Genomic DNA, 54,510 nt, shown 5'->3' with positions numbered 1-54,510 from the left:
CGGGCGACGCGGCAGTAGCTCTTTCAGGTAGCCGAGCAGGAAGTCGATGTTCAGACTGCGCTCGTGCGCCTCATCAATAATGATAGTGTCGTACTGCATCAGCAGACGATCCTGCTGAATTTCCGCCAGCAGGATACCGTCGGTCATCAGCTTGACCATGGTGTTATCGCTCACATGGTCGCTGAAACGCACCTTATAACCGATGCAGCCGCCCGGCTCCGTTTGCAGCTCCTCGGCAATACGGTTCGCCACGGTACGCGCCGCCAGACGACGCGGCTGGGTATGACCAATCAGGCCCTTCACTCCGCGGCCGAGCTCCATACAGATTTTTGGCAGCTGTGTGGTTTTCCCCGAGCCGGTCTCCCCCGCCACGATCACCACCTGGTGGTCGCGCACGGCGTTGAGGATCTCCTGCTTCTTCTGACTGACGGGCAGATTTTCCGGATAGGTAATTGCCGGACGAGCCGCTTCGCGCAGCACAACTTTCCCTGCCGCCTGTTCAATCTCTTTCGCCATCTCCTGGAAAATGGCCTGTTGTGCATCAGGATTTTTAACCTTCTTCACCCCGTGCAAGCGGCGAGCAAAGCGCTGTTTATCGCGCAACATCAGTGAATCAAGCTGTTGCAGGAGCATCGGGAAGGTCAATTTTTGTTGTTCTGTCATAGCATTAACGGGCAGTGCACTGCCGGATAAAATCTCTTTGTAATGATTGCTATAGAGTACCACATCAGCGCTTTCCACGCCTTATTCAAAAAATTCGAACATAGGCTTCGATATATTGCGCTATCTCTGTGGCAGGATTGTGAATAAAGTGTCAACAAGCAACGGGGCAACCCCCTTCAATCAAATGCAAAACAGGAATCACCCATGAGCAAAGTATTAGTTTTGAAATCCAGTATTCTGGCAGGGTACTCTCAGTCTGGTCAGCTGTCTGATTACTTCGTTGAACAGTGGCGTGAACACCATTCCGCAGACCAAATCACCGTGCGTGACCTGGCTGCAAACCCAATTCCTGTGCTGGATGGCGAGCTGGTTGGCGCGCTGCGTCCAAGCGATGCACCGCTGAGCCCACGCCAGCAGGAAGCCCTGGCGCTCTCTGATGAGCTGATTGCTGAACTGCAGGCGCACGACGTTATCGTGATCAACGCCCCAATGTACAACTTCAACATCCCAACCCAGCTGAAGAACTACTTCGACCTGGTGGCTCGCGCTGGTGTTACCTTCCGTTACACCGAAAATGGCCCGGAAGGTCTGGTGAAAGGCAAGCGTGCCATCGTGCTGACCAGCCGTGGCGGTATTCATAAAGATACCCCAACCGACCTGGTTGCGCCGTACATGAGCCTGTTCCTGGGCTTCATCGGGATCACCGACGTGAACTTCGTGTTTGCAGAAGGTATCGCTTACGGTCCTGAAGTGGCGACCAAAGCACAGACCGACGCGAAAGCCGCGATCGACAGCCTGGTGGCTGCCTAAGATTTCCCCCTCTCACCGCCCGGTGAGAGGGTTTTTCTTTTCTCCCGCATTTCGTTATCATCCGCTCCCACTCTCCAGCCGGGCGGCCTGATGTCTGCGATTATTGATTCTTTTATTGCCCCACCGTGTCATGACGACATTGAGATCCTCTGGCAGGATGAACATCTGCTGCTGATCAATAAACCTTCCGGTCTGCTTAGCCTCTCGGGTAAAAATCCGCAAAATCTCGATTCGGTGCACTATCGTCTGGTTCAAAACTTTCCTGGCTGCACGCTGGTGCATCGCCTGGATTTTGGCACGTCCGGCCTGATGGTGATTGCACGTAATAAGCCGATCAACGCCGCGCTGTGCCAGCAGTTTAGCCAGCGCAGCGTGGAGAAAGTCTATAGCGCCCTGCTTTGCGGCCACCTGGAAAACGATGAAGGGGTGATTGATGCGCCGATTGCCAAAGACCCGGCGCTGTTTCCGCTGATGTCGATCTGTGCCGTTAACGGCAAACCCGCCCGTTCCCGCTATCGGGTGGTGGAACGCCTGCATCAAAACGCGGCGATGCCGCTCACGCGGGTAGAACTGACGCCTGAAACCGGGCGAACCCACCAGTTGCGCATTCACTGTCAGCTGCTGGGCCACCCGATTTTGGGCTGCGATTTATATGGGGGACGGGCATGGCCTGGCAGCGGAACAACGCCGAGGCTGATGCTGCATGCCAGTCAGTTGAATTTTATTCATCCGGTGAGCGGCGAGCCGGTTAACGCTCATCACACCGCACCGTTCTGAACCGTCTTACCACATCAAATCGTCAGGGATTTTGAAATCGGCATACGGATCGTCTTCATCCTGCTCTTCCTGACTCAGGGCGCTGTTTAACACAATACTGTCGGCATCGCGCTGGGCAATTTTATCCGCCACCACCGCCGGGATAATGGCGTATTCGCAGTCGCCATTAGCGTTAATCACCAGACGTGCGATGGCCAGACGACCGTTAATCAACTGGGTCTGGGTTGCCTTATCCACCTCGATTTTTTTGATCAGATTGCCGTCGGTGAAGTTAAAGGTGATGTTGCCTTTTGCCACCGTGATGCGGTTCATCTCAATCAACTGCTTCACCTGCGCCTTAAACTCTTTGGCGAGCACGGCCTGTTTTTGCTGCTCGCTCAACTGTTTGTCACGCTCAAGCTGCGCTTTTTTGTTCTCTTCTACCGCCTCTCTGGCCTCACGCGCCTGCACGCGGGATTTCTTGGCCTTGCGCTGAACTTTGGCCATTTTCTTGCTGGAGACTAAGCCCGCTTTCAGCATCTGCTCTTGTAAGGTGAGTTTTGTCATGAGTGTGTTTAAACCGGTTGGAAATTTTGGGCAGTATAACTGGAACTGAGCAGTTCATGAAGTTCGCTCATGTTGCTGTGAAATTAAGTCACTTCCCCTGCGCCACCGCGTCAGGCATAAATTATGCATTGATAACTTCCTGGCAACATGAACTTAGGATGCATAACCAAGATGAGTAAAGTTTTTACATTTACCCTTAAGCGCAGTTGCTTCGATGAAAATTATAACCCGTCAGAGAATACGCGTACGACCACCAACTTTGCCAACCTCGCCCGCGGGGAAAAGCGTCAGGAGAACCTGCGTAATACCCTGGTGATGATCAATAACCGCTTTAACGCCCTGGCGCGCTGGGATAACCCCAATGCCGATCGTTACGCGGTCGAGCTTGAGATCGTCTCTGTGGATCTGAATATTGGTGCGGAGAAAACCTTCCCGGCCATTGAAGTATTGCAAACCACAATCGTCGATAAAAAAACCAATGAACGTATCGACGGTATTGTCGGCAATAACTTCTCCTCTTACGTGCGCGATTACGATTTCAGCGTCCTGCTGCTGGAGCATAATAAAAACCAGCCCCATTTCACCATTCCGGAGAAGTTTGGTGTCTTGCACGGCAATATCTTCCGCCATTTTGTTAATTCACCGGAATACCGGGAGAATTTCAAAAAAGCACCGGTGATTTGCCTGAGCGTGTCCAGCAAAGACACTTATCGTCGCACGGGTAACCAGCACCCGGTGCTGGGCATTGAGTACACGCCGGATGGCGAGTCATTGACGGAGCAGTACTTCGCGAAAATGGGCCTGAAGGTACGCTATTTCATGCCTGAAAACAGCGTGGCGCCGTTTGCCTTCTTCTTCACCGGCGATTTGCTCAGTGATTACACCAATCTTGAACTGATCGCCACCATCAGCACGATGGAGACGTTCCAGAAGATCTATCGCCCGGAAATTTATAACGCTAACTCGGCGGCAGGACACTGCTATCGCCCCGATCTGAATCAGCAGGATCACTCATTAACCAAAATTGTTTACGACCGTGTTGAACGCAGCCAGCTGGCCATTGAGCAGGGTAAATTCACGGAAGAACAATTTATCAAACCTTACAAACACGTACTCGAGCAGTGGTCTGATAACTACGCGCGTTAATTAATCGAATTTAAAAGGGTTATACATATGAAAACATTGCTCCCGACGTCAACCGCTGGCAGCCTGCCTAAGCCAACCTGGCTTGCACAACCTGAAACGCTGTGGTCACCGTGGAAATTAGAGGATCAGGAGTTACTGGCCGGTAAGCAGGATGCGCTGCGTTTATCGCTTGATGAGCAGATCCGCGCGGGGATTGATATCGTCAGCGATGGCGAACAGACGCGCCAGCACTTTGTGACCACCTTTATTGAACACCTCAGCGGCGTGGATTTTGAAAACCGTCAGACCGTGCGCATTCGTAACCGCTACGATGCGAGCGTGCCGACGGTGGTCAGCGCCGTGGCGCGTCAAAAACCGGTGTTCGTGGACGACGCAAAATACTTACGCCAGCTCACGGATAAGCCAATCAAATGGGCCCTGCCGGGGCCAATGACCATGATCGACACTCTTTACGACGCGCACTATAAAAGCCGCGAAAAGCTGGCCTGGGAGTTCGCTAAAATCCTCAATCAGGAGGCAAGAGAGTTAGAGGCCGCAGGTGTCGATATCATTCAGTTTGATGAGCCGGCATTTAATGTCTTTTTTGATGAGGTCAACGACTGGGGGATTGCGGCGCTGGAGCGTGCCATTGAAGGGCTGAAATGCGAAACAGCGGTGCACATCTGTTACGGATACGGCATCAAGGCCAATACCGACTGGAAAAAGACCCTTGGCTCAGAATGGCGCCAGTATGAAGAGGCGTTTCCTAAGCTTCAGACATCGAATATCGACATCATCTCGCTGGAGTGTCACAACTCCCGCGTGCCGATGGATCTGCTGGAACTGATCCGCGGCAAAAAAGTGATGGTAGGCGCCATCGACGTGGCAACCAACACCATTGAAACCGCGGAAGAAGTGGCTGACACCCTGCGTAAAGCGCTGCAGTTTGTCGATGCCGACAAGCTTTACCCGTCAACCAACTGCGGTATGGCGCCGCTTTCCCGTCAGGTTGCCAACGGTAAGCTGAAGGCGCTGAGCGCCGGAGCCGCGATTATCCGCAACGAGCTTGGCGCGTAATCACCTGCCCTGCGTTTGCCAGTAGAGCGGCTTACCGAAACACCCGACGTAATGATCAATTACCGCCCTGACGTTAAGGGGCGGATGCCGCGCGTTTGGGTAGATCGCCGCAATATTTAGGGGCTCCGTATGAATGGCGCACTCCAGCCCTGGCAGGAGTGCGACCAGTTCGCCCTGCTGCACGCGGTCGCCAATCAGCCAGTCCGGAAACAGCACAATTCCAATCCCGCCCAGCGCGGCAGCAAGCAGCGATTCCGCATTATTTGACGTCATTAATGGCATCACCGGATAGTGCACCCACTCCTCCCCCGCACCGCGCAACAGCCAGCGGTTAGGCCCCGACGAACCACGGTAGACCAGGCATTTATGATGCGCCAGATCGTCCGGCCCTTGCGGCGCGCCGTGCTGTCGCAGATAGTCCGGCGAGGCGGCCAGATGGTAGCGCTGCTGACCAAAAATGCGCGCGTGAAAGGTGGAGTCCGTCAGCACGCCGATGCGAAAGATCACGTCGGCGGCATTCTTGTGCGGGTCGATAAAATCATCGGTCAGCGTCAGCTCGATATTCAGCCGCGGATAGCGCGTCGTCAGACCAGGCAGCCCTGGCGCAATGTGCCGCTGGCCGAAAAAGACCGGTGCATTAATGCGGATCGTGCCGGAAGGCTCCGTTGAACGTGCATCCAGCTCCCGACGAGCCTTCTCAAAACTCGTCATCATCTCCCTGACATAGCGGATAAACAGATGACCACTTTCTGTGGGGATCACCGCCCGGGTATTGCGGTAAAAAAGCTGCTGGCCGAGTGCGTCCTCAAGCTGGTGGATAATGCGCGAAACCTGCGAGGCGGAAAGGCCCTCGCGGCGCGCGACCACGGAAAAATTTTCGGCTTCAAAAACCGCGATAAAAATCTTCAGCGAACGGAGGTTCATGCTCCCGGCATCGTACATTCGTGCATATCCTGCAAAGGTGTTTCCTGCATTATGGCATTTTTCTCATGACCAGACCGACGTAATCTTCTCCGCCTGCAAAACGGAGGAATAACAATGCAGCTTGTTTTGATTTTACTGGTGATTGCCGGGGGGATGGGGCTTTCCGTAGAGGCTGGCCTGCTGGGGCCGCTGGGTGGAAAAGTCGGTGATTTATGGGCCACGTTCAGCATTTTTGGCGTCGGCGCCGCGCTGACGTTTCTGCTGATGCTGTTCTTCAGCCCGCGCAACAGCCCGTCGTTTTTTGCCCAGCCTGGCTGGCAGTTGCTCGGCGGGGTACTTGGCCCGGTTTACGTGGTGATCCTGACCCTAGCCACCCCGGCCATCGGCATCGCCCTGACGATGATTGGCATTCTGGCGGGGCAGGTTTTTAAAAGCCTGCTGATCGACCATTACGGTCTGCTGGGCACACCGCACAGGAAGATCAACGCGAAACGGATCGTCGCGCTGGGTTTTATTATTGCGGCACTGATTCTGGTCGCACAGGGGTAACACGATGACACTGATGATGATTATTCTGGCCGTGTGCGGCGGCGCGACGCTGAGCATTCAGGCGGCGATCAACGGGCAACTCGGCAGCCGCGTGGGCGTATTCAAAAGCGCGTTCCTGACGTTCTCCGTTGGCGCGCTGGTCACCGCCTTGCTGATTTTTTTCTTTGAACCAAAACAGACAGTCACCCTGCTGGACGTGCCGAAATGGCAGCTTCTCGGGGCGATGTTTGGCGTGCCGTACATTGTGATCATGGTCGTGGCGGTGCAGCGCATCGGCACCGCCGTCGCCACGGTCGCGGTGATTTTTGGTCAGCTCACCATGAGTATGCTGATTGATAACTTTGGCTGGCTGGGCAATGCGGCCATTCCGTTTTCGACGAGCCGACTGGCCGCCGTCCTCTGCCTGGGTATTGCGCTGTTTTTCATTTACTCAGGCAGTAAAAACGCCCCTCCCCACGATTAACGTTACGCCTTGCGGGTAAAGAACAGCGTCACCGTGGCGACGGTGACGCCAAATTTCTTCATCTCGGTTTTATTAAACAGGTGGGTGCCATCCTGCAGGTACATCCAGTCGTCGAAGTGCAGCAGCCAGGTGCTGCCGTTGGCCTTCACGTTCATGCTGTACCTCCAGTTGAAGGCATTGCCCGCCGCCTGCCCCGTCGCCACGCCGTCGATATCGCCCGCCGTGCCCTCATAACGATCGGTCGCCACGCGGCGGATATGCCATACCCGCTGCTGTTTTTCACCATCGTCGTAGACAAAATGTTCATTCAGCGTCAGCGTGTCGCCAATCACGTCCCCGGCAATCTCCACGTGGAAGCGGCGGATCTGCTTCCCGCTGCGATCCTGCACCATCCCCCACGCTTCCGTTTTGCCCTGGAAATAGTGGAATATATCAAGCCGCGGCTGCTGCTGGCGGTACTCCGTCACGTCCGTGCTGCAGCCTGCCAGCAACATCGTCACACCCAGCGCCATGATCAAAAAACGTTTCATTGTTGTCCTCCGATTAACTGCTGACGCAGCTCAGGGTATTTCGTGCGGGGATCAAGCCAGATCCCCAGAAAACGTGTGCTGAACGCTTGCGACTGAGGCGGCCCCAGGGGTCTGAAAGTGCCCGATGCAGAAGGTGCGCGGTACCAGAACTGTCCTTGCTTATCGTTAAGCACGAACGCCAGCTGCGCCCCCGGCCCGACATCCGGCCACAGCGAGGCAAGCATTCGCAGCCAGGCTTCGCTCTGCGGTTCCTGCTGCAAAACCCCCTGTGCTCGCCACTGGTCGCGGGTTGCCTCGACCAGGTCTTCACTGTCGATGTCACGCGCGTAGGTGATAATGAGCGCCTGATCCTGCATCTTGCCGGTGTAGCGCCCTTCAGGGGTGCGCAACTGGGAGGTATAAACGGTGAAAGGCCCCCAGGTCAGCGTGGCATCCCCCACCTTGCGCCAGCCAAGCCAGTCGGTTGCCTGGGCGAAAGGCGTAAGGGTGATGAGCCAGAGGAACAGGAGTGCGGCTCTCATTGTTGCCTCCCTGTCAGCAAGTGGTAAAACAGCATCAGCACCAGCCAGCCCGGCACCATCCAGCTGACGACGATAAAGGTTGGCTCCAGAAAGGCGATGGCACCGAGCCGCTCACCGATAAGATACGCCACCGGACCGCCCACGGAAGCCAGCAGCATCAGCATCCAGCCGGGTAACGTTGTGGTGCGGGTGAGCTGCGTCCAGACGGTGGCAAACATCAGCCACAGCGCCACCATCCACACGGGCATCAGCGATTCACCGGTGAAGGCGATCAGCCCCGTCAGCGCCCAGAGTGCATCCAGCAGAGTGCCCGCGAGTGCCAGCAGAATGGCATAAACGCGGTGTGCAGGCGGCAACATCAGGCAGGCGAAGATCGCCAGCACGCACCAGATAATCAGGCCACGCTCGCGAAACAGCACCACCAGCGTCCAGTAGAGATCGAACGCGATAGCCAGGGCGAAAACCTGCACGTAACGTTTCATACGCGCTCGGCGGTCAGTTGCACCACGCTGATGGTGCGGGCGTTAAACCCGGCTTCGCAGTAGCCAAAGTAATAGAGCCACATCCGACGAAACCGCTCATCAAATCCCAGTTTTTCAATCTCCTGCCAGGCATGAAGAAAACGCTGACGCCAGTGCGCCAGCGTGCGCGCGTAGTCCGGCCCCATATCAAACAGGTTGCGCACCACAAAATCGGTGTGGCGCGTCATCAGCGCATTCATCGCCGTTATGCTCGGCAAAAAGCCGCCGGGGAAGATATACCGCTGAATAAAATCCACGCTTTTGCTGTAGTCGCGATACCGCTGATCCTGAATGGTGATGGCCTGAATCGCCATGCGCCCACCCGGACGCAGACGCGCCTGACAGGTGCGGAAGAACGTTGGCAGATAGCGTTGCCCGACGGCTTCAATCATCTCAATCGACACCAGCTTGTCGTACTCGCCGGTTAAATCGCGATAGTCGCAGAGCAACACCTCAACGCGGTCCTGCAGACCGGCCCGGGCAATCCGCTCTGTCGCCCAGCGATACTGCTCCTGCGACAGCGTGGTAGTGGTCACCCGGCAGCCGTAGTGACGGGCCGCGTATTCCGCCATCGCCCCCCAGCCGGTACCAATCTCCAGCAGATGATCGCTGGGGTTCAGCGCCAGCTGTTCGCACAGACGCGCCATTTTCGCCCGCTGCGCGTCGCTAAGATCCTGCTCCTCCCCGCTAAACAGCGCGCTGGAATAGAGCAACTCCTTGTCCAGAAAATGGGCATAAAACGCGTTACCCAGATCGTAATGTGCCGCAATGTTTTCCCGCGCCTGCGCCCGGGAGTTGCGCCGCGTCCAGTGGCGAAGCCGCTCCAGCGGTCTGCCAAGCAGGCGGAACCCGTTTTCGAGCCGCCCCAGTACCTGGCTGTTTAGCGCAAGCAGTTGCAGAAGCGGCGTGAGCTGCGTGGTTTCCCATTCGCCATCCATCCAGGCTTCCGCCGCGGCCAGGCTGCCTCCGGTCAGGACGCGCCAGTAGACGCCCGGGCTGAGGATCTGCACGTCGGCATGCAGCGCGGCAGACAGCTCACCGAAATGAAAGGTCTGCGCCCCTTCACGCAGCGTGAGCGAGCCGCCACGAAGGCCGCTCAGCACGCGAAAGAGCAGCCAGCGCGCGACGCGAACGTTGCGCGGGATATCGGGTTCAAGCGCAAAGACAGGATCGGTCATGAGCGTTCACTCCTGCTGACAGGATGGTTATACAGAGGCACGCGCTTAAGCCACAGCCGCAGCGCCTGCCAGTAAATCGCGAAAACGGTTTTGAGCGTCATCAGCGGAATACGCAGCAGCAGTCCACGCAGTGCCGGGCGGGTCAGCGGCGCGCGGCGAAGCGCCAGCGTGGCATCAAATACCTTTGACGCCTGATGATTTTCAATGTGCATATGCAGCGTGTTATCCGGGTTGTTGAAGCGCCAGTGGTAAATCATGTCCATGGGGTTAAACGGAGAAACGTGAAAGGCTTTCTCCGTGGGCTGGGCGTGCTGACCATTGACGGCGTAATAATGTCGTTCGTTCCAGGGCGTATTGCGCACTTCGGCCAGCACCCAGCGCAGCGTCTCTGCCGGGTCATAGCAGTAGTAAAAATTGACGGGATTAAAATGAAAGCCGAAGTAGCGCAGTTGCGTCAGGAGCATCACCCGCCCCTCAGGACGTTCGCCGGTCAGGCTTTCCAGCCGATTCAGCACGTTCTCTTTAAGCGGCGAACCCAGCGGATAATCCGCATCATGGAACGATGCGGCGGCAAACCGGTTGCGCCGCACGCCAACGGTGGGCAACTTATCCAGCTCGTCGAGATCGAGCCAGGCCATAAAGACGCCGTAGCTGAACTCATGCGTTTTCGGCTGGAGACGGCGGTGGCGTAATACGCCGTGATAGAGGCAACTGTTCATCGGTTTCCCTCCCCGGCTGTTATCGCATTGACGACGTCCAGCGCGCTGCGCACGCCATCTTCATGAAAGCCGTTGTACCAGTACGCGCCGCAGAACCAGCTCCGCTGGTGACCGTTGATTTCGCTGCGGCGTGCCTGTGCCCGCCAGCTTTGCGGGTTAAACAGTGGATGTTCATACACAAAGCGCCGCAGCACGAAGCGTTCGTCCACTGGCGTTTCCGGGTTTAAGGTGACGCAGAACAGCGGGCTACCGGCGGGCAGCCCCTGCAAGATATTCATGTTGTACGTTACGCAGGCGCTGGCCTGATCCTGTTCGCTCAGGCGGTAGTTCCAGCTGGCCCAGGCGCGCTGACGCACCGGCAGCCAGCGCGGATCGCTGTGCAGCACCACCTCGTTACGTTGCCAGCCAATATCGCCCAGCACCTCCTGCTCAGCGGCGGAAGGTGCGTCGAGGATGGTCAGCGCCTGGGCGGAGTGACAGGCAAAAATCACCTGATCAAAACGGTGGCTCGATTCTTCAAGATGGAGGGTGACCCCCTGTGCATCACGGCTTACCCGCTGCACCGGCGCGTTGAGGTGCAGCGTGAGCCGGTCACCCAGCTGTGCCAGAATAGCGCGGATATACTCCCGCGAGCCGCCGGGCACCACGTACCACTGCGGGCGCTGAGTGATATCCAGCAGACCATGATTCTCAAAGAAGCGTAAAAAGAGCGGCAGCGGAAAACGTTTCATTTCCTGTAGCGACGACGACCAGATGGCCGCCCCCATCGGGAGAATATAATGACGCGCAAAGAACGGCGTAAAGCGATGCTGTTCCAGGAACGTTTGCAGCGTCGCGCCGGGCTCCACGTCCTCTTTCAGAGCCTGTTTCGCCAGGCGATTAAAACGGACAATCTCCCCAAGCAGACGCCAGAACGCCGGGTTCACCAGGTTACGACGTTGTGCAAAGAGCGTCGTCAGGGTGTGGCCGTTGTACTCCAGCCCACTTTGCGGATTGTGTACCGAGAAGCTCATCTGCGTTTTTTGCCCGCTGATGCCCAGCTCGCTAAGCAGCCCCATAAAGCGCGGATAGGTGCGGTCGTTGTAGACGATAAAACCGGTGTCGATGGCGTAGGTACCCTGCGGCGTCGGCACGTCAACCGTGGCGGTATGGCCGCCGGGGGTGGCACCGGCTTCAAACAGGGTGACCTCATGATGGCCGGCAAGGCGCCAGGCGCAGGTCAGCCCGGCGATGCCGCTGCCGATAATGGCGATCTTCATGAGCGCACCATCCTGCGCAGCAGTGCGCGCTGTAAGAACGCTGGCAGCCCGGAAAGCAGCCGCAGCGTCAGACCAAATCCCGCTGGAAACGCGATGTGGTTTTTACCTTTTTCCAGGCCACGGCGAATGGCTTTTACCGCCTCTTCAACGCTCACCCTGCCCGGCATAGCGAAATCATTTTTGCGGGTCAACGGGGTGTCGACAAAACCGGGCGATACCACGGTGACTGCAATCCCTTTTGGCTCCCAGTCGAGACGCAGGCTCTGCGCAAACCAGGTGAGCGCGGCTTTAGATGCACCGTACGCTTCAGCGCGTGGAAACGTCAGCCAGTGAGCCATAGAGCTCACCAGCACCACGCGGTTACCGGCCACAAGCTGTGGCTGCAGCGCGGCAAGGCAATTGACAGGCCCCTGAAAGTTAGTGGTCATCACCCGCTCTACCAGCGCGGCGTCCACCACGCCGTGTTCCAGATATTCGCAGGTTCCGGCACAGAGGATCGTCAGGTCGGCCGCGCAGCCCGTCAGCGCCTGGCGACAGGCGTCCCTGTCTGTCATATCGAACAGGCGTACCGTAATGTTTGAACTGTGCTGATGCAGGGCTTCCAGACGCGCCGGATCCCGCCCGCAGGCGATGACATGGTGACCGTCACGGGCAAAAGATTGCGCCAGCCCCGCCCCAATGCCTGAACTGGCGCCGGTGATCAGGACCGTCATCATGATTTCACCCTCCGCTTCACGCCGCGAACCGCCCAGCCAAGCAAAGGCAGATGTTCGTAGATCATCTCTCCGGCATCGTAGTAGTCCCGCTGGCGAATAATCCGATCCTTTTCCACGTCCACCACGGAGCAGCCAGGCAGTTCCAGAGGCTCGCCACCGGCAATGCGCGGGTGCGACCAGTGCATGACCCAGGTGACAACAAAGCGATGCTCGCCGATCAAAGGGGAATCAAGCGTGAAACGACAGTGTTCGACATTCGCCAGCAGATGGGTGAAATAGCGTTGCAGGGCGAACAGGCCGTTATGTTCACCAAACGGATCGATAAGCGTGGCATCGGGATGGTAAAGCCCCGCCAGCGCCGAGGGCGGCTGGGAATCCAGCGCGGTGTAGTAATCAACAAACCGACTGATGACGTCAGGCAAAAGGTTCATGGGTCACATCCTGGCGGTAAACAACGTAGCGTAAGCGCATAATTAAAACTTACACAATTCGAGTTGTTTGTCCAAGTTTGTACGGAAATATATTTTTATCATTTTAATTATCAGTGAGTTGGGCAAGTTACTTTCGTGCCGGAACTCGAGGCGCAATAAGGGCTGACCGCCATCGGGCTACTTTTTCAGGTTAACCCTAAGGTAAATTCCCCCGTTCTCTTCCAGGCTTATTCTTTTTATTCATAAGGATGACATGCGATGAGACGTTTCTTTCTCTCCCTTTTCTCCAGCCCGGAATCGTTACTTCAGGTGATGAGTCAGCAGGAAATCATTGAAGCCGTTGAGGATGGCGACCGGATTATCATCGACCAGGATGGTAATGCCTCGGTGAACTATAAAAGCAACGAGGTACGCCAGGATTTTCTGCGCCACGTCAATGCGTTAAAGAGGGCGTAATATGGGAACGGCGATATTTATGGTGCTGATGGTCTGCGGGTACTGGTACACCAGCCGCGACCTCTCTACCCGCTTCAAAATCAAGCGATCCTTCGGCTGGGATGTCTATTTTCTGGTTGCCCTTTACGGCTCGATCTTCGTTCTGCAAGGCGTGATCGCCACCGGGCTGCTCTGGCTGCTGCTGCTCGCCCTCTCCGCGGCTGACAACACCTTCCACTTTACGTCAGAGCGTTATGCCGACTGGCAAATGGACTTTATGAACTGGAGTTTCCTGGGCATCCAGGCGCCCGTAGTGGTGATGCTGGCCTTCGCCATCCTGTTTTGTCTTTACCGCTCAAACTGGGCGGGCAGCGCCCGACTGGACGGTGAAGGCAGGAAAAAGCTCTATAAGCGCCTGGCGCAGGCGAGCGGGATTGAACAACTGCTTTATCAGTGCATGGAGCAAGGCGAGCTGGCGCAGGTGACGCTACGGTCGGGGCGTATCTATGTCGGCATGATCCATACGGCGACGCTGGAATATGAGAAAACGGCCAATATCGTGCTTATTCCCATGCTGAGTGGCTATCGCGATCGCCAGACGATGAATTTTCGCATCGAAAATAACTACAGCAAATGGTATGACGGGCATGACATCACCCTCGACTCTGAGCCCAGAAGTGCGATGGATTTCAGAAAGGTGATTATGCTCAACCAGATTGAGAGCCTTGCGCTGTTCGACCCGGCAAGCGCCAGCGTGCTCGACATGGCTCAGCAGGAAAAAGCCGCGCAATGAGCTTCTCATCCGTTCAGTAAAACGTGTAAACTACCTTTGGTAGTTAACTGATTTGAGGAAAAGATGGTTGTTAAGCGCTTAAGAAAAGAAGAACGCCGCGCACAGCTGCTGGAAGTCGCGCGCGGAATTGTGCGCCAGCAAGGCACTGAGGCCCTTACGCTGGGTTTCCTGGCCGAGCGCGCCAACGTCACCAAACCCATTCCTTACGATCATTTTGGCGATCGTGAAGGGCTGCTGATGGCGCTCTATCAGGACTTCAGCGACAGGCAGCTCAAGAAATTTCGCGAGACGTTGAACAGAGACAATAAAACGCTGGCACAGACGATCCGTTTTTTCAGCGCCGCGTATATCGATTGCGCGATCTCTGCGGGCCCCGAAACGGGCCCCATAGCGGCGGCTCTGTCCGGCTCGCGGGCGCTGCAGATTTTCCGCGAGGCCTGCGTGGCCGACTGCGCAGACTGCCTGCGGATGGCGCTTGCCCCTTTTATTGTGCTGCAAGGGGTAACAGGTGAAGCGGCCCTGACGGCCATTATTGGGGCCGCGGATGCGCTCAGTACGGCTGCCGGAAATGGGATTCTCGCGCGTAACGTTGCCGAAGAGATGCTCAGCGGCGCGATGACCGGCGTCCTCAATACCTATCTGGACAGCACAAAATGAGTGCCCTGCCAGATTGACAGTTAAGTTACCAATAGTAACATAGAGGCATCTTCACTCACCCTGTTGAGGTCTCTATGTCTGCATCAAACGCCATCAATACTGCCCTGATCGTGACGGCTCACCCGGTCGAAAATTCGTTATCCCAATCCCTCGCGCAGCGAATTGCCGGGAAGTTACAGGAACAGGGTACGCAGGTTGAAATAGCCGATCTGCATGCCGAAGGTTTTTCCCCGACCATGATTCGACCCGATCTTGACCTCTACCACGGCGATGCCCGCGCGCTGCCGGACGAGGTGCTGCGCGAGCAGCAGCGTGTCGAGCGCGCGGATATGCTGGTATTTGTCTTCCCGATTTACTGGTGGTCCGTTCCCGCCCTTCTGAAAGGCTGGTTTGATCGGGTGCTGACCGTGAACTGGGCCTATAAAGTGGCTGAAGATGGTCGCATTGTGGGTAATTTACGTGATGTGCCCGTGCGCCTGGTCGCAACGGCGGGCAGCGATCTGGCCGGGTTCGATAAGCACGGTTATTCCGGTGCCATTCAGACCCAGATTGTTGAAGGGGTGTTTGGCTTCTGTGGCCTTAAAAACGTGACGCTCGATATCCTCTATCAGGCCGATTCAGCCACTCCTCAGCAGGTGGACGAATTCCTGCAAAGCCTCACTAAGATCTGAATCGTACGGCGCAGCCATTCCCGAGGTTTGGCTGCGCACGCAAAGCCGTAATTAGCGCGGTATCAGCGCTTCAAGTCCCCTTCGCAACTGGCTGACCACCTCTTTGGTATCCATACCCATTTGCGCATGTATGATGGCACCGTCTATCAGCATTAAAATCTGCGTGTTAATAGCCTCATCGGCAATACCGGTGAGGGAGGCAATTTTTTCCCGGGTTTCAGATTTATGGTTGCGGCAAATGGCTTTTATTTCACTTTCATTGTCTTCTGATTTTGCTTCTGCGCTGGCATTAATAAACGCACAGCCATGAAACAACGGGGAAATAAACCACCCGTTAAGCGTTGCAGCTAATGCGTCTGATGCAGCCCGCCCCTCTTCGAGATATTGTCGAAGCGTGGTTTCAAACCAGGTAATCCACAGCTCGTGCCGATATTGCAGATAGGCAAGAATAAGCAAACTCTTACTCGGGAAATGGCGATAAAACGTTACTTTAGTCACTTTTGCCTGTTTGATAAGCGTATCAACGCCCGTTGCTCTGAACCCGGTGGAATAAAAGAGTTCGTGCGCGGTGAGCAATATTTTATCTCTGACGCTGACTTTTTGATCGTTATTCGTAGTGAGAGTATTCACGCTTATCTGGCCTCAAACAGTGGGTTGACAGACGGTATTTACAGGCATAGATTAACGCAAGTAGACAGACCTGTCTACATACTATCAACCCGAGGTAGCCGAGATGAACACACGCCCCCCTTTACCGCCGTTTACCCGTGAAAGCGCCATTGAAAAAGTCAGGCTGGCAGAAGATGGCTGGAACAGCCGCGACCCGGCAAAAATCGCACTGGCCTATTCGCTGGACACGCAGTGGCGTAACCGTGCGGAGTTCGCCACGAACCGCGCGGAGGCGCAGGCGTTCCTTGAGCGGAAATGGAAGAAAGAGCTGGATTATCGCCTGATAAAAGAGCTTTGGGCATTTACCGACAACCGCATCGCCGTACGCTATGCCTATGAATGGCATGATGATTCAGGGAACTGGTTCCGCTCTTACGGCAATGAAAACTGGGAGTTCGAGCCGGACGGCCTCATGAAGCGGCGTTTTGCCTGCATCAACGATATGCCCATCAAGGAATCTGAACGGCTCTTTCACTGGCCGCTGGGCAGACGCCCGGACGATCACCCGTCCCTGAGCGATCTGGGGTTATAGGATTTTTCATCTCTCCGGGCTTGTGCAATAACTCCGGGCAAAGAGTGATACACTCTGGCTCACAGCACTGAAAGATACATGATTAAAAGAGTGACCAAATCATATTATGGTCACTCATTGTCAACTGATGCCCGTCGCGCTAAGCTGAAACAATGACGAAAAATATGAACACCCCATCCACGCGTGGTCCTCTTGACCACTCTGTCCGCGAGCAAATCGTCGAAGCGGCTTTTGAGCACTTCGGCCATTACGGCTATGAAAAAACCACCGTGGCAGAACTGGCTAAATCCATCGGTTTTTCAAAAGCCTATATATATAAATTTTTCGATTCCAAACAGGCAATTGGCGAGGTTATCTGCGCTAACCGCCTGGCGCTGATCATGACGGCAGTGGAAACAGCCATCGCCGACGCGCCGTCGGCCAGTGAAAAAATGCGCCGCCTTTTCCGGGCGTTAACCGAGGCTGGCAGCGAACTCTTTTTCCACGATCGTAAACTTTATGATATCGCCGCCGTTGCCGCGCGGGATAAGTGGCCGTCTACCGAGCGGTATACCGAGAGCCTGATGAAGCTGATTGAGAGCATCATTGTTGAAGGCCGACAAAGCGGGGAGTTCGAAAGAAAAACGCCCCTGGATGAGGTGACCTATGCCATATACATGGTGATGTGCCCTTTCATCAACCCCGTGCAGTTGCAATATAACCTCGAAACCGCCCCGACCGCAGCACTCCTCCTCCCTTCCCTGATTTTACGAAGCCTGGCCCCCTGATTTGTGACCATTGACTTTATTGGTCACTAGTCTGAGAATGCGGAAACCGTCCTTTGATACGATAAGGTTTCCCCATGCTCAGGCTTCATTCCGCCCGTTTTGCCGTTTGTCTCCTCCCTTTCGCCCTGGTGGCATGCGGTGATAACCCCGCCACCGACGATCCGCGCACCCAGCCACCGCTTGTCAGATCCGCCTCCGTTGAACCGGCGAACGATGCGTCCCGCGCGTTTACGGGTGTGGTCGTTGCCAGAACGCAAAGCGATCTCGGTTTCCGGGTTCAGGGCAAAATCCTTGAACGCCTTGTTGATACGGGGCAGACCGTTAAGCAGGGCCAGCCGTTAATGCGTCTGGATCCGGTTGACCTGAAGTTACAGGCACAAGCACATCAGCAGGCGGTGGATGCCGCACAGGCCAGGGCGAGAAAAGCCACCAGCGATGAGGCGCGCTATCGCGGCCTGGTGGCAACAGGTGCTGTCTCTGCCTCGGAGTACGACCAGATAAAAGCGGCGGCGGATGCCGCCAGAGCTGAACTCAGTGCCGCACGCGCTCAGGCCACCGTCGCGCAAAATGCGACCGGCTATGCCGTGCTGCTGGCCGATTCCGACGGCGTGGTCATGGAAACGCTTGCAGAACCCGGCCAGGTGGTCAGTGCGGGTCAGGCGGTGATCAGACTGGCCCGCTCAGGGCAACGCGAGGCGCTCGTCCAGTTGCCAGAGACATTGCGCCCTGCCGTCGGTAGTAAAGCGCTGGCAACGCGCTATGGCAGCGAGGCACAGCCTGTTACCGCGACACTGCGCCTGCTCTCTGATGCAGCCGATACCACCACCCGCACTTATGAAGCACGCTATGTGCTGGAAGGCTCGCTGGCTAACGCGCCGCTGGGTGCGACCGTCACCCTGCATATCGAACAAAATGCTGAACGTCAGGTAATGCAGGTTCCGCTGGCGTCTCTGTACGATGCAGGCAAAGGGCCCGGCGTGTGGCGGATCTCCGCGCAGCCCGCAAAAGTGATGTGGCAGCCCGTCAACGTGCTGAGTGTGAGCGATGATGCCGCGCAGGTGACGGGCGGCGTCAAGCCGGGCGAGAAAATTGTGGCGTTGGGCGCGCATCTTCTGCATGACGGTGAAGCTGTCCGTCTGGCTGAACAACGCGGTACGGCTCAGGCGGGGAGTCAGCCATGAGCGACGGACGCTTCAACCTCTCAGCGCTTGCCGTGCGCGAGCGTGCCATCACGCTGTTTCTGATTATTCTGGTGACGCTTGCCGGTATTTACGCCTTCTTTGGACTGGGACGGGCTGAAGATCCGCCCTTCACGGTAAAGCAAATGACGGTGATTACCGTCTGGCCCGGCGCAACCGCGCAGGAAATGCAGGATCAGGTTGCTGAACCGCTGGAAAAACGGCTGCAGGAACTCAAGTGGTATGACCGTACCGAAACCTATACCCGCCCGGGCATGGCCTTTATCACCCTCTCCTTACAGGACATGACGCCCCCCTCCGAGGTGCAGGAAGAGTTCTATCAGGCGCGCAAAAAGCTTGGCGATGAGAGTAAAAATCTCCCGGCGGGTGTGATGGGCCCGATGATCAATGACGAGTTTGCGGATGTCACCTTTGCCCTCTTTGCGCTAAAGGCAAAGGGTGAACCGCAGCGTCTGCTGGTGCGTGATGCTGAAAGCCTGCGCCAGCAACTCCTGCATGTGCCTGGCGTCAAAAAAGTGAACATCATCGGCGAACAGGCCGAGCGGATTTATATCGCCCTCTCTCATGACCGTCTGGCGACGATGGGGCTGGCACCGCAGGATATTTTCAACGCGCTGAACAATCAGAACGTTCTCACGCCAGCAGGCTCCATAGAAACACAGGGTGCGCAGATCTTTATTCGCCTTGATGGTGCTTTTGATACGTTGCAGAAGATCCGCGATACGCCGCTGGTCGCTCAGGGTAAAACGCTCAGGCTGTCTGATGTGGCAACGGTTGAACGCGGTTATGAAGATCCTCCCACGCTGCAGATCCGTAACCAGCGTGAACCGGCGCTGCTGTTAGGTATTGTGATGCGGGAGGGCTGGAACGGTCTGGCGCTGGGGAAAGCGCTGGATGCCGAAACGGCTAAGATCAACGAGAACCTGCCGCTGGGAATGACCCTGACCAAAGTCACCGATCAGTCCGTGAATATCCGCTCGTCGGTGGATGAATTTATGATCAAATTCTTCGTCGCCCTGCTTGTGGTGATGGTGGTGTGCTTTGTCAGCATGGGCTGGCGCGTGGGCGTGGTAGTCGCGGCGGCGGTTCCCCTGACGCTGGCAGTCGTCTTCGTGGTGATGGAGGCGGCGGGGATAAACTTTGACCGCGTAACGCTGGGCTCGCTGATCCTTGCTCTGGGTTTACTGGTTGATGATGCCATTATCGCCATTGAAATGATGGTGGTGAAAATGGAGGAAGGCTACGACCGAATCAAAGCCTCCGCTTACGCCTGGAGCCATACCGCCGCCCCCATGCTGGCCGGTACCCTCGTGACGGCGATTGGCTTTATGCCAAACGGGTTCGCCCAGTCGACCGCCGGGGAATACACCAGCAATATGTTCTGGATTGTCGGCATCGCCCTGATTGCCTCCTGGCTGGTTGCGGTGGTGTTCACGCCTTATCTTGGCGTTAAGATCCTGCCAGATATCGCCAAAGTCGAAGGGGGCCATGCCGCCATCTATAACACCCCGCGCTATAACCGCTTTCGCCAACTGCTGACCCGGGTAATTGCCAGAAAGTGGATCGTGGCCGGTTCCGTGGTCTTCATTTTTACCCTGGCCGTAGTGGGTATGGGACTGGTAAAAAAACAGTTTTTCCCAACGTCCGACCGCCCTGAAGTGCTGGTGGAAGTGCAGATGCCTTATGGCACCTCAATTGAGCAGACCAGCGCCGCAACGGCGAAAATCGAAGCGTGGTTAAAACTGCAGCCGGAAGCCAGCATCGTGACCGCCTACGTCGGGCAGGGTTCACCACGTTTTTACCTGGCCATGGCACCTGAATTACCCGATCCCTCTTTTGCGAAAATCGTGGTGATGACGGACAGCCAGACGTCACGCGAGGCGCTCAAGTTCCGGCTCCGGGAAGCGGTCGCCGGTGGACTTGCGCCGGAAGCGCGCGTGCGTGTCACACAACTGGTGTTTGGCCCCTACTCCCCCTTCCCGGTTGCCTGGCGTGTGATGGGGCCCGATGTCGATACGCTTCGCGACATCGCCGATAAGGTTAAAGGCGTTCTGCAGGCCAGCCCGATGATGAGAACCGTCAACACCGACTGGGGTTCACGTGTTCCCACACTCCATTTCACCCTCGATCAGAACCGTCTGCAGGCCACCGGCTTAACCTCAAATAGCGTGGCTCAGCAGCTCCAGTTCCTGTTATCGGGTGTACCAATTACTGCCGTGCGTGAAGATATTCGCGCTGTACAAGTTACAGGACGCGCTGCGGGCGATATTCGTCTTGATCCGGCGAAGATCGACGGGTTTACCCTGGTTGGCAGTGCGGGACAGCGGGTGCCGCTGTCGCAAATCGGTCAGATTGAGGTCAAAATGGAAGATCCGCTCCTGCGTCGTCGCGACCGCACGCCCACCATTACCGTGCGCGGAGATATCGCCGACAATCTTCAGCCACCGGATGTGTCGGTGGCGATCATGAAACAGCTAAAACCGATCATTGATACGCTCCCGCCCGGATACCGCATTGAGATGGCAGGCTCAATTGAGGAATCAGGTAAAGCCACACAGGCCATGGTGCCGTTGTTCCCGATAATGATAGCCCTGACGTTACTGATCATTATTGTGCAGGTGCGATCTCTCTCGGCGATGGTGATGGTTTTTCTGACTGCCCCGCTGGGCCTTGTCGGCGTGGTTCCCACGCTGCTGCTGTTCAATCAACCTTTTGGGATCAATGCGCTTGTCGGGTTGATTGCGCTTTCGGGCATTCTTATGCGAAATACATTGATCCTTATCGGGCAGATTACGCATAACCAGAAGGAAGGTCTCGCCCCGTTCGATGCGGTGGTCGAAGCAACCGTCCAGCGGGCACGACCAGTGTTACTGACAGCCCTGGCCGCCGTGCTGGCATTCATACCGCTGACCCATTCCGTATTCTGGGGGACGCTGGCCTATACACTGATTGGCGGGACGCTGGGCGGAACGATCATCACCCTTGTCTTCCTGCCGGCGATGTATGCGATCTGGTTCAGGATCCGTCCTGCGAGTAGCGTTTCAAATTAACGGGGAGAATGCGTTAAGTTTATTACATCCGGGAGTGCATTTTTAATTACCGACAGCTATTTTGCACCGACTCAATGTTTATTCATCCCACCTTTCGCCGCCTCACTGAGGCGGCCCAAAGTTAAATATCGCTCCCTAGGTCAAATAATAAAAAATACCAAAACTGGCAGTTGATTCTTATTTGTATGACTTTTAAGATTTGTCTGCAAGGCATTGATTAAATTTGATTTAGGGAAATTAAAATGACAAAAAATATTGTTGCGGGAATGATGATGGCCGCGTTTTCAGGGGCAGTATATGCAGGAACCGCACAAGCCATACCGGATTTTTCACCGGAAAGTTTATCGGTTTCAGCCTCTGCCGGGATGCTGAGCGGAAAATCCCATGAAATGGTGTACGACGAAGTCACAGGAAGAAAAATCAGCCAGCTCGACTGGAAAATCAAAAATGTCGCCATTCTGAAAGGCGATATTTCCTGGGATGCTTATTCATTTTTAACACTGAACGCCCGCGGCTGGACGTCTCTGGCATCAGGCTCGGGCCATATGGATGACTACGACTGGATGAATGCAAAACAATCCTCCTGGACAGACCATTCATCCCATCCTGCGACCAACGTCAATTACGCCAATGAATACGATCTCAACGTTAAAGGCTGGATCTTCCAGGGCGATAACTATAAAGCTGGCGTAACCGCAGGTTATCAGGAAACGCGCTTCAGCTGGACGGCGACCGGTGGCTCTTATAATTATGATAACGGCACCAATACGGGCAACTTCCCGGCAGGTGAACGCGGTATTGGCTATAGCCAGCGCTTCTCCATGCCGTATATTGGTCTGGCGGGTCAGTACCGTTTCAATGATTTTGAATTCAATGCCCTGTTTAAATTCAGTGACTGGGTACGCGCGCATGACAACGACGAGCACTATATGCGCGATCTGACCTTCCGTGAGAAGACCTCTGATTCCCGCTATTACGGTGCGTCGGTTGACGCAGGTTATTACGTCACGCCGAACGCCAAAGTGTTCGCAGAATTTACCTATAGCAGTTACGAAGAAGGTAAAGGCGGTACGCAGATTATTGATACCAATACTGGCGAATCGGGCTCTATTGGCGGAGATGCTGCCGGTATTTCAAACCGCAACTATACCATTACCGCGGGTCTGCAATACCGCTTCTGATCCCGTTGTGGTTAATCAAGATCGGGCCCCTGACGGGGCCTTTTTGTGATGTTGAGTTAAACTCACATTGATTCTCACTATTTGTCGTTTTTCAAACGCGACGTCCCTGAAATATCATCCTTCAAAATTGATAAATGTTCAGGGAGCAAACATGACGCTTGACGTTATATTTCATTTAATGAAGCTGGTCTCACTAGATGAATATTCATCCGGCGCCAATTTATCGGCACTGCTGGAATCGCTGTCAGCAGAAAAAGAGAACGATGTCACCCTTGCGGCCTTTGTGCATCGCCTTCACATTCTGTGTGCCGCTCACAACGACCCCATGCAAGCTGAAGCGTTGCTCGCCGCTAATCTGCCAAAAGAAGGTGAGCCCCTTCCCGTACTGGATTTTTCAGGATGGCCGCTGGTGCGTTACGCCCTTTCAGGTGAATTACAAACGCCCGAGTCCGAGGCATACTTTCAGAACGTCACGTCGGCTGCCACTATATTGCGTGCAGCGATAGTAGATTCAGAGCGCGCAAACAATACGCCTGCGATCGCTATTCTCGATAAACTTCTCAACCTGAACGGTGCATTGCCGGAAAGGTATAAAAAAATGGCAAATATTCCTTACGCCTGAAGTTTATAGAGCAGGATACGCCCGCGGCATATCCTGCTTTTGATAACTACAGCCGATGCTCGTCGTATTCCAGACAGATGATATCAAGAGAAGGAATGACCGGGGCATGCAGGTTAAGCCAGTCCAGCAGACATTCAATACTCTTTTTCCTGAGTGAATTTTTCGGCCAGACAATGTAATAACCGTCTCCGGTGGCGATGGCTTCTTTGAAAGGCAGCGCAAGCAGGCCGCTATTCAGCGCGTCAAGCGAAAGCAGCAGGTCGGCAATCGCGACGCCATGGCCGTTCATGGCGGCACTACTCCCCTGTTCAAGGGTGTCGAAAACCGCTCCGCGACTCATATCAAGCCCGGGGAATAACCCCGTCCTTCTCAGCCACCGCCGCCAGTCGCGTCTGTCCGGGGAAGGATGGATCAGATCGCACTGCGAAAGTTGCTCTCGGGCAGATTCCAGTAAAGCGGGGTTACAGACCGGAATAAGCCATTCACTGAAAAGCAATCGGCTCTCCGTTGACTCGCCAAAATGCCCGTTGCCCAGCAGGATCGCGCAATCATAGGGCTCTCGCGTGAAATCAACGGTATCGATGTCCATCCAGACGCTGGCTATTTCAACGTTGGGTTTTTCATGATGTTCACGAAACGATCGCAGGACGTTAAGCAACCATCTCATGGTGAGCGTACTCGGTGCCTTCAGCCGCAACAGGTGGTTTTCACTTCTGAAAGCCCGACAGGCCCACTCGATGCTCCTGAACCCTTCGTGAAGCTGCCCGGCCAGAACACGCCCCGCCTCACTGATCTCCACTCTCGGCCCCTGCCGTTTGAACAGCTCACAGTCGAACCACATTTCCAGGGTGCGGACATGTCTGCTGACCGCGCCCGGCGTAATATTGAGCACTTCAGCGGCTTTACTGAAGGAGTTTACTCGCGCAGCGACTTCAAAGGCGCGCAGGGCATAGAGTGGTGGTAAGGACATAATTCCCCTTTACAGGATGGCGGCCGAAACCAGAGCTTCATCTTGAGTGACTGGCAGGCGTAGTGATTTCAGCCAGCAGCCAGCGTTCAAACGTCACTAACGCCGCGTCATTGATTCCCGTTTCCGCCGGTTTAATGAAACAGAATGTCTTAATTAACCTTTCTGAGGCAGGCCATGGCGAAACCAGCATGCCGCTGCGTAGTTCGTTTTCGATATACATGCGTGGTATCAATGCGACGCCGTGACCTGCCAGCACAGCAGCGATCGCCATTTCATGAAGATCGTAGCGTACGCCCTGAGACGGGTTATCAAGACTGATCCCGCTTTCCAGCGCATAGCGATGCCACGCATCCGGATTCTGCCGGCGATGGATCCGCGCAAGTGCATTGAGTTGCTCACCGTGTTCCTTATCCATTAACAGTGCAGGATGACACACCGGCACCAGTTTTTCCTCAAACAACGGCTGCAGTCGCATCCCGGCCCATGCGGGATGTTGAAAATGCACGACGGCATCAAAGCCGCTCCCGGGCAAAATAAACGGATCCGTTCTGGCCGCAAGATTGACTGAGATCTCAGGGAACTGCGAGGTAAAGCGGCTCAGGCGGGGAATGAGCCAGCGGCTGCAAAATGTCGGTAGCACGGCAATATCCAGACTCTGAGTCCCCTCCTGTATGCCCATGATGTCCTGAGTCTCCCTTTCGAGCCGCTCAAGGGTTTCACGTACATGATGAGCATAGCGCGCGCCAGCAGGATTTAGCTTTACGCGGCTCCCGGTACGGTCAAACAGTTTGCAGTTTAACAGCGATTCCAGACGTGCAATCTGGCGGCTAATCGCCCCTTCCGTCAGAAAGAGCTCCTCTGCAGCCCGGGCAAAATTACCGTGCCTGGCAGCGGCATCAAAAGCCTGCAGAGAGGCGCTACTGGGTATCTTTTTGCGCATTAAGCCTGGTCCTGATGCCACGCACATTCTGCGCAGTCGATGAGTTAATGTCACTGAACCATGACATAGTATCGATTTAACGCACGAAAAACAGCTTGTAGCATGATGAAAAGTCATTAAGCGAAGAGGTTGTGATGTTCTATATCGTGGAATGCTCGTATAACGATCCGCCAAGCGAAGCTGAGTGGAACGCGTTTTATAGTCAGGAGAAATTGCCCGCCCTTCTCTCCGTGACCGGATTTATGACGTCTCAGCGTTTTCGGGCCATCACGCCTGGCTGCCCGGTTTATCTTGCCCTGCATACCGTTACCAACGCGGATGTTTTGCACAGCGAAGAGTACCGTCTGAAAGGCGGCGGTAATTTTTCTCGCTGGCAGAGGTGCATAACTGACTGGCACCGTAATCTCTATGCCTGTGAAGATCCGGCGCCCGCTCTCTCCTGCGATCACATTTTGCTGTTAAGCACTCATCTCGTTAGTCCTGCCGGACACAGGGCCATCGACATGCAGGCCGTGGGGCTGGATTGTTCCCCGGAACGTCGCGTTGCGTGGGTGTTGCCTCGTGAAACTGCCATCCAGGCTTCGCCTCTTCCTGAGGTCTATCTCTACGAACCACTGACGCCGCAGTTGCAGCGTTCAGGCAACAATACGCAACCAGAACAGCGGAGTACGCGATGATTCAGTCCACCTTCCCGGTGCGCCAGATTGGCGATTTTGAGATTACCGCGCTCAGTGACGGCGTTCTGTCAGCTCGTCTCGATTTGCTCTCAGGAATAGAAAACGCAGCGGCAAACGAAATCCAGGAGCATGCAGGCGTCGCGGAACCCGGCGATATTCACATCAATGGCTACCTCATCCGGGGCCGGGGGAGAATTATTCTGGTTGACGCTGGCGCAGGTGGGGTGAACAACGTGGGGGGTGACCTTATCACCCATCTCGCCGCGGTTGGCGTGGTTCCTGACGAGGTGGATACCGTTTTATTAACGCACTGTCATCCGGACCATATTGGTGGTCTGCTGGATGCTGAACAGCGTCCTGTCTATCAACATGCAGATATTTTTCTTCACCCTCTGGAAGCGGAACACTGGTGGGACGATAACACGCTAAACAGTGCCGATGCGCGTACAGCGCGTAATTTCAGGCTCGTGCGCCAGACGTTACAGGCGTGTGGTCAACAGGTGCGTTTTTTCGATGAGAACAGTGGTGCCGAAGGGATCCTGCCGGTCTGGTTACCCGGCCACACGCCCGGACATACCGGGTTTCGCATTCACTCGCATGACAAGGACTTACTCATATGGGGAGATATTGTCCACTACCCGCATATACAGTCTGCCCTGCCGGAGGTTTGCATCGCCTTTGACGCGGATCCTGCACAGGCCGAAGCAACGCGTAAAGAGGTGCTGGAACGCGCGGTCAGGGAGAATCTGCTCGTTGCGGGAATGCATATCGGGCCGCAAGGTTTTGCGCGCGTTCTCCGTATGGGAAGTGGATATCGACTCTCTTACTCTGGTTAAGACGTCAGGCTTGTTCATTCGCGTTCAGCATACGGGCTTTTCTCTTTCGTCAATCCAGCGCATCAATTCCGGAAGCTGCGTTTCTGAGAATACCGCGATCCCATGTTCAGCGAGTAATGCTGCCGCGACACCCATCCCCGTGTTGCGCACGCCGCTAAAAGAACCATCATAGATATGCTGGCTCCCGCAGGTTGGGCTGCCATCCGTGAGCAGCGCCGCGCGACAGCCATGCTCCTGTGCGGTACGTAGCGCCAGCCAGGCGGCAAGCTGATAGTGCTCGGTGACATCCTGGCCCGTATTCTCAATGATTCTGGCCTGCCCGCGCATGACATCCCGACCGTCGGCCGACAAAATCTCTGCTGGTGGTCGGGGCACCGGCAACCCGGCAGCCAGTTCAGGACAGTGGATCACTAACCGCTGCTCCGCTTGCCAGCGGGAGAGTTGCGCCATCGCCTTCGCTTTTTCGCTGCCGTTATAACGCACCCTGAACCCCATCAGGCACGCACTGACCAGAATTTTATTTATCATCGCTTCCCTGTCGTGTAGATGATGAAAGTGAGGAAGTGTAACACGCTGCGGGTACTGGCGTGGATGGTGAGGGTTGGCTGTGTGCGCGACGTGCACGTACTTATCACATCAACGTCAATCAATTCAGCCCCTGCTAACCAGATCTTCGCGCGTTGGGCCTTGAAAATAGATGTGGCTGATATGGCAACTGCGAGGTTGCATCAGTACAAAACGAATGGTTTCCCAGACCGAGCGCCCGTTCAGCAGACCGTCCCCCATTCTGGATTGATCATCAAAAGCTGGCTCTAATCCGGTATTTTCGAAATCGGGTGGATACAGACCAGTAACACGTATGTTTTCTTCAGACATTTGCCGCGACAGTTTCGTTATAAACCCGCTCAGCCCATGTTTACTGGCGAAAAAAGCGGGATGCGCAATTGAATCGGTGAAATTCGGGATCCCACAGGTAGAGATAATCGAGATGATATCAGCGCTGGCTGAACGTCTTAATCCGGGCAGTAATGCCTGAGTCAAGAGAATCGAACCAGTCAGACCTGAACTGATGGTATTGATAATTTCTGTGTCTGGCTGATCGTCAAACCTTCCTGACAACCACTGAGCAGCATTGAGGATTAAAATGTCTACAGGCTTGTCTGACGTTAACAGCTGTGAAGAAAACTGAGAAATGGAATCAGGTTGGGTTAAATCACAGAGATACCCTTTTGCCATGCCGCCTTCAGCAGTGATGATGCTGCAGGTGTTTTGAATATCATCAGCGCGCCGCGCGCAAAAATCCACCTCGACGCCTTCTCGTGCCAACCACACGCACAACGCCTGTCCAAATCCCCCGCCGCCGCCAGTAATGACGGCTCTTTTACCTCTCAGCATCTTCATGTCTCCGTTTGTAGTGATTATGTGTTGGTGGAGATATAGCATGGGGAGGCGGAGCGACATCTTTCCGTTAGTGCCATTTACATGTAAGAAAGACAGGCAACATCGAATATTGTCTACTCAATATGTCGATGAAGCCTGAAGATGATCATTCATAGCATCGTGATGACATCATCTAACCAGCCAGGAAGATGTTCCCTGTACCAGTCGAGATATAAAGGAAAGTCTGCGTTTTGCCGCTCATTAAGTAGCACAATGACTTCGGTGACAATCCATGCTTTGGCAATGGCAATTTCTCTCGCTAACGCATTACGGTCATGATGGAAAGAGAACTGGCAATAGCGTTCAGCAATATCAGTAAACATTAGCTTCGAACCCATCCCTTTTATCAGAGGGGCAAGATCGATCGCAGGACTCCCTTTTCCAAATCGTTCCCAGTCGAAAAGAACCAAATCACCGTTTTCTCTTCTTCCCCAATTGCCAGCATTGCTATCGCCAGAGATTAGGCTTGGGCAAGCGAACAAAACATCACTACATTCCTGAAATAGCCGAAATTGCTGCGTACTTTTATCTGGTAACGCTAAAAGCATGAGGGACTTTTCGAGCGCCAGTTCTGACCACGAGTGGCTGTGGTAAATCCATTCAGAATTTGCGGGGAAACTATGCAAGCGTGCCAACATAGCGATGGCGTCGTCACCTGCGGCATCGTTCTGTTCAACTTTTTCAGGAATATATTCCAGTATTAACTTGCGTAAAGGGGCATCAGCGGAAAAGAGCATTGGGGTAACAATGCCAGCCTGATTAAGCTCCGTTGCAGCGTACTGATAAAAGCTGTACTCCACCTCTCCGACAGGACATTTTTCAATCACGTTATGCCCGCAGTCACTTACACTCAGCATCACTTTCGCGGTGCCCATTTTGGATAAATCCGTAGCAGACATGCACTGTCTCTTATGAATGAGTTGGGACGGTGGCACGGAGAATCCACCTGAAGCGAGACGCTAACGTTGTATGCTCAGTAAAACTGGCACGAAAACGTCCAGAGTCCCTCCGGTGATTTGTGAAAATAGCCGATACCATTATCCGCCCACATCCAGTTGACCTTTTCCTCTGATCCCACCTGAAAGACAAAGTCTTCTATCCCCACGCCATGTTGTATCTCCAGCGGGTATCCTCCGACCTTGGTTCCCCTGTAGCGTTTAAAATCATCATGGAAGCGGTCACTTGCCTCCTGATCATCGTTTACGTCAGAAAGGTCAATAATATCCCAGGCATCTTCCCATCCCGGCGCATCATCATTAACGCCTATCCATCGAACCGGAAATGCGCGATAAGGCGTGTCTGTCGCAGGCAATAACTCAAGCCCTTCAAGGGTGGCATATTCTCGTATGAGCCAACCTTCACCATGAGGTTTATCAAATGGATGGCTTTCAATATTGTGAAAGAGCACCAGGAGTGCCACGTCCTTCAGTTGCTCAGGGATAACGGGAAGCTCATCTATACGAATCTGAAGAAGCGGAAACATCGGCTGCCCCTTCCAGAGTGGTAATCCTTCACCGGGAAGAGCGACACCGTTTAAAAACCAGGATGTAAGGGGGTCTGCCGGGGGACGAAAACCGCCCACTTGTGCCACCGATGCAGGACGTAATTTGGATCTGAGCTCGTCTAAAACTAACGCACTCCTGGATTTCATATTTGTCGCCTTACGTATGGAGAGACTCTATACAGTCTGAAATAAAGACGTTTTTATTATATCGTAATCATTATTCATCAGACCTGCATATAAAAAGGGCTTATCATGTTTGCGGTTGAGAAATTAAAAGTGAAGTACCCAGGCGCCGGTGCCTGACAAATGGGCGACAGCCCGGAACTGGCCAGCGAGCTTGCAGACCTGATTAAAAAAGGGATCAAAACCGCTTCCTGCGGATCTTTTGCCTCTTATCAGCAGGAGGTGTCTGCCCCGCGGATCGGGAGTTATAACATTATTCTTGATGGCCAGAATGTTCCGGTCTGTGTAACCCGGCTGGTTTCAATGCGACTGGTGCGTTTTTGTGATGTGACCGAGGCGTTTGCCCGTAAAGAAGGTGAAGGCGATTTAAGCCTTGAATACTGGCAGAAAGAGCATCAGCGATTTTTCACCCGAGAAGGTCATTTTTCTGAAGATATGGAGTTGATCGCAGAAGAATTTGAAGTGGTTGAGGTGCTGTGAAAGGAGAGAAAATTAATCGCCCGGGCCAGGACGTAGCAGTGAAGGTGTGAAAGGCGCCACCGGCGCCCTGGTGTAAGACGTATTCCAGTATCTCGACTGTTTTTCCACCGTTAATGTCCCTGTCAGGCAGCTTTCACGGCTCGGATTTTTTTATTGCCAGCCTCATCAGAGGCTGTTTTATCGGTTACAGCGTTGAGATCGGGCAGTTTACTGGTACGCAGAATATGCTGCACGGCCTCTTTCTGCTCGGCGAGATACAACCCCAGATCTTCAGCCTGCGTTTCGTCCATCTGCAGTCCGCTTTGTAGCAGCCAGTCGGTGAACGCGTCTGCCATGTCGAGCAGTTTGTCGTGCGCGTCAGCCTCTTTCTTACTGGCAAATGTCATTTTCTCTTCACCTTTTCTTACAACAACATATTTTGTTTCAACCGCCATGATGCGCCCCTTTCACTGTGTTTATATACAGTATAACCCTTCACGGTGTAGGTTGCAGCTAAAATTTATTTTCTGCACGTCCTCCTTACCGCTGCCCCATTCTGCCCGCCTGTGGGTGAGCCTTAACCCAGACGGCCAGCGTATGAACTACACTTCTTAATTCGCGGCGAAGTCGGGCCGTATACCGCATTTCATTTCTGCCTTTCATGCAATCTGTCTATCTGAGTGGAGAATAATCATGGGTTATGTAACAACTCGCGATGGCGTCAATATCTACTACAAGGACTGGGGTCCAAAAGACGGGAAAGTGATCTTTTTCCATCACGGCTGGCCGCTAAGCAGTGATGACTGGGACGCCCAGATGCTGTTCTTCGTCAATAAAGGATTCCGCGTTGTGGCCCATGACCGTCGCGGTCATGGTCGTTCAGATCAGGTGTGGGACGGCCATGATATGGATCACTACGCTGACGATGTGGCCGCCGTTGTAGAACATCTTGGCGTACAGGGTGCGATGCATGTCGGGCATTCAACCGGCGGTGGTGAGGTGGTGCGTTATATCGCCCGGCACGGTGAAGACAAAGTTTCCAAAGCCGTATTGATCAGTGCTGTACCGCCCCTGATGGTGAAGACGGAGAGTAATCCTCAGGGTACGCCAAAGTCAGTGTTTGATGATTTTCAGGCCCAGCTGGCGGCGAATCGCCCTCAGTTTTATTATGACGTGCCCGCGGGACCGTTCTATGGATTTAATCGCCCGGGGGCGAAGCCTTCCGAAGCGGTCATCTATAACTGGTACCGTCAGGGAATGATGGGAAGCGCCAAGGCGCATTACGATGGGATTGTGGCCTTCTCACAGACTGACTTCACGGAAGACCTTAAAGGGATATCCATCCCTGTTCTGGTCATCCATGGGGATGACGATCAGGTGGTGCCGTATGCAGATTCCGGCGCGATGTCAGTCAAGCTGGTCCAAAACGGAACCCTGCATACCTATAAAGGCGCGCCTCACGGTATCCCAACGACACATGCCGATCAGGTCAATGCCGATCTTCTCGCCTTTATAAACAGTTAACCCCGCACATTACCCCCTCAGGCGGGAGCAAAACGGTTCCCGCCCAGGCTAGGGGGATGTCTGGCATAAATGCCGCGTTTTCGGGCTGACAATGCTGCGACGCCATGCCCCCGGTGCCTGACCATACTGACGCTTAAAGCTGCGGTTGAAAGACTGCTGGGAGTCAAAGCCCAACGCAATCGCCACGTTCAGGATCGGCTCATCGCTATGGGTTAACCGCTCCATCGATTTTTGAAGTTTCTGCGCACGGATATACTCGGCAATAGGGTAACCCGTGTGTTCTTTGAAGATCCGCTGAAGATGCCATTTTGAATAGCCTGCACGCTTTGATACGGTCTCAATGTCCAGACGACTATCCAGGTTGTTATCGATCCAGTCGAGCAGATCGTGAATAAATGCGCCAGTGTCCATCTTCTCCCCCACACGCCACGTAGTAAAAAGCACCTTTGTTTGTTGCATTTAAAGATGGCCCGATTTGATGTTAAATGCAAGTTTTATTGTTGCATTTAATTCCCTGCCGAAAACGCGCCTTTTTCCCCGGCCTCAAATAGCACATAAAGTGCAACAATTATTCTTGCACTAAATTTAGCGCCTACCTACAATCGCCGCGATAGTGTATTCACAATTGTTACAGTTTTGTGGCGATGAACGACACAAATGGCCTTAAGCCAGCCCGGACAAAGGAAGTGGCGCGGCGTCCCCCGTTGCGTCTTGCCCGGCGGCTACAACTACCGGAATAAAAATAATGAGCCTGCAAAAAACCTGGGGTAATTTTCATCTGAACGCGTTGGGCGCGGTGTTACTCTCCGCCCTGCTCGTCGGGTGTGACGAGGGTGTCGCGCAAAATGCCGCGCCACAAGCGCCCACCGTCAGCGCCGCTGACGTGGTCGTCAAATCCATTAGCCAGTGGGATAGCTTTAATGGCCGGATCGAGGCGGTGGAAAGCGTACAGCTCCGCCCTCGCGTCTCCGGCTACATTGATAAAGTGAATTACACCGACGGTCAGGAGGTCAAAAAAGGCCAGGTATTGTTCACGATCGATGACAGAACCTATCGCGCCACGCTGGAACAGGCGCAGGCAGCGCTGGCAAGAGCCAAAACGCAGGCCAGCCTGGCGCAAAGCGAGGCAAACCGTACCGATAAACTGGTCAATACCAATCTGGTATCCCGTGAAGAGTGGGAGCAGCGCCGTGCTGCTGCCGTCCAGGCCCAGGCCGACATTCGCGCCGCACAGGCGGCGGTGGATGCAGCGCAGCTGAACCTGGATTTCACTAAAGTGACCGCCCCTATCGACGGGCGCGCCAGCCGCGCGTTGATCACCAGCGGGAACCTCGTTACCGCCGGTGACAGCGCCAGCGTGCTCACCACGCTGGTCTCGCAGAAGACGGTTTACGTCTACTTTGACGTGGATGAGTCAACCTACCTTCACTATCAAAAACTCGCCCTCAGCGGGCAAGGTGCCACCAGCACTCACCAGGCGCTACCGGTTGAGATTGGTCTAGTGGGCGAAGACGGCTATCCCCATCAGGGCAAAGTCGATTTTCTTGATAATCAGTTAACACCCAGTACCGGCACCATCCGCATGCGCGCGCTGCTGGATAACACTCAGTGTCAGTTCACGCCGGGACTGTTTGCCCGCGTCCGCCTGCCGGGCAGCGCGGAGTTCCAGGCCACGCTTATCGACGACAAGGCGGTGCTGACCGATCAGGATCGTAAGTATGTCTATGTCGTTGATAAAGAGAGTAAAGCGCAGCGACGTGATATTACGCCAGGGCGTCTGGCCGACGGTTTACGTATCGTCCAGCAGGGGCTGAAGCCTGGCGATAAAGTCATCGTCGACGGTTTACAAAAAGTGTTTATGCCGGGCATGCCGGTTAACGCGAAAACCGTTGCCATGACCACCCGCGCCGCCCTTAACTGATCCCTTATCTGAGAATCCGACCCATGGACTTTTCCCGCTTTTTTATCGACAGGCCAATCTTTGCCGCGGTGCTGTCGATACTGATTTTTATCACAGGCTTAATCGCCATCCCGCTGTTGCCGGTGAGCGAATACCCTGACGTTGTGCCGCCAAGCGTGCAGGTGCGCGCGGAGTATCCCGGCGCCAACCCGAAGGTGATTGCAGAGACCGTGGCGACGCCGCTGGAAGAAGCGATCAACGGCGTTGAAAACATGATGTACATGAAGTCCGTCGCCGGCTCCGACGGCGTACTGGTGACCACCGTCACGTTCCGCCCAGGAACCGACCCGGATCAGGCCCAGGTTCAGGTACAAAACCGCGTGTCACAGGCCGAAGCGCGCCTGCCGGAAGACGTTCGCCGTCTGGGTATCACCACCCAGAAGCAGTCGCCGACGCTGACGCTGGTGGTGCATCTGTTTTCGCCCGGCGGTAAGTACGATTCACTCTATATGCGTAACTACGCCACGCTGAAAGTGAAGGATGAACTGGCGCGTCTGCCCGGCGTCGGCCAAATCCAGATTTTTGGCTCGGGCGAATACGCGATGCGCGTCTGGCTGGATCCAAATAAGGTGGCGGCACGCGGCCTGACCGCCTCGGACGTGGTGACGGCGATGCAGGAGCAAAACGTGCAGGTGTCCGCCGGACAGCTGGGCGCCGAGCCGCTGCCGAAAGAGAGCGATTTCCTGATCTCCATTAACGCGCAGGGTCGTCTGCATACTGAAGAAGAGTTTGGCAATATTATCCTGAAAACCGCGCAGGATGGCTCGCTGGTGCGCCTGCGCGATGTGGCGCGCATTGAAATGGGCTCCGGTAGCTATGCGCTGCGCTCCCAGCTCAACAATAAAGACGCGGTCGGGATTGGTATCTTCCAGTCGCCGGGAGCGAACGCCATCGATCTGTCTAACGCGGTGCGCGCTAAAATGGCAGAACTGTCTACCCGTTTCCCGGAAGACATGAAATGGGCGGCACCGTACGATCCGACGGTATTCGTGCGTGACTCCATTCGCGCGGTCGTGCAGACGCTGCTGGAAGCGGTGGTGCTGGTTGTACTGGTGGTCATTCTGTTCCTGCAAACCTGGCGTGCGTCGATCATTCCGCTGATCGCGGTGCCGGTCTCGGTGGTGGGCACGTTCAGCGTTCTCTACCTGCTGGGCTTTTCGCTTAACACCCTGAGTTTGTTCGGGCTGGTGCTGGCGATCGGTATCGTCGTGGACGACGCCATTGTGGTGGTGGAAAACGTCGAGCGAAATATCGAAGAGGGTCTTGCGCCGCTGGCGGCAGCGCATCAGGCGATGCGTGAAGTCTCCGGGCCCATTATCGCGATTGCGCTGGTGCTGTGCGCGGTGTTCGTGCCGATGGCGTTTCTTTCGGGGGTTACGGGTCAGTTCTACAAGCAGTTTGCGGTGACGATTGCGATATCAACGGTGATCTCCGCCATTAACTCGCTGACGCTTTCGCCTGCGCTGGCCGCCCTGCTCCTGAAGCCGCACGGCGCGCCGAAGGACCTCCCTACCCGGCTTATCGATCGCCTGTTCGGCTGGATTTTCCGTCCGTTCAACCGCTTCTTCCACCGTAGCTCGAACGGTTATCAGGGGCTGGTGGGCAAAACGCTCGGACGACGCGGTGCGGTGTTTGTGGTCTATGTGCTGCTGCTCTGTGCCGCAGGCGTGATGTTTAAAGCCGTACCCGGCGGGTTTATTCCCACTCAGGATAAGCTGTACCTGATTGGCGGCGTGAAAATGCCGGAAGGCTCATCGCTGGCACGTACCGATGCGGTGATCCGCAAAATGAGCGAAATCGGTATGAACACCGAGGGCGTGGATTATGCGGTCGCCTTCCCGGGGCTGAATGCGCTGCAGTTCACCAATACGCCGAATACCGGGACGGTCTTCTTTGGCCTGAAACCGTTTGACCAGCGTAAACACACGGCGGCGGAAATTAACGCCGAGATCAACGCCAAAATCGCGCAAATCCAGCAGGGCTTTGGCTTCTCCATTCTGCCGCCGCCTATTCTGGGGCTGGGTCAGGGGTCGGGTTACTCGCTGTACATTCAGGATCGGGCCGGTCTGGGCTACGGTGCGTTGCAAAATGCGGTGAACACCATGTCGGGCGCAATTATGCAGACGCCGGGAATGCACTTCCCTATCTCCACCTACCAGGCGAACGTTCCGCAGCTGGATGTGCAGGTCGACAGGGATAAGGCCAAAGCCCAGGGCGTGTCGCTGACCGATCTGTTCGGGACGCTGCAAACCTATCTGGGATCGTCTTATGTGAATGACTTTAACCAGTTCGGCCGCACCTGGCGTGTGATGGCGCAGGCCGACGGGCCGTACCGCGACAGCGTGGAAGATATTGCGAATCTGCGCACCCGTAATAACCAGGGTGAGATGGTGCCAATTGGCAGTATGGTGAACATTAGTACCACTTACGGGCCCGATCCGGTGATCCGCTACAACGGCTATCCGGCGGCGGACCTGATTGGCGATGCCGATCCGCGCGTCCTCTCCTCTACCCAGGCGATGACGCAACTGGAGGGGATGTCTAAGCAGATTCTGCCGAACGGGATGAATATCGAGTGGACGGATCTGAGCTTCCAGCAGGCCACTCAGGGGAACACGGCGTTAATCGTCTTCCCGGTCGCGGTTCTGCTGGCGTTCCTGGTCCTGGCGGCACTGTACGAAAGCTGGACGCTGCCGCTGGCGGTGATCCTTATCGTGCCGATGACGATGCTCTCTGCCCTGTTTGGCGTCTGGCTGACCGGCGGCGATAACAACGTGTTCGTGCAGGTGGGTCTGGTGGTATTGATGGGGCTGGCGTGTAAAAACGCGATTCTTATCGTGGAGTTTGCCCGCGAGCTGGAAATCCAGGGCAAAGGTATTATGGAAGCGGCGCTTGAAGCGTGCCGCCTGCGTTTACGCCCGATTGTGATGACCTCCATCGCCTTTATCGCCGGGACCATCCCGCTCATCCTCGGCCACGGTGCGGGTGCAGAAGTGCGCGGCGTCACCGGGATCACGGTATTCTCCGGTATGCTGGGCGTAACGCTGTTTGGTCTGTTCCTGACGCCGGTGTTTTACGTGACGCTGCGTAAATTTGTCACGCGCGGCAAAGTGGAAAGAGAGGTCTTGCCCGCGTAATACGCTGCAGATAACAAAAAACCGCCTTCACGATGAAGGCGGTTTTTTTATGCAGCCATTAATGCGCTTTCTTGTACTGGGCAATCAGTTCGGGCACCGGATCGCACCCGCTGGTATCCGCTTTCTTGAGCTCTTCCAGCGCGCTTGCCACGGTATGACCGGCTAAGACCGCGAGTGACGCCTGCTCGGCCTCTTCAGCGATGGATTTAAAGTACCAGCATGTATTCGCGCTCACCACGCAGCGCGCCGGTACGTCGGGGCGCGACGCCCACAGCTTTTTATCTTCTATAACAGAAAGGTAGATATCACGCAGGGTGATCTGTTCCGGCGGGCGGCCAAGATGAATTGAGCCGTTGCGACCAAGCGTTGAGACGATAATACCGTCACGCGTGAGGGGAACCATCAGTTTGCGGATGAAGCTCGGATTCGCTTCCAGGCCGTAGGCCAGAATCGCACTCGTCGAACGTTCACCCAATTGCTCCGCCATCGCTACGCTGAGAACCATCTGCAAAGCTGTCGGGAAGCGGTAATCTAACATTTACGTATCCTGGGTTGCGGTGAATCTTATTCTTTTTGGCACCGCAGAGGTGAATAATCAATAAGCAACAATATAACAAATACCGTAATTATTTTGAAGCTATCTACTTTGACCCGCCCCGTAAAAAAGAGTTTCCATCGCGCACGAAATGGGATCACCCTCCCGTTTTCTTCAGGCAAACGCCGGGTTGGGGAAATCAACCGTCACCCTGAGCCCACCGTCAGCAGAGGTACTCAGGCTCACACTGCTGTTGTGCTGCTGCGCCACCGCTTTAACGATGGCCAGACCCAGCCCGCTCCCGTTCTGCACCTGATTCGGATCGCGGAAAAACCGGTCAAACACCCGTTCCCTCAACGCAACCGGAATACCCGGCCCGGCATCGGAGACGCTGAATTGAGTGGACGTCTCCGCCGAAAAGAGATCGACCTCCACCCGCCCGCCTTGCGGGCTGTATTTAATGGCATTTTCAATCACGTTATCGATAAGCGACATCAGACGTTCTCTGACACCGCTCACCCAGCTTTCTTCCAGAGCGTAGAATTCAAGCTCAATATTGCGTTCCGCGGCGAGCGGTGCCAGCACCGCCATGCGCTCCTGGATGAGCGTCGTAAGCGGCACCGGCTCCATCGCCGTATCCACGCTTGCTTCGCTGTGCATCATCAGCAAAAGTTGATTAACCAGACGCGCTGCCCGGCTATTGCTGCGAATAATCCCTGCAAGTAGCGCCTGTTGATTATCACTGCTGACGTAGGCCTGCAACGCCTCCACATTGATTCGCATCGCAGCCAGCGGCGTGCGCAGTTCGTGAGCGGCATCGGCAATAAATACCCGCTCCCTTTCCGTGCTTTCTCGCACCCTGGCAAGGAACTGATTAATCGCATTCACCATCTGGCTAAGCTCCCGGTGCGTTGGAACCGCCTTTAACGGAGAGAGATCTTCTGGCGCGCGTGAGGCAATTTCATTCACGACGTTGTTCCACGGGCGCATAGCGATGCGGATGGACAGCCATGCGGGAAACAGCAGAAAAGGAATACACACCAGCAGCGGCATGATGTAGTAGCCACGCGAGTTGAGGTAGATAAAGAAGTTCCACCCCGCAGCAGGCGTCACCAGCGTCACCTCCACGTCGGAATTCGCGGATTTTAGCGTGCGGCTGGTCCAGCTACGCCCGTCGCTGTGAATTCGCTCAATCTTCCCCAACCGGGTATTTTTCACGCCTATCGGTGCGCCAGCAGAGGCATACAGTATTGCGTTATGCTTGCGAATAATCATGGTGATGGAGAGTCCCGCATCGTCTCCTCCGCCGTAATCCTCCCGCAACGCCTGGCTGAACTGCTCCAGCACCTCGCTTCGTTCCTGCGTACGCCCTTCCATGTGTTCAACAAGAGTAAATATGGTTTTATATGTCTTATCGCCGGTCAGGATCGGGGGGCTACGCAAGTCATCCCACAGCATCCAGGTTAAAAAAAGACACCACAGCAGTGTCAGCAGAAGCATCTGAGCGACCATGATTCGCCGCACCAGCGTGGGCACCCGCAGGAAACGCCACAGGTTTCGCATCAATTTGCTTCCTTCTGAATCGCAACGGTGTCAATGACATAGCCGACGCCCCGTACCGTTCGTACATAGCCGTCGCCAATTTTTCGACGCAAGTTCCCCATATGCACATCAAGCGCATTACTCATGTTTTCTTTCGCACCAAAGATCCTTTCTTCCAGAAAACGGCGCGTAAGCACGCGGTCAGCACGCAACATCAGGGTTTCAAGCAGCGCGTATTCGCTGGCCGTCAGCTCAATATGGCGGGAACTCACCGCGACGCGACGCGTCGGCACATGCAGGGATAATCCTCTGATTTCTACCGCCTCGTTTTGATAGCCATAACTGCGTCGCGCAAGCGCCCTCACCCGGGCCAGCAGCTCGGCGAGCACAAACGGTTTAACCAGATAGTCATCGGCACCGGCATCCAGCCCGCTCAGGCGATCCTGCAGCGTTCCTCGCGCCGTCAGGATAATAACGGGGATGCCTTTTAGCTGCTGACGTACGTACGCCATCAGACTCATGCCATCGCCATCCGGCAGCCCCAGGTCGAGCAGAATAAGTTCAGGTGCGCAGACAGCAAGTTGATGCAGCGCATCCTCTTTGCGGCGGACCCATATGACATCTAATCCTTGATCTGCAAGGGCAATACGCACGCCATTGCCGAGATCAAGGTCGTCTTCAATAAGTAATATTTTCACGAGGGCAACTTTATCAACCGTGAATGAAGAACGTCTTAAGAAAGAGACGGTAACAGGTAATTTAACAGTTTTGCATCATCGGCATCTGCTTCAGTCTTTCTTCATTTTGAGCTCATAAGAACCTTAGGGTGGACATTCAAACTGGGCGCTCTGGCGATTAACACCGCTTGTAACGTAATCATTTGAATCCAAAAGGACTTCTTTAATGAGACATATCGAACTGCGTCACTCGTTCCCCCTTTCGCTCCCGGGGCTCAGTCTGAAGAGCATCGTGCCAGGCGCGCTGCTGGCATTACTGGCCACCCCGGTACTGGCCTCAGAACAACTGGGCAACGTGCTGACCTTAGGCGGAGGCGTGGATGTTGCGCCCCACTATTCGGGTTCGGATAAAAACCGCGCCACCACGGCGGTGGTGGTGGATTACGCGATGTATAACGGATTCTTCGTCAGCACCACGCGAGGGATCGGTTACGGCAACAACATCGGCAACCTGGATTACAGCGCGGCGCTGAGCTATCGCGCGGGCCGTAAGGATCGGGACGTGGACAGCGATTCGATCAGCGGCGGCAGCGATTATTTGCGCGGTATGGGCGACATCAAAGGTTCGGCTCTGGTGGTGCCAGGGCTGGGGTACAAAGTGACCGACTGGCTGAATCTGCAATTACAGGCAGAGGTGCCGGTTTCGGAGCGAGACAACGGCGAAGCGCTGCATTTCGGCATTTCCAGCCCGCTCTTTACCTCACCGAACAACGCGGTGACGCTGTCGCTGACCGGTAGCTGGGGCAGCAGCAAGTATATGCAGACTTACTATGGGGTGAATGCATCCCAGTCCGCCGCATCCGGATTTGCCCGATATGACGCTGGAGCCGGAATTTATGCCTGGTCAACGAATCTCGACTGGACGCACAAGCTCACCCAACGCTGGAGCGTGGTTGCTGGCGCAGGCGTTACGCAGCTGATGGGGGATGCAGCCGACAGCCCGATTGTTCAGCGAAAAACCTCGCCGACGGGAAGTTTGAAGGTTACGTACAGTTTCTGATTTATTTGGATGGAACGCCAATTCCCGCCCCGTGTTAGATGACGGGGCGGCACTTGATAGGGATAAGGAACGTATCGCGTCAGGTTGACAGGTCATGATTGCAGGCTGGCATGTGTACCAATACGCCATTCTGTTCCTGCGTGAGCGTCGGTTTTGAGCGAGGAGCGAACGTTGGCAATTATTCTGCTAGCCTAATAGAGGGTTAGTAAAAAATGGGATTTCAGTAAGCATTGGATTCTCATTCTGCCAAACGAAACTGAGGATTTTAATATGGGGCCTTATCGCACTTATCTAATCACTGGTGCAACAAAAGGGATAGGAAGAGCACTCAGTGACAAATTATCAGAACAGGGTCACCAGGTTGTGGGTATTGCCCGTAATGTTGATGCCAGCTTTCCGGGGATTTTATATACGGCTGACCTGAGTAGCGCTGATGAGACAAACTTAATTTTATTAAAAATAGTCGAAAATCACGAAATTCACGGCATTGTAAATAATGTGGGTGTAGCCTTACCTCAACAACTTGGAGGCATTGATATTCAAACGTTCCTGAAGGTCATGGATATAAACGTACGGGTGGCAGTTCAAATAACACAAGCACTCATCGGCAACATGAAGAGCAGAGGCTGGGGAAGAATAGTTAATGTATGTAGCCGTGCCATCTACGGTGCGATTGACCGAACAGCTTACTCAGCAGCAAAAAGTGCTCTGGTAGGTTGTACACGGACCTGGGCATTAGAGCTTGCTCAATTCGGGATCACCTCGAATGCGATTGCTCCTGGGCCAATAGAGACAGAGCTTTTTCATAAAACACGACCTGTTGGATGTGAAGCAGAACAACGTATTTTATCGACAATTCCAATGGGCAGACTGGGTTCTCCTGCTGAAGTGGCTTCAGCAATAGCCTTTCTTTTATCACCAGAAGCGAGTTTTATTACTGGCGTAGTACTGCCTGTTGATGGGGGAGGAAGCCTGGGAGGACGTTAGAAACGTTCAGAAACTCTGTGGAAATAGATAACGCCTATCCAGGGCGGAAATTTGATATTGTCGCAGTTAGTAAGATATTTTTAACCGGTCTAATCCAATAAATACACTGATGCATTGAAGCGAGATCTATGAGTTTAAAGCCGCGTAAAATCGTTTTAATTCCAGGGTTTATGCTGAATGAAATGCTTTGGCATGAATTTGAAACATACCTCCCGTCAAACTGTATTGTTCATCATGCAGCTGTAACTGAAGGACGAACCATTCATGATGTAGTGCAGCATTTGATTACTCTTCTGCCTGAGAAGTTTTCTTTGATAGGTTTTTCGATGGGAGGGTATATTGCCCGGCAACTGGCAGCAGAATTCCCTGAACGTGTAGAGTCCTTAGTGCTTATTGCCAGTTCCTTACGGGAAGATACGCCGTTAGAGGCTGAAGCAAAGCGGAAAAGCGTGCAGTCATTGTCCCCCACAACGTTTAAGGGGCTGAGCAGACATGCTATTGCCCGGTCACTCCACCCTCTAAACACATCAAATCAGGATATGATTTCAGCTATCCAGAAAATGGGATGCTCTCTGGGATTTGAAGCCTTCATCACGCAATCATCCTTATCCAGGCAAGGTATACCTTCTGCAACGATACGTTGTCCAACACTGGTTATCGCCAGTGAAGATGATGCCATCCGTTCGATGAAGGAGGCAGAAGAATTGGTCGAAGCCATACCTTATGCGTCGTTAAGAATCATTCTGGATTGCGGCCATATGATTCCGCTCGAACAGCCCAGGGAGTTGGCAAGAACTATTGTTGAATGGATCCCGGCTACGTAAATTATTGGGGGTTTATCCGGCAAATATCCTGACTTACTTCATCAGGGTATGTAGCGCAACAGCCCATATTTCACTCCTCCCTCCAGGGCACAGGCTCACCAATAAAGGTGTGCGTACAGCAGCGGCAAGTCACTTTTACGTCCCTGGCACTAATCGATGGGTTAACCTGTTGTAAAACGCCATTCTCGTCAACAAACAGGCCCGGATAAAAGCTGCTATCGCCAATACAGACTAAATCCCTTTGCTGATGCTCATGCAACGCGACTAACCAGAACACAGGCTCGGTAGTATCAAGACGTCCACAAACTTCGCTGAAAACGTCATCCCACGGCTTGCCAATCTGTTTGAACAAAAAGTAAAACAATGGCGTGTAGTCACGTCCTCGCTTTTGTCCACTGTGCATGGTTTCACGTGTTACCAGCAGCTCATCCCCGGATTTTTTACGATTACGTTCCCAGCGATACTCAGCGCCAGGGTTGTTAGAATAGTGTCGTGTCGTCGTGTTGACGCTACGATACAATTTACGTGACTTGTGCTGTTGATGAGCCCGCATAGCCAGATCTCCCCCATCCCTCTTTCTGAACCTATAATCCCTGTCTGACGAAGACGAAAAGCCCCCTATAAGCAAAGGAAAGCTATAACTCCATTCCCATGATCTTCAATACACTCCGCTGCGACGCTGTTTCGAAAACCGTATCCTTGATAAACCGCATCCCCTGCTTTTCATAAAATCGCCGGGCACGTTCATTCTGTTCAAGCACCTCGAGCCACAGAAATTTTTTGCCATGACTTCGGGTAAGTTCGATGACGCTGCTAAACATGCTCTGACCGTAGTGATTACTCGTCTTAGTCGGATCAAGATAGAGTTTATTAAGAAGAACACCGCTGATGTCGGTATCAGAGATTGTGGCTTCCCATGTCAGTTTCATAAAACCAATCGGTTGATCAAGGTCCGCCACATACCAGCTTGTGCCGCTGTCTCTCAGACTCTGTTCTATCGCCGCAACAGAATATTCTGACTTCAGAAAATCGTTTAGCTCTGATTCCGACTTCCACAGATGCTTAAAGTGCGCGGGATAGATGCAATAGCCCAGTTCACTGAGTAATACTGAATCTGCTGATGTTGCTTGTCGTAAAAGTAACGTCACAGGATGCTCCCTTGCCCGGTAATATACATTCCCCCCGCTCACACCGCCGATTTCGGCCGTAAATTCTCATCAAACGTCAGTCGTTTGCGTCCCGGCTCTTCTTCGCGCAGCGGCTCCACCTGATGCATCGTCAGCTTACAGCGCTCCACCAGCACCTGATACTCGCGCGTGCCCTGCTGCTTCCAGGCCAGTTCCTGTTCGCTCAGCTCACGAATCGCTTTCGCCGGACTGCCGATAATCAAATGGTTAGCGGGCATCTCGGCTTTCGCCTTCACAAACGCCGCCGCGCCGACGATGCTGTTCTCACCGATAATCGCGCCATCCATCACCACCGCGTTCATCCCTACCAGGGCGTTGCGGCGGATAATACAGCCGTGCAGAATGGCGCTGTGGCCGATATGGCCGTCCTCTTCCACCACCGTATCTTGCTCCGGGAAGCCGTGCATCACGCAGTTATCCTGAATGTTCGCGCCATCTTTCACCACAATACGGCCAAAATCACCGCGCAGGCTGGCATTGGGGCCGACATACACACCTTTGCCCAGGATCACATCGCCAATGAGCACCGCTGTCGGGTGGACATAGCTCTCGTCTGGCACCACCGGCGTCAGACCGTCAATTTGATAAACAGGCATCCTCACTCCTTATGCGGTCGCAAGACCACCAAAGCGTTGATAATAAAGCGTGCCGGGCACGGGCAGTTCACCCACCGAGGTTTCGCCTTTCTCGCTGACAAACGCCAGCGCTCCCGGTGCCACACGCTGATAAATGTTGATGCAAAGCTGTCGTGCGCTTTGACCCGCCCAGTGCGCAGGCAGTAGCTCCTCTGGTAGCAGCGGGTCTTTCAGCACCACACGACGATAAAAGTGGATCAGTAACAGCTGGATCTGGAAGCAACGCTCCGGCGTAAGCTCTTCCGGCGTCGCCTCTTTCAGCAGCGGCAGCAGCGGACGGAACGACTGAATAAACGTCTCGTACATCGCGTTCTGTTCGGTCAGCTGCCAGCACTCCTCAACGCGGGAACGCAGCGCCGCGCGGGAAAGTGCCAGCGGTGAATGGGCTTCGAAGAAGATGACATTTTCCGCCACGCCCGCGTCATGAAGCAGCGACTGCACATCCGCCATATGCTGCGAGGGCGAAGCCATCAGGCTGGGCGCCAGCGTGCCAAACCCTTGCCAGATTAGCTGTTTTTTCACATCGGCAAGCGTGGTTTTATCGAGACCTTCGGAGAGCAGCAGCAGCCATTTGCCATCCCAGGCGGGCAGCTCCGCGCGGTAGATCTTATTCTCCGCCCGGCGGGTTAAACGCAGCCCTTTGTCGCTCAGGCGGTAATAGCTGCGACGCCCGATGCGGGAGACATCCAGCCAGCCCTCTTTGTTGAGGCGAAACAGCGCGGTTCGCACGAAGCGCTCGCCAAAGCCCATCCCTTCAAGCAACGCGGCCAGGCTGCCAAGCCAGATCTCGCCGCCGCGATGGGAAAGCGCGTCACCGTATAACGAAGAGATTAGCGACGTCCCGCTGATGGGAACCGAACTGACCGCATGCTGAATAAAGGCGTCGAGTTTCATGTGATTCATTCTGTTGGTGTTTTTGTCCTGGATGAATCATAGCATACGAATCCTGGATAGACCCTCACCCTAACCCTCTCCCACAGGGAGAGGGAACTCAATACACCCTCTCCCTGTGGGAGAGGGAACGTAGAATGAGGATAATTCAACCGTTGGCCGCCACTTTACGCAGGTCAAACACCCGGCAGGCTTTCCCCTCCGAGCGCGGGATGCTGCCGCAGTTAACGATCATGACGTCTGTGGAAATCCCGACCATCGATTTAATGCGATGACGCAGCTGATGGCAGACCTGACAGCGCTGTTCGTGGGTCAGCGAAAGACTGCTCTCTTTCAGCTCCACTTTTACAGAAAGTGAATCAAGATGCCCCCGACGGTTCACCTCCAGCTGGTAATGCGGAGAGAGATGCTCAAACTTCACAATCTCCTCTTCCAGCTGCGACGGGAAGACGTTCACACCACGGATAATGAGCATGTCATCGCTGCGACCGCTGATCCTGTCCATGCGGCGCATGGTGCGGGCGGTACCCGGCAGCAGACGGGTCAGGTCGCGGGTGCGATAGCGGATCACCGGCAGCGCCTCTTTGGTCAGCGTGGTGAACAGCAGTTCGCCCTGCTCGCCGTCATTAAGCGGGGTGCCGTCGTTCGGGTTGACGATCTCCGGGTAGAAGTGATCTTCCCAGATGGTCGGGCCGTCGGCGGTTTCGATACACTCCATCGCCACGCCCGGCCCCATCACTTCCGAAAGGCCGTAGATATCCAGCGCCGTAATGCCTAACCGTTTTTCGATCTCATGACGCATCGCCTGTGTCCACGGCTCGGCACCGAACACGCCCACGCGCAGGGAGCAGGCGCTGGCATCGCCGCCCATCTGGCGCTCCAGCTCTTCAATCAGGTTGAGGCAGTAGGAAGGCGTCACCATGATCATATCCGGCTTAAAATCGCGGATCAGCTGCGCCTGCTTCTCGGTCTGGCCTCCGGACATCGGGATCACCGTGGCCCCTAAACGCTCGGCACCGTAGTGAGCGCCCAGCCCGCCGGTAAACAGGCCATAACCATAGGCCACATGGATTTTGTCCTTCGCGCTGCCCCCGGCGGCACGCAGGGAGCGGGCCACCAGATTGGCCCAGTTGTCAATGTCGCCCTGGGTATAGCCCACAACGGTCGGTTTCCCGGTTGTGCCGGAGGAGGCGTGAATACGCACCACCTGCTCCATCGGTACGGCGAAGGTATCGAACGGATAGTTATCGCGCAGATCCTGCTTGGTGGTGCACGGGAACTTGCGAATATCGGCCAGTTCGCGGAAATCGTCAGGGTGAACGCCCGCGGCATCAAACTTACGTTTGTACATCGGCACGTTGTTATAGGCGTGGTTCAGCGTCCATTTCAGACGTTGGGTCTGCAACGCCTGTAATTCGTCAATGGACGCGGTTTCGATCGGATCAAGCTTTGTTGTATTTATCATCGCAGGGTACTCACATTATTGTTCGCTCAAACACGCTCAAGGATCATGGCAATGCCCTGACCCACACCGATGCACATCGTACACAGCGCGTAGCGCCCGTGGCGTCGATGCAATTCATTGCTCGCGGCCAGCACCAGCCTGGCACCGCTCATTCCCAGCGGATGGCCTAACGCAATGGCCCCTCCGTTCGGATTGACGTGTGCGGCATCGTCCGGCAAACCCAGCTGACGCAGCACGCCCAGCGCCTGCGAGGCGAAGGCTTCGTTCAGCTCAATCACATCCATCTCGTTAATACTGAGCCCCGCTCGCTCCAGCACTTTACGGGTGGCGGGCACCGGCCCTAGCCCCATCAGACGTGGCTCCACGCCTGCGGTGGCCATGGCCACAATCCGCGTGCGCGGCACAAGCCCCTGTGCGAGCGCCATCTGCTCGCTGGCGATAATCAGCGCAGCGGCGCCATCGTTCACACCAGAGGCGTTACCTGCGGTAACGACGCCATTTTTGCGAAACGGCGCTTTCAGGGCGGCAAGTTGCGCCAGCGTGGTGTCGGCGCGCGGGTGCTCATCAACAGAGACCTCCGTGACGGTCCCTTTTTCCCCCGGCACCAGCACCGGCACGATCTCTTGCGCCAGAATGCCGTTTTGCTGCGCCCGGGCGGTACGCTGCTGGCTGCGCAGCGCGAACGCATCCTGATCGGCACGGCTGATATTTAACAATTCAGCTACATTCTCTGCCGTTTCCGGCATGCTGTCAGTTCCGAACGTCTGATGCATGAGCGGATTCACAAATCGCCAGCCAAGGGTGGTATCGAAGATCTCCGCCTGGCGCTGAAACGCCGTGGTGGCTTTCGCCATCACAAACGGCGCGCGGGACATCGACTCCACGCCACCGGCAATCAGCAGATCGCCATCACCGGATTTTATGGTGCGTGCAGCAAAGCCAACCGCATCCAGCCCCGAGCCGCACAGGCGATTGATCGTCGTGCCGGAGACGGTCTGCGGCAGCCCGGCCAGCAGCGACGCCATACGCGCCACGTTGCGGTTGTCTTCCCCCGCCTGGTTGGCGCAGCCGAAGATCACATCATCAATCCGCTCCGGGTCGAGCTGCGGATAGCGCTCCAGCAAGGCACGCAGCGGTATGGCGCCCAGATCGTCCGCGCGTACGGCGGATAACGCCCCGCCGTACCGCCCCACCGGGGTTCGCACCCCATCACAAATAAATGCGTCACGCATCAGGCTTCTCCTGTCACATTGCCGCCGATGCGGTGGGATTTTCCGCGAAAGAGAGCGACGGTTTTCTGTTGTTGGTTCTGAATTTCGATGTCATATACGCCGGTCAGTTTGCCCTGATGCTTAACCCGCGCGGTGGCGGTCAGCTTGTCTCCGATAAAGCCCGGTCGAAGGAAATCGATTGTGCAGCCAGAGGCCACCGCCGCCAGCCCCTGGCTGTTGCAGGCGTAGGCAAACGCGGTGTCGGCCAGCGAGAAGATCTGTCCGCCGTGGCAGGTTTTATGGCCGTTAAGCATCTGCGGGGTGATGGTCATGGTCACCACTGCGTAACCTTCGTCCATGTCGATAATGTCCATCCCCATTGCCTGCGCGCAGGCATCCTGTTCGTACATGGTGCGGGCGTTATGCCAGGCGTTATGACTCATAGCTACTCTCCAGAAGCGCACGCTGGCGCAGCAGTGAACAGGGGCGATAACGTTCTTCGCCGTAATGACGCTGCAGGTTTTCCAGCAGCGTTAACAGACGTTGCCAGCCCAGCCGCGCGCCCCAGGCAATCGGCCCGGACGGGTAGTTCACGCCCAGACGCATGGCGGTATCGATATCTTTTTCGCTGGCGACCCCTTTTTGCAGCGCATCCAGCGCTTCGTTGGCAATCATCGCCACCGTGCGCCAGACCAGGAGGCCAGGGTAATCGGCAATCTGCACCACCCGCTTTCCCTGCTGTTGCAGGTAGCGGATGACTTTTTGCGTCGCGGTATGCGGGTTGCTGGCCGCCGACGCAATCACCGCCACGTCGCGCTCAATGCGATCAACCACCACCACCGGGCAGTTGAGGCGCAGCGCCAGCGCCTGAGCGGTTTCGCCCTGCGTTTCAATCAGCAACACATCATCGATTTCCGTGACGCCGTCACGTTTTCGTTCAACCCGCATTGGGCTAAAGCTGTCGTTGACCGCGTCGAGCCATGGCACCTGTGGCGATTCGCCGCGCCAGTCGTAAACGCCCTTCCCGCTTTTTTTGCCCAGTCGCCCCGCCAGCACCAGCTCCTGCTGCACCAGTGAAGGGAGAAAACGCCGCTCCTGCCAGAATGCGTTAAACACCGAACAGGTCACGGCGAAGTTAACGTCCTGCCCAATCAGATCGGTCAGTTCCAGCGGCCCCATCGGGAAACCGCCGCCTTCGCGCAGGGCAGCATCAATGACTTCAGGAGCTGCAACCTGTTCCTCCAGCGCGCGCCAGGCTTCGGAATAGAAGGGACGCGCCACGCGATTTACGATGAAGCCCGGCGTCGACTGGCAGCGCACCGGCTGTTTCCCCCAGTTCAGCGCCAGCTCGCACAGCGCGTCGGCCACTTCCGGCGAGGTCGCCAGCCCGCTAACCACCTCCACCAGCTTCATCACCGGTGCCGGGTTAAAGAAATGCAGGCCTGCCACTCGCTCGGGATGACGGATATCCGCCGCAATCGCCGTGATCGAGATAGAAGATGTGTTGCTGGTAAGCAGGGTCTGCGGCGGGCAGATCTCCGCCAGTTCGGCAAACAGCGCTTTTTTCACCTCAAGGCGCTCGGAGGCGGCTTCTATCACCAGGTCCGCCGCGGTTAGCGCACTGATATCCGTGACCGGAGTCAGCCGGGCGAGGATCTGCCCACAGGCCTCCTCAGTGAGTTTGCCCCGCGTCACCCGGGAGGCCAGGCGCTGGCGAATGCCGTCAATGGCGCGGGAAATGGCGTCTGAGGCGATGTCGTACATCATCACCTGATGCCCATGGCTTGCCGCGACTTCGGCTATTCCGGCGCCCATTGTCCCGCTTCCAATGACGGCGACAGTACGAATGTTCAGCATCTTACTTCCCCGTAAAATTCGGTGCGCGCTTCGCCAGAAAGGCGCTCACGCCTTCGCGGTAATCGTCGCTGCGTCCGGCCAGCCGTTGATAATCGCGCTCCAGGTCAAGCTGTGCGTCCAGGGTGTTGGTTTCCGCGGCATTGATCGCCTGCTTGATCAGCCCCAGCCCAAAGGTGGGCTGCGAGGCAAAGTGCAGCGCCAGCTGCTGCGCCGTGCTGGAGAGCTGGTCGTCATCCACCACCTGCCAGATCATTCCCCAGGCGTGCGCCTGTTCGGCGCTCAGTTTGTCGCCAAGCAGCGCCAGCCCCATGGCGCGGGCACGTCCGGCCACGCGCGGCAGGAACCAGGTTCCGCCGCAGTCCGGGACTAACCCCAGCTTGCTGAAGGCCATTACAAAGGTGGCGGAGCGCGCGGCAATCACCATGTCGCACCCCAGCGCCAGCGTGGCCCCTGCTCCTGCCGCCACGCCGTTGACCGCGCAAATCACCGGTTTTGGCAGCGCAGCCAGACGACGCACCAGCGGGTTATAAAAGGTCTCGACGGACATCCCCAGATCCGGCGCAGGACCGTTCGGGTCGACGTTACGGTCGTTCAGATCCTGCCCGGCACAGAAGCCGCGCCCTGCGCCGGTGATCAGCAGACAGCGGATCGTCTCATCGCGCTCGGCCTGCTTCAGGCATTCTGCAAGCTGCTGGTGCATCACATCGTTAAAGCTGTTCAGACGCTCCGGACGGTTCAGCGTCAGGGTCATTACGCCTTGCTCTACATGACTGAGAATAAATTCCACAATTAGCGTCCTTTAAAGTCGGGAGTACGTTTCTGTAAGAAGGCGTCGATGCCTTCTCGCCTGTCTTCCGTGGCCGAGAGCAGCGTGAACAGTTGACGCTCCTGCGCCAGACCCGCCTGCAGCGGCACCTCCTGCGACTGGCGCAGCGCCTGTTTAGCCGCCTGTAGCGCCAGCGGCGAGTGGCGCGCCATCAGCGCTGCCTGTTTCAGGGCGTATTCCAGCGTCAGCGAGGCCGGGAAAACGTCGCTGACCAGACCGGCACGCTGGGCCTGCTGCGCCGTAATGCTTTCCCCGGTCAGTACCATTTTGCTGGCGAGCGATTTACCCACGCAGCGGATCAGGCGCTGCGTACCGCCCGCACCAGGCATGATCCCAAGCGTAATTTCCGGCAGTCCGAAGCGGGCGTTGTCACCGGCAATCACTACGTCGCACAGCAGGGCCAGCTCGCAGCCAGCCCCGAGTGCAAAACCGTTCACGGCGGCAATCAGCGGTTTATTGAAGGCGTCTATCCGCTTCCACAGCTGAGGACGACTATCGTTCAGGGTGGCAGGCAGATCTTTTTCTGCCATTTCGTTGAGATCGGCTCCGGCCGCAAAGCAGCGCTCGCTGCCGTAAACCACACAGGCAGAGAGGGTGTTATCGCTGGCCGCCGCCTCCAGCTGTTCTGCAAGCTGTGTCAGCAGCGCATTGTTAAGGGCGTTGCGTGCCGCCGGCCGGTTGAGCGTGAGTTGCAGCACGCGGTCATAACGGGTGACCAGAAGTTCGCTCATGCCATCCCCTTAGCGTCAAAGTCGACGACCACGTCGGCGGTTAGCGGCAGCGCCTGACAGCTCAGCACATACCCGGCGGCCAGTTCGTCCGGCTCCAGGCTGTAGTTGGTCGCCATGTCCACCTTGCCGCGCAGCACTTTGCACTTACAGGTGGCGCAGACGCCTCCCTTACAGGCATAAGGCAGATCCGCCCCCTGGCGCAGGGCGGCATCAAGAATGCTCTCGTCGTCCGCCGTGAGGACGATCTCGCGGTCACGTCCGTCCTGGCGCACGATTACCTTCTGGCCTTCCGCCTGCACGCTCACCGCGCGCTTAACGGCCGTGCCCGGCGTATTGAACCGCTCTAGGTGAATGGATTTTTCCGCCATTCCCAGCGCTTTTAAGGTCGCTTCAGCCTCGTCCATCATCGCGGCCGGGCCGCAGATAAAGGCCTCGTCGTACTGGCGGAAGTTGATCAGCGTTTTTGCCAGCGCCTGCAGCTTTTCACCGTCGATACGGCCGTAAAGCAGGTCGCTGTTCAGCCGCTCCTGGCTGAAGATGGCAAGCAGCTGCAACCGCTGCGGGTATTTATCCTTCAGGTCTGCCAGCGCCTGACGGAACATCATGCTCTGGCTGCTGCGGTTGCCGTAGATCAGGGTGAAGTGGCTGTTTGGTTCAGCGGCCAGCGTGGCGGATAAAATCGCCAGCATCGGGGTGATGCCGGAGCCTGCGGCAATCGCAAGATAGTGACCTTCCCGTTTAGGCTGTGGCTGATAGCCAAAATGCCCCTGGGGAACCATCACCTCCAGCGTCATGCCCGGTTTGATCTCATCCCGGGCATAACGAGAGAAACGCCCGCCTTCAATGGCTTTAACCGCGACGCTGATCTCCCCCGGCGCGCTACTCCGGCAGATGGAGTAACAGCGGCGCAGTTCGTCTGCACCCAGTCTGGTTTTCAGGGTCAGGTGTTGGCCGGGACGAAAGCGGTAAGCCTCCTGCAACGCCTGCGGAACCGCGAAGGTGATGGTCACCGCATCGCGGGTTTCGGGTTCTACTTTTGCCACTGTTAATGAATGAAACGTTGTCATGGCAACCTCAAATACATTTGAAATAGTCGAAGGGTTCGCGGCAGGTATTACAGCGATACAGCGCCTTACAGGCCGTAGAACCAAACTCACTGATAAGCGAGGTGTCGGTGCTGGCGCAGCGCGGGCAGCTCACCTCAGCGGGAACGTGGGCATGACAGCTGTGCCCCACGGGTGGGCTGATGCCATACGCGCGCAGACGTTCACGCGCATCGGCGGTCATCCAGTCGGTCGTCCAGGCGGGTTCCAGTTGCAGCACAATGTGCACCGGCGTATAACCGTGCGCCGTCAGGGTGTCGCGGATGGCGCCAAGCAGGTGTTCCGTCGCCGGGCAGCCTGAATAGGTTGGCGTAAAGCCAATCACCCAGCCTTCGCCCTGCGCGGTGACGCTGCGCACCATGCCTAAATCGGTGATGGTGAGCACCGGCACTTCCGGGTCCGGGATCTGGCTTAACAGAGACCAGATGTGCGGAACCTGTGGGGGGGCGATGTCGACAAGACGTTGCATGGCGTTCTCCTTTACCACTGCTGACCGGGATACGCGCGCTGGAGATACTGCATCTCTGCCAGCATCGGGCCCAGATGCTCGGTATGCAGCCCGCGTTTACCGCCGGTACGATAGGCCGTCTCATCGGGCACGCGCAGGGTGGCTTCCCGCAGTCCGGCAAACACTTCGTGTTCCCACGGCTGGCGCAGGGTGCGCGGATCAACCGCAACGCCGGACTCAATAAGCTCAAGCTCAACGTCATCCACCTCGAACAACTCGGCCGTAAAGCGCCACAGGTTGTCGATGGCCTGCTGCATTTTTTGCGACGAGGTTTCACTGCCGTCTCCCAGGCGCACCAGCCAGCCGCGGCTAAAGCGCAGGTGATAACGCGCCTCTTTAATCGCCTTGGCGGCGATAGCGGCAAGCTGACTGTCGCTGCTGTGGATCAGCCGTTCGTAGAGGGCAACATTCCACGCGTCCATCAGATACTGGCGGGCGATCGTGTCGGCGAAGTTGCCGTTCGGCTGTTCTGCCAACAGTAAATTGTGAAACTGACGCTCATCGCGGCCGAAGGCCAGGGTGTCTTCATCGCCCTGACCTTCCCGCTCTGCCGCGCAGGCGAGGAAGTTGCGCGCCTGCCCCAGCAGATCGAGACCGATGTTGGCGAGCGCAAGGTCGATTTCCAGCTCCGGCGCGTGTCCGCACCAGGCTCCGAGGCGCTGCGAGAGCACCAGACCGTTGTCGCCCAGACGCAGGGCGTATGCAGATACTGTTTTCATCCCTGACCTCACATATGCTCGATGCCATCAGGGATGGTGTAAAACGTGGGGTGGCGATAGACCTTGCTTTCCGCCGGGTCGAAGAACTCGCCGCTCTCTTCCGGCTGAGAGGCAACGATCTCGCTCGCCTTCACCACCCAGATTGAGCAACCTTCGCTGCGGCGGGTATAGGCGTCCCGCGCGTTTTCCAGCGCCATGCGATCGTCAGCGGCATGCAGACTGCCAACATGGCGGTGGGATAACCCTTGTTTGCTGCGTACGAACACTTCGTACAGCGGCCAGTAGACATTGCTCATCGTGATTTCCTCTTATGCGGCCTGACGGGCGCGTTGTTTTTCTGCATGCGCCAGTGCGGCTTCACGCACCCACGCCCCCTCTTCCCAGGCTTTACGCTTGGCGGCCAGGCGTTCGTGGTTACAAATCCCGCGTCCGTTGATCACCTCGTCAAACTCCTGCCAGTCAATCTCACCGAAGCGGTAGTGGCCGGTTTCCTCGTCAAAGCGCAGGTCCGGATCGGGTACCGTCATCCCCAGCATCTCCACCTGCGGGATGGTGTTGTCGACGAAGCGCTGACGCAGTTCATCATTGCCAAAGCGTTTAATTTTCCAGGCGAGACTGCGGGCGCTGTTCGGCGAGTTGTCGTCGTTTGGTCCGAACATCATCAGGGCGGGCCACCAGAAACGGTTGATGGCGTCCTGCAGCATCTGCCGCTGGGCGTCGCTTCCCTGCGCCAGCGC

General features: G+C 55.6%; 63 protein-coding genes (2 of these 63 cut by a window edge). 25 read left to right on the top strand and 38 right to left on the bottom strand.

What is annotated here, in order from left to right; all coding sequences use genetic code 11:
* On the bottom strand, positions 1–663 hold the 5' end (the start) of the coding sequence (gene hrpA, locus EQV24_RS01975) for an ATP-dependent RNA helicase HrpA (RefSeq protein WP_040023281.1). The gene continues 3,240 nt to the left of window position 1, outside the view; the window shows 663 of its 3,903 coding nt (coding positions 1–663); the start codon lies at positions 661–663; its stop codon lies beyond the left edge, outside the window.
* A 204-nt stretch (positions 664–867) separates the two neighbouring features.
* Between hrpA and azoR the strand changes: the two genes are divergently transcribed.
* Together azoR and EQV24_RS01965 are read left to right on the top strand one after the other, a co-directional pair.
* Positions 868–1,473, top strand: a complete 606-nt coding sequence (gene azoR / locus EQV24_RS01970) for an FMN-dependent NADH-azoreductase (protein ID WP_013096706.1) — start codon at positions 868–870, stop codon at positions 1,471–1,473.
* 90 nt (positions 1,474–1,563) lie between these two features.
* Complete coding sequence (locus EQV24_RS01965) at positions 1,564–2,250, top strand: RluA family pseudouridine synthase (RefSeq protein ID WP_058660715.1); 687 nt, start codon at positions 1,564–1,566, stop codon at positions 2,248–2,250.
* Positions 2,251–2,256: 6 nt separating this feature from the next.
* Here the strand turns inward: EQV24_RS01965 and EQV24_RS01960 are convergent, their stop codons facing one another.
* A complete protein-coding gene (locus EQV24_RS01960) occupies positions 2,257–2,796 on the bottom strand; it encodes a DUF2058 domain-containing protein (RefSeq protein WP_130626084.1) in 540 nt (179 codons plus the stop codon).
* A 171-nt stretch (positions 2,797–2,967) separates the two neighbouring features.
* Here EQV24_RS01960 and EQV24_RS01955 point away from each other — a divergent pair, with 171 nt between their 5' ends.
* Positions 2,968–3,942, top strand: a complete 975-nt coding sequence (locus EQV24_RS01955) for a DUF1852 domain-containing protein (protein ID WP_130626083.1) — start codon at positions 2,968–2,970, stop codon at positions 3,940–3,942.
* Between the two features lie 27 nt (positions 3,943–3,969).
* Positions 3,970–4,998 carry a methionine synthase gene (locus EQV24_RS01950; protein ID WP_013096710.1) on the top strand — a complete coding sequence of 343 codons (1,029 nt, stop codon included), beginning with the start codon at positions 3,970–3,972 and terminating at the stop codon, positions 4,996–4,998.
* On the opposite strand, the gene EQV24_RS01945 is transcribed toward EQV24_RS01950, so the two are convergent.
* Complete coding sequence (locus EQV24_RS01945) at positions 4,999–5,940, bottom strand: LysR family transcriptional regulator (protein WP_130626082.1); 942 nt, start codon at positions 5,938–5,940, stop codon at positions 4,999–5,001.
* Positions 5,941–6,036: 96 nt separating this feature from the next.
* Here EQV24_RS01945 and EQV24_RS01940 point away from each other — a divergent pair, with 96 nt between their 5' ends.
* On the top strand, positions 6,037–6,471 hold the full coding sequence (locus tag EQV24_RS01940) for a DMT family transporter (RefSeq protein WP_013096712.1): 435 nt from the start codon (positions 6,037–6,039) through the stop codon (positions 6,469–6,471).
* Positions 6,472–6,475: 4 nt separating this feature from the next.
* Positions 6,476–6,934 (top strand): DMT family transporter, encoded by a 459-nt coding sequence (locus tag EQV24_RS01935; protein ID WP_045901127.1) that lies wholly within the window; start codon positions 6,476–6,478, stop codon positions 6,932–6,934.
* Between the two features lie 2 nt (positions 6,935–6,936).
* Here EQV24_RS01935 and EQV24_RS01930 read toward each other — a convergent pair whose 3' ends face one another.
* From EQV24_RS01930 to EQV24_RS01895, 8 genes are read right to left on the bottom strand one after another with little or no spacing between them, the layout of a single operon-like run.
* Positions 6,937–7,464: a DUF3833 domain-containing protein gene (locus tag EQV24_RS01930; RefSeq protein WP_020688129.1), complete on the bottom strand. Its 528-nt coding sequence runs from the start codon at positions 7,462–7,464 to the stop codon at positions 6,937–6,939.
* A complete protein-coding gene (locus EQV24_RS01925; protein WP_038980571.1) occupies positions 7,461–7,985 on the bottom strand; it encodes a hypothetical protein in 525 nt (174 codons plus the stop codon). The genes EQV24_RS01930 and EQV24_RS01925 overlap by 4 nt, the downstream gene beginning before the upstream one ends.
* Positions 7,982–8,467: a DUF2878 domain-containing protein gene (locus EQV24_RS01920; RefSeq protein WP_013096716.1), complete on the bottom strand. Its 486-nt coding sequence runs from the start codon at positions 8,465–8,467 to the stop codon at positions 7,982–7,984. The genes EQV24_RS01925 and EQV24_RS01920 overlap by 4 nt, the downstream gene beginning before the upstream one ends.
* On the bottom strand, positions 8,464–9,684 hold the full coding sequence (locus tag EQV24_RS01915) for a cyclopropane-fatty-acyl-phospholipid synthase family protein (RefSeq protein ID WP_038980570.1): 1,221 nt from the start codon (positions 9,682–9,684) through the stop codon (positions 8,464–8,466). Before EQV24_RS01915 ends, EQV24_RS01920 begins: the two co-directional genes overlap by 4 nt.
* Positions 9,681–10,403 (bottom strand): DUF1365 domain-containing protein, encoded by a 723-nt coding sequence (locus tag EQV24_RS01910; protein ID WP_038419351.1) that lies wholly within the window; start codon positions 10,401–10,403, stop codon positions 9,681–9,683. Before EQV24_RS01910 ends, EQV24_RS01915 begins: the two co-directional genes overlap by 4 nt.
* Complete coding sequence (locus EQV24_RS01905) at positions 10,400–11,662, bottom strand: FAD-dependent oxidoreductase (protein WP_058678962.1); 1,263 nt, start codon at positions 11,660–11,662, stop codon at positions 10,400–10,402. The genes EQV24_RS01910 and EQV24_RS01905 overlap by 4 nt, the downstream gene beginning before the upstream one ends.
* Entirely contained in the window at positions 11,659–12,378 is a 720-nt protein-coding gene (locus EQV24_RS01900; RefSeq protein WP_020688135.1) for an SDR family NAD(P)-dependent oxidoreductase, read from the bottom strand. The genes EQV24_RS01905 and EQV24_RS01900 overlap by 4 nt, the downstream gene beginning before the upstream one ends.
* Positions 12,375–12,809, bottom strand: coding sequence for a nuclear transport factor 2 family protein (locus EQV24_RS01895; RefSeq protein ID WP_013096721.1), 435 nt, complete (start codon positions 12,807–12,809; stop codon positions 12,375–12,377). The genes EQV24_RS01900 and EQV24_RS01895 overlap by 4 nt, the downstream gene beginning before the upstream one ends.
* A gap of 258 nt (positions 12,810–13,067) precedes the next feature.
* Between EQV24_RS01895 and EQV24_RS01890 the strand changes: the two genes are divergently transcribed.
* From EQV24_RS01890 to EQV24_RS01875, 4 genes are all read left to right on the top strand, one after another.
* Complete coding sequence (locus EQV24_RS01890) at positions 13,068–13,265, top strand: hypothetical protein (RefSeq protein ID WP_013096722.1); 198 nt, start codon at positions 13,068–13,070, stop codon at positions 13,263–13,265.
* 1 nt (position 13,266) lies between these two features.
* Positions 13,267–14,037: a hypothetical protein gene (locus EQV24_RS01885; protein WP_029883111.1), complete on the top strand. Its 771-nt coding sequence runs from the start codon at positions 13,267–13,269 to the stop codon at positions 14,035–14,037.
* A gap of 63 nt (positions 14,038–14,100) precedes the next feature.
* Positions 14,101–14,694, top strand: a complete 594-nt coding sequence (locus EQV24_RS01880; RefSeq protein ID WP_038419347.1) for a TetR/AcrR family transcriptional regulator — start codon at positions 14,101–14,103, stop codon at positions 14,692–14,694.
* A gap of 74 nt (positions 14,695–14,768) precedes the next feature.
* Positions 14,769–15,365, top strand: a complete 597-nt coding sequence (locus EQV24_RS01875) for an NAD(P)H-dependent oxidoreductase (RefSeq protein WP_045901123.1) — start codon at positions 14,769–14,771, stop codon at positions 15,363–15,365.
* Between the two features lie 51 nt (positions 15,366–15,416).
* Here EQV24_RS01875 and EQV24_RS01870 read toward each other — a convergent pair whose 3' ends face one another.
* Entirely contained in the window at positions 15,417–15,995 is a 579-nt protein-coding gene (locus EQV24_RS01870; RefSeq protein ID WP_045901120.1) for a TetR/AcrR family transcriptional regulator, read from the bottom strand.
* A 103-nt stretch (positions 15,996–16,098) separates the two neighbouring features.
* On the opposite strand from EQV24_RS01870, the gene EQV24_RS01865 reads away from it, so the two are divergent.
* The 6 genes from EQV24_RS01865 to EQV24_RS01840 all read left to right on the top strand — a co-directional run bounded on the left by EQV24_RS01865 (position 16,099) and on the right by EQV24_RS01840 (position 23,385).
* Entirely contained in the window at positions 16,099–16,566 is a 468-nt protein-coding gene (locus EQV24_RS01865; protein WP_013096727.1) for a nuclear transport factor 2 family protein, read from the top strand.
* Between the two features lie 152 nt (positions 16,567–16,718).
* On the top strand, positions 16,719–17,333 hold the full coding sequence (locus tag EQV24_RS01860; protein WP_014831802.1) for a TetR/AcrR family transcriptional regulator: 615 nt from the start codon (positions 16,719–16,721) through the stop codon (positions 17,331–17,333).
* A 74-nt stretch (positions 17,334–17,407) separates the two neighbouring features.
* Complete coding sequence (locus EQV24_RS01855) at positions 17,408–18,514, top strand: efflux RND transporter periplasmic adaptor subunit (protein ID WP_045901116.1); 1,107 nt, start codon at positions 17,408–17,410, stop codon at positions 18,512–18,514.
* Positions 18,511–21,582: an efflux RND transporter permease subunit gene (locus tag EQV24_RS01850; RefSeq protein ID WP_130626081.1), complete on the top strand. Its 3,072-nt coding sequence runs from the start codon at positions 18,511–18,513 to the stop codon at positions 21,580–21,582. Before EQV24_RS01855 ends, EQV24_RS01850 begins: the two co-directional genes overlap by 4 nt.
* Before the next feature lie 242 nt (positions 21,583–21,824).
* Positions 21,825–22,763, top strand: a complete 939-nt coding sequence (locus EQV24_RS01845; protein WP_045295231.1) for an omptin family outer membrane protease — start codon at positions 21,825–21,827, stop codon at positions 22,761–22,763.
* A 151-nt stretch (positions 22,764–22,914) separates the two neighbouring features.
* On the top strand, positions 22,915–23,385 hold the full coding sequence (locus EQV24_RS01840; RefSeq protein WP_013096730.1) for a hypothetical protein: 471 nt from the start codon (positions 22,915–22,917) through the stop codon (positions 23,383–23,385).
* 46 nt (positions 23,386–23,431) lie between these two features.
* Here EQV24_RS01840 and EQV24_RS01835 read toward each other — a convergent pair whose 3' ends face one another.
* Entirely contained in the window at positions 23,432–24,355 is a 924-nt protein-coding gene (locus tag EQV24_RS01835; RefSeq protein WP_045295233.1) for a LysR substrate-binding domain-containing protein, read from the bottom strand.
* A 37-nt stretch (positions 24,356–24,392) separates the two neighbouring features.
* On the bottom strand, positions 24,393–25,295 hold the full coding sequence (locus tag EQV24_RS01830) for a LysR substrate-binding domain-containing protein (protein WP_102752563.1): 903 nt from the start codon (positions 25,293–25,295) through the stop codon (positions 24,393–24,395).
* A gap of 134 nt (positions 25,296–25,429) precedes the next feature.
* Here EQV24_RS01830 and EQV24_RS01825 point away from each other — a divergent pair, with 134 nt between their 5' ends.
* Positions 25,430–25,972, top strand: coding sequence for a sugar ABC transporter (locus tag EQV24_RS01825; protein ID WP_097533524.1), 543 nt, complete (start codon positions 25,430–25,432; stop codon positions 25,970–25,972).
* Positions 25,969–26,808, top strand: coding sequence for an MBL fold metallo-hydrolase (locus EQV24_RS01820; RefSeq protein ID WP_097533526.1), 840 nt, complete (start codon positions 25,969–25,971; stop codon positions 26,806–26,808). The genes EQV24_RS01825 and EQV24_RS01820 overlap by 4 nt, the downstream gene beginning before the upstream one ends.
* Before the next feature lie 24 nt (positions 26,809–26,832).
* Here EQV24_RS01820 and EQV24_RS01815 read toward each other — a convergent pair whose 3' ends face one another.
* The 4 genes from EQV24_RS01815 to EQV24_RS01800 form a co-directional block, all read right to left on the bottom strand.
* The gene (locus EQV24_RS01815; RefSeq protein ID WP_097533528.1) at positions 26,833–27,336 is read right to left on the bottom strand and encodes a DUF523 domain-containing protein; all 504 of its coding nucleotides are present in this window, start codon (positions 27,334–27,336) and stop codon (positions 26,833–26,835) included.
* A gap of 123 nt (positions 27,337–27,459) precedes the next feature.
* Entirely contained in the window at positions 27,460–28,209 is a 750-nt protein-coding gene (locus EQV24_RS01810) for an SDR family oxidoreductase (protein ID WP_176471360.1), read from the bottom strand.
* Positions 28,210–28,358: 149 nt separating this feature from the next.
* A complete protein-coding gene (locus EQV24_RS01805; protein WP_165876001.1) occupies positions 28,359–29,147 on the bottom strand; it encodes a phosphotransferase in 789 nt (262 codons plus the stop codon).
* A gap of 74 nt (positions 29,148–29,221) precedes the next feature.
* On the bottom strand, positions 29,222–29,899 hold the full coding sequence (locus tag EQV24_RS01800; protein ID WP_048972421.1) for a DUF1963 domain-containing protein: 678 nt from the start codon (positions 29,897–29,899) through the stop codon (positions 29,222–29,224).
* Between the two features lie 159 nt (positions 29,900–30,058).
* Here EQV24_RS01800 and EQV24_RS01795 point away from each other — a divergent pair, with 159 nt between their 5' ends.
* Positions 30,059–30,415: an ASCH domain-containing protein gene (locus EQV24_RS01795; RefSeq protein ID WP_097533532.1), complete on the top strand. Its 357-nt coding sequence runs from the start codon at positions 30,059–30,061 to the stop codon at positions 30,413–30,415.
* A 122-nt stretch (positions 30,416–30,537) separates the two neighbouring features.
* On the opposite strand, the gene EQV24_RS01790 is transcribed toward EQV24_RS01795, so the two are convergent.
* The gene (locus EQV24_RS01790) at positions 30,538–30,849 is read right to left on the bottom strand and encodes a YebG family protein (protein WP_130626080.1); all 312 of its coding nucleotides are present in this window, start codon (positions 30,847–30,849) and stop codon (positions 30,538–30,540) included.
* 238 nt (positions 30,850–31,087) lie between these two features.
* Between EQV24_RS01790 and EQV24_RS01785 the strand changes: the two genes are divergently transcribed.
* The gene (locus EQV24_RS01785) at positions 31,088–31,918 is read left to right on the top strand and encodes an alpha/beta hydrolase (protein ID WP_020688164.1); all 831 of its coding nucleotides are present in this window, start codon (positions 31,088–31,090) and stop codon (positions 31,916–31,918) included.
* Positions 31,919–31,966: 48 nt separating this feature from the next.
* Here EQV24_RS01785 and EQV24_RS01780 read toward each other — a convergent pair whose 3' ends face one another.
* On the bottom strand, positions 31,967–32,329 hold the full coding sequence (locus EQV24_RS01780) for a helix-turn-helix domain-containing protein (RefSeq protein ID WP_013096738.1): 363 nt from the start codon (positions 32,327–32,329) through the stop codon (positions 31,967–31,969).
* A 334-nt stretch (positions 32,330–32,663) separates the two neighbouring features.
* Here EQV24_RS01780 and EQV24_RS01775 point away from each other — a divergent pair, with 334 nt between their 5' ends.
* Both EQV24_RS01775 and oqxB read left to right on the top strand, forming a co-directional pair.
* Complete coding sequence (locus EQV24_RS01775) at positions 32,664–33,839, top strand: efflux RND transporter periplasmic adaptor subunit (RefSeq protein ID WP_130626079.1); 1,176 nt, start codon at positions 32,664–32,666, stop codon at positions 33,837–33,839.
* 23 nt (positions 33,840–33,862) lie between these two features.
* A complete protein-coding gene (gene oqxB, locus EQV24_RS01770) occupies positions 33,863–37,015 on the top strand; it encodes a multidrug efflux RND transporter permease subunit OqxB (protein ID WP_020688167.1) in 3,153 nt (1,050 codons plus the stop codon).
* 58 nt (positions 37,016–37,073) lie between these two features.
* Here oqxB and EQV24_RS01765 read toward each other — a convergent pair whose 3' ends face one another.
* The 3 genes from EQV24_RS01765 to EQV24_RS01755 form a co-directional block, all read right to left on the bottom strand.
* Positions 37,074–37,553, bottom strand: a complete 480-nt coding sequence (locus tag EQV24_RS01765; RefSeq protein ID WP_013096741.1) for an Rrf2 family transcriptional regulator — start codon at positions 37,551–37,553, stop codon at positions 37,074–37,076.
* 171 nt (positions 37,554–37,724) lie between these two features.
* The gene (locus EQV24_RS01760) at positions 37,725–39,113 is read right to left on the bottom strand and encodes an ATP-binding protein (RefSeq protein ID WP_045901100.1); all 1,389 of its coding nucleotides are present in this window, start codon (positions 39,111–39,113) and stop codon (positions 37,725–37,727) included.
* Positions 39,113–39,790 carry a response regulator gene (locus EQV24_RS01755; protein ID WP_020688169.1) on the bottom strand — a complete coding sequence of 226 codons (678 nt, stop codon included), beginning with the start codon at positions 39,788–39,790 and terminating at the stop codon, positions 39,113–39,115. The genes EQV24_RS01760 and EQV24_RS01755 overlap by 1 nt, the downstream gene beginning before the upstream one ends.
* Before the next feature lie 205 nt (positions 39,791–39,995).
* Here EQV24_RS01755 and EQV24_RS01750 point away from each other — a divergent pair, with 205 nt between their 5' ends.
* The 3 genes from EQV24_RS01750 to EQV24_RS01740 all read left to right on the top strand — a co-directional run bounded on the left by EQV24_RS01750 (position 39,996) and on the right by EQV24_RS01740 (position 42,640).
* On the top strand, positions 39,996–40,829 hold the full coding sequence (locus EQV24_RS01750) for a MipA/OmpV family protein (protein WP_045901097.1): 834 nt from the start codon (positions 39,996–39,998) through the stop codon (positions 40,827–40,829).
* 270 nt (positions 40,830–41,099) lie between these two features.
* A complete protein-coding gene (locus tag EQV24_RS01745) occupies positions 41,100–41,816 on the top strand; it encodes an SDR family oxidoreductase (RefSeq protein ID WP_130626078.1) in 717 nt (238 codons plus the stop codon).
* A 128-nt stretch (positions 41,817–41,944) separates the two neighbouring features.
* Positions 41,945–42,640 carry an alpha/beta hydrolase gene (locus EQV24_RS01740; RefSeq protein WP_108453208.1) on the top strand — a complete coding sequence of 232 codons (696 nt, stop codon included), beginning with the start codon at positions 41,945–41,947 and terminating at the stop codon, positions 42,638–42,640.
* A gap of 70 nt (positions 42,641–42,710) precedes the next feature.
* Here the strand turns inward: EQV24_RS01740 and EQV24_RS01735 are convergent, their stop codons facing one another.
* From EQV24_RS01735 to paaA, 15 genes are all read right to left on the bottom strand, one after another.
* Positions 42,711–43,193, bottom strand: a complete 483-nt coding sequence (locus EQV24_RS01735; RefSeq protein WP_130626077.1) for a hypothetical protein — start codon at positions 43,191–43,193, stop codon at positions 42,711–42,713.
* Positions 43,194–43,275: 82 nt separating this feature from the next.
* Positions 43,276–43,788, bottom strand: a complete 513-nt coding sequence (locus EQV24_RS01730; protein ID WP_045901093.1) for a GNAT family N-acetyltransferase — start codon at positions 43,786–43,788, stop codon at positions 43,276–43,278.
* 38 nt (positions 43,789–43,826) lie between these two features.
* Positions 43,827–44,423 (bottom strand): phenylacetic acid degradation protein PaaY, encoded by a 597-nt coding sequence (paaY, locus tag EQV24_RS01725; protein WP_048972411.1) that lies wholly within the window; start codon positions 44,421–44,423, stop codon positions 43,827–43,829.
* A gap of 9 nt (positions 44,424–44,432) precedes the next feature.
* Complete coding sequence (gene paaX / locus EQV24_RS01720; RefSeq protein WP_130626076.1) at positions 44,433–45,365, bottom strand: phenylacetic acid degradation operon negative regulatory protein PaaX; 933 nt, start codon at positions 45,363–45,365, stop codon at positions 44,433–44,435.
* Between the two features lie 136 nt (positions 45,366–45,501).
* The gene (gene paaK, locus EQV24_RS01715) at positions 45,502–46,818 is read right to left on the bottom strand and encodes a phenylacetate--CoA ligase PaaK (RefSeq protein ID WP_020688186.1); all 1,317 of its coding nucleotides are present in this window, start codon (positions 46,816–46,818) and stop codon (positions 45,502–45,504) included.
* Between the two features lie 26 nt (positions 46,819–46,844).
* Entirely contained in the window at positions 46,845–48,050 is a 1,206-nt protein-coding gene (gene pcaF, locus EQV24_RS01710) for a 3-oxoadipyl-CoA thiolase (protein ID WP_102752566.1), read from the bottom strand.
* Positions 48,050–48,472 carry a hydroxyphenylacetyl-CoA thioesterase PaaI gene (gene paaI, locus EQV24_RS01705; RefSeq protein ID WP_130626075.1) on the bottom strand — a complete coding sequence of 141 codons (423 nt, stop codon included), beginning with the start codon at positions 48,470–48,472 and terminating at the stop codon, positions 48,050–48,052. Before paaI ends, pcaF begins: the two co-directional genes overlap by 1 nt.
* Positions 48,462–49,886 carry a 3-hydroxyacyl-CoA dehydrogenase PaaH gene (gene paaH / locus EQV24_RS01700; protein WP_045901087.1) on the bottom strand — a complete coding sequence of 475 codons (1,425 nt, stop codon included), beginning with the start codon at positions 49,884–49,886 and terminating at the stop codon, positions 48,462–48,464. Before paaH ends, paaI begins: the two co-directional genes overlap by 11 nt.
* A 1-nt stretch (position 49,887) precedes the next feature.
* Positions 49,888–50,676 (bottom strand): 2-(1,2-epoxy-1,2-dihydrophenyl)acetyl-CoA isomerase PaaG, encoded by a 789-nt coding sequence (gene paaG, locus EQV24_RS01695; RefSeq protein ID WP_086528139.1) that lies wholly within the window; start codon positions 50,674–50,676, stop codon positions 49,888–49,890.
* The gene (gene paaF, locus EQV24_RS01690) at positions 50,676–51,443 is read right to left on the bottom strand and encodes a 2,3-dehydroadipyl-CoA hydratase PaaF (RefSeq protein ID WP_038419323.1); all 768 of its coding nucleotides are present in this window, start codon (positions 51,441–51,443) and stop codon (positions 50,676–50,678) included. Before paaF ends, paaG begins: the two co-directional genes overlap by 1 nt.
* Positions 51,440–52,510 carry a 1,2-phenylacetyl-CoA epoxidase subunit PaaE gene (gene paaE / locus EQV24_RS01685; protein ID WP_130626074.1) on the bottom strand — a complete coding sequence of 357 codons (1,071 nt, stop codon included), beginning with the start codon at positions 52,508–52,510 and terminating at the stop codon, positions 51,440–51,442. Before paaE ends, paaF begins: the two co-directional genes overlap by 4 nt.
* Positions 52,511–52,517: 7 nt before the next feature.
* Positions 52,518–53,015: a 1,2-phenylacetyl-CoA epoxidase subunit PaaD gene (gene paaD / locus EQV24_RS01680; protein WP_013096759.1), complete on the bottom strand. Its 498-nt coding sequence runs from the start codon at positions 53,013–53,015 to the stop codon at positions 52,518–52,520.
* 11 nt (positions 53,016–53,026) lie between these two features.
* Positions 53,027–53,773 carry a 1,2-phenylacetyl-CoA epoxidase subunit PaaC gene (gene paaC, locus EQV24_RS01675; protein WP_130626073.1) on the bottom strand — a complete coding sequence of 249 codons (747 nt, stop codon included), beginning with the start codon at positions 53,771–53,773 and terminating at the stop codon, positions 53,027–53,029.
* An 8-nt stretch (positions 53,774–53,781) separates the two neighbouring features.
* The gene (gene paaB, locus EQV24_RS01670) at positions 53,782–54,069 is read right to left on the bottom strand and encodes a 1,2-phenylacetyl-CoA epoxidase subunit PaaB (protein WP_003857353.1); all 288 of its coding nucleotides are present in this window, start codon (positions 54,067–54,069) and stop codon (positions 53,782–53,784) included.
* Between the two features lie 12 nt (positions 54,070–54,081).
* Positions 54,082–54,510, bottom strand: the 3' end of a protein-coding gene (paaA, locus tag EQV24_RS01665) for a 1,2-phenylacetyl-CoA epoxidase subunit PaaA (RefSeq protein WP_013096761.1). It continues 501 nt past the right edge of the window; 429 of the gene's 930 nt are visible here — the last part of the coding sequence; its start codon lies off the right edge, out of view — the gene reads right to left on this strand; the stop codon is at positions 54,082–54,084.

Source organism: Enterobacter sp. A8 (genome assembly GCF_004296595.1).
Classification (GTDB): Bacteria; Pseudomonadota; Gammaproteobacteria; order Enterobacterales; family Enterobacteriaceae; genus Enterobacter; species Enterobacter cloacae.
This window is presented reverse-complemented; position numbering and strand designations above follow the sequence as displayed.

Bases quoted from the DNA above. Each gene is read 5' to 3' on its own strand.
- EQV24_RS01765 (WP_013096741.1), bottom strand. From the start codon at position 37,553: ATGTTAGATTACCGCTTCCCGACAGCTTTGCAGATGGTTCTCAGCGTA.
- EQV24_RS01850 (WP_130626081.1), top strand. From the start codon at position 18,511: ATGAGCGACGGACGCTTCAACCTCTCAGCGCTTGCCGTGCGCGAGCGT.
- EQV24_RS01835 (WP_045295233.1), bottom strand. From the start codon at position 24,355: ATGTCCTTACCACCACTCTATGCCCTGCGCGCCTTTGAAGTCGCTGCG.
- EQV24_RS01790 (WP_130626080.1), bottom strand. From the start codon at position 30,849: ATGGCGGTTGAAACAAAATATGTTGTTGTAAGAAAAGGTGAAGAGAAA.
- EQV24_RS01890 (WP_013096722.1), top strand. From the start codon at position 13,068: ATGAGACGTTTCTTTCTCTCCCTTTTCTCCAGCCCGGAATCGTTACTT.
- EQV24_RS01805 (WP_165876001.1), bottom strand. From the start codon at position 29,147: ATGTCTGCTACGGATTTATCCAAAATGGGCACCGCGAAAGTGATGCTG.
- EQV24_RS01735 (WP_130626077.1), bottom strand. From the start codon at position 43,193: ATGCGGGCTCATCAACAGCACAAGTCACGTAAATTGTATCGTAGCGTC.
- EQV24_RS01775 (WP_130626079.1), top strand. From the start codon at position 32,664: ATGAGCCTGCAAAAAACCTGGGGTAATTTTCATCTGAACGCGTTGGGC.
- EQV24_RS01780 (WP_013096738.1), bottom strand. From the start codon at position 32,329: ATGGACACTGGCGCATTTATTCACGATCTGCTCGACTGGATCGATAAC.
- EQV24_RS01880 (WP_038419347.1), top strand. From the start codon at position 14,101: ATGGTTGTTAAGCGCTTAAGAAAAGAAGAACGCCGCGCACAGCTGCTG.
- EQV24_RS01740 (WP_108453208.1), top strand. From the start codon at position 41,945: ATGAGTTTAAAGCCGCGTAAAATCGTTTTAATTCCAGGGTTTATGCTG.
- EQV24_RS01935 (WP_045901127.1), top strand. From the start codon at position 6,476: ATGACACTGATGATGATTATTCTGGCCGTGTGCGGCGGCGCGACGCTG.
- EQV24_RS01900 (WP_020688135.1), bottom strand. From the start codon at position 12,378: ATGATGACGGTCCTGATCACCGGCGCCAGTTCAGGCATTGGGGCGGGG.
- EQV24_RS01825 (WP_097533524.1), top strand. From the start codon at position 25,430: ATGTTCTATATCGTGGAATGCTCGTATAACGATCCGCCAAGCGAAGCT.
- EQV24_RS01915 (WP_038980570.1), bottom strand. From the start codon at position 9,684: ATGACCGATCCTGTCTTTGCGCTTGAACCCGATATCCCGCGCAACGTT.
- EQV24_RS01840 (WP_013096730.1), top strand. From the start codon at position 22,915: ATGACGCTTGACGTTATATTTCATTTAATGAAGCTGGTCTCACTAGAT.
- EQV24_RS01895 (WP_013096721.1), bottom strand. From the start codon at position 12,809: ATGAACCTTTTGCCTGACGTCATCAGTCGGTTTGTTGATTACTACACC.
- EQV24_RS01800 (WP_048972421.1), bottom strand. From the start codon at position 29,899: ATGAAATCCAGGAGTGCGTTAGTTTTAGACGAGCTCAGATCCAAATTA.
- paaD (WP_013096759.1), bottom strand. From the start codon at position 53,015: ATGCAACGTCTTGTCGACATCGCCCCCCCACAGGTTCCGCACATCTGG.
- EQV24_RS01955 (WP_130626083.1), top strand. From the start codon at position 2,968: ATGAGTAAAGTTTTTACATTTACCCTTAAGCGCAGTTGCTTCGATGAA.
- oqxB (WP_020688167.1), top strand. From the start codon at position 33,863: ATGGACTTTTCCCGCTTTTTTATCGACAGGCCAATCTTTGCCGCGGTG.
- EQV24_RS01910 (WP_038419351.1), bottom strand. From the start codon at position 10,403: ATGAACAGTTGCCTCTATCACGGCGTATTACGCCACCGCCGTCTCCAG.
- paaC (WP_130626073.1), bottom strand. From the start codon at position 53,773: ATGAAAACAGTATCTGCATACGCCCTGCGTCTGGGCGACAACGGTCTG.
- EQV24_RS01750 (WP_045901097.1), top strand. From the start codon at position 39,996: ATGAGACATATCGAACTGCGTCACTCGTTCCCCCTTTCGCTCCCGGGG.
- paaY (WP_048972411.1), bottom strand. From the start codon at position 44,423: ATGCCTGTTTATCAAATTGACGGTCTGACGCCGGTGGTGCCAGACGAG.
- EQV24_RS01875 (WP_045901123.1), top strand. From the start codon at position 14,769: ATGTCTGCATCAAACGCCATCAATACTGCCCTGATCGTGACGGCTCAC.
- EQV24_RS01745 (WP_130626078.1), top strand. From the start codon at position 41,100: ATGGGGCCTTATCGCACTTATCTAATCACTGGTGCAACAAAAGGGATA.
- EQV24_RS01820 (WP_097533526.1), top strand. From the start codon at position 25,969: ATGATTCAGTCCACCTTCCCGGTGCGCCAGATTGGCGATTTTGAGATT.
- pcaF (WP_102752566.1), bottom strand. From the start codon at position 48,050: ATGCGTGACGCATTTATTTGTGATGGGGTGCGAACCCCGGTGGGGCGG.
- paaE (WP_130626074.1), bottom strand. From the start codon at position 52,510: ATGACAACGTTTCATTCATTAACAGTGGCAAAAGTAGAACCCGAAACC.
- EQV24_RS01855 (WP_045901116.1), top strand. From the start codon at position 17,408: ATGCTCAGGCTTCATTCCGCCCGTTTTGCCGTTTGTCTCCTCCCTTTC.
- EQV24_RS01925 (WP_038980571.1), bottom strand. From the start codon at position 7,985: ATGAGAGCCGCACTCCTGTTCCTCTGGCTCATCACCCTTACGCCTTTC.
- paaI (WP_130626075.1), bottom strand. From the start codon at position 48,472: ATGAGTCATAACGCCTGGCATAACGCCCGCACCATGTACGAACAGGAT.
- EQV24_RS01845 (WP_045295231.1), top strand. From the start codon at position 21,825: ATGACAAAAAATATTGTTGCGGGAATGATGATGGCCGCGTTTTCAGGG.
- EQV24_RS01945 (WP_130626082.1), bottom strand. From the start codon at position 5,940: ATGTACGATGCCGGGAGCATGAACCTCCGTTCGCTGAAGATTTTTATC.
- azoR (WP_013096706.1), top strand. From the start codon at position 868: ATGAGCAAAGTATTAGTTTTGAAATCCAGTATTCTGGCAGGGTACTCT.
- paaF (WP_038419323.1), bottom strand. From the start codon at position 51,443: ATGAGCGAACTTCTGGTCACCCGTTATGACCGCGTGCTGCAACTCACG.
- EQV24_RS01760 (WP_045901100.1), bottom strand. From the start codon at position 39,113: ATGCGAAACCTGTGGCGTTTCCTGCGGGTGCCCACGCTGGTGCGGCGA.
- EQV24_RS01810 (WP_176471360.1), bottom strand. From the start codon at position 28,209: ATGAAGATGCTGAGAGGTAAAAGAGCCGTCATTACTGGCGGCGGCGGG.
- EQV24_RS01950 (WP_013096710.1), top strand. From the start codon at position 3,970: ATGAAAACATTGCTCCCGACGTCAACCGCTGGCAGCCTGCCTAAGCCA.
- EQV24_RS01960 (WP_130626084.1), bottom strand. From the start codon at position 2,796: ATGACAAAACTCACCTTACAAGAGCAGATGCTGAAAGCGGGCTTAGTC.
- EQV24_RS01920 (WP_013096716.1), bottom strand. From the start codon at position 8,467: ATGAAACGTTACGTGCAGGTTTTCGCCCTGGCTATCGCGTTCGATCTC.
- EQV24_RS01795 (WP_097533532.1), top strand. From the start codon at position 30,059: ATGGGCGACAGCCCGGAACTGGCCAGCGAGCTTGCAGACCTGATTAAA.
- paaH (WP_045901087.1), bottom strand. From the start codon at position 49,886: ATGCTGAACATTCGTACTGTCGCCGTCATTGGAAGCGGGACAATGGGC.
- paaB (WP_003857353.1), bottom strand. From the start codon at position 54,069: ATGAGCAATGTCTACTGGCCGCTGTACGAAGTGTTCGTACGCAGCAAA.
- paaX (WP_130626076.1), bottom strand. From the start codon at position 45,365: ATGAATCACATGAAACTCGACGCCTTTATTCAGCATGCGGTCAGTTCG.
- EQV24_RS01860 (WP_014831802.1), top strand. From the start codon at position 16,719: ATGACGAAAAATATGAACACCCCATCCACGCGTGGTCCTCTTGACCAC.
- EQV24_RS01930 (WP_020688129.1), bottom strand. From the start codon at position 7,464: ATGAAACGTTTTTTGATCATGGCGCTGGGTGTGACGATGTTGCTGGCA.
- EQV24_RS01815 (WP_097533528.1), bottom strand. From the start codon at position 27,336: ATGATAAATAAAATTCTGGTCAGTGCGTGCCTGATGGGGTTCAGGGTG.
- EQV24_RS01830 (WP_102752563.1), bottom strand. From the start codon at position 25,295: ATGCGCAAAAAGATACCCAGTAGCGCCTCTCTGCAGGCTTTTGATGCC.
- EQV24_RS01905 (WP_058678962.1), bottom strand. From the start codon at position 11,662: ATGAAGATCGCCATTATCGGCAGCGGCATCGCCGGGCTGACCTGCGCC.
- paaK (WP_020688186.1), bottom strand. From the start codon at position 46,818: ATGATAAATACAACAAAGCTTGATCCGATCGAAACCGCGTCCATTGAC.
- EQV24_RS01885 (WP_029883111.1), top strand. From the start codon at position 13,267: ATGGGAACGGCGATATTTATGGTGCTGATGGTCTGCGGGTACTGGTAC.
- EQV24_RS01785 (WP_020688164.1), top strand. From the start codon at position 31,088: ATGGGTTATGTAACAACTCGCGATGGCGTCAATATCTACTACAAGGAC.
- EQV24_RS01940 (WP_013096712.1), top strand. From the start codon at position 6,037: ATGCAGCTTGTTTTGATTTTACTGGTGATTGCCGGGGGGATGGGGCTT.
- EQV24_RS01965 (WP_058660715.1), top strand. From the start codon at position 1,564: ATGTCTGCGATTATTGATTCTTTTATTGCCCCACCGTGTCATGACGAC.
- EQV24_RS01865 (WP_013096727.1), top strand. From the start codon at position 16,099: ATGAACACACGCCCCCCTTTACCGCCGTTTACCCGTGAAAGCGCCATT.